The organism is Rothia sp. HMSC065D02, from assembly GCF_001815285.1.
Lineage (GTDB): Bacteria > Actinomycetota > Actinomycetes > Actinomycetales > Micrococcaceae > Rothia > Rothia dentocariosa.
The window spans coordinates 236,742-294,412 of record NZ_KV820092.1 but is presented as its reverse complement, the minus strand read 5'-3'; the positions used below and the strand labels follow the sequence as shown (position 1 = coordinate 294,412).

41 protein-coding genes, 1 tRNA gene and 2 pseudogenes (1 of these 44 only partly in view) are annotated in these 57,671 nt (G+C 53.6%); 15 read left to right on the top strand and 29 right to left on the bottom strand.

The annotated features are described in order from the left end of the window. Positions 1-2,085, top strand: the 3' portion of a protein-coding gene (locus tag HMPREF3016_RS08785; protein ID WP_070741691.1) for an alpha/beta fold hydrolase. The gene continues 846 nt to the left of window position 1, outside the view; 2,085 of the gene's 2,931 nt are visible here — the last part of the coding sequence; its start codon lies off the left edge, out of view; the stop codon is at positions 2,083-2,085. Between the two features lie 115 nt (positions 2,086-2,200). Then, positions 2,201-3,349: an NAD-dependent epimerase/dehydratase family protein gene (locus HMPREF3016_RS08780; RefSeq protein ID WP_070697140.1), complete on the top strand. Its 1,149-nt coding sequence runs from the start codon at positions 2,201-2,203 to the stop codon at positions 3,347-3,349. Positions 3,350-3,357: 8 nt separating this feature from the next. On the opposite strand, the gene mutM is transcribed toward HMPREF3016_RS08780, so the two are convergent. The 10 genes and pseudogenes from mutM to HMPREF3016_RS08730 all read right to left on the bottom strand — a co-directional run bounded on the left by mutM (position 3,358) and on the right by HMPREF3016_RS08730 (position 14,973). Next, complete coding sequence (gene mutM / locus HMPREF3016_RS08775; RefSeq protein WP_070697142.1) at positions 3,358-4,356, bottom strand: bifunctional DNA-formamidopyrimidine glycosylase/DNA-(apurinic or apyrimidinic site) lyase; 999 nt, start codon at positions 4,354-4,356, stop codon at positions 3,358-3,360. A gap of 78 nt (positions 4,357-4,434) precedes the next feature. After that, positions 4,435-5,121, bottom strand: a complete 687-nt coding sequence (gene rnc, locus HMPREF3016_RS08770) for a ribonuclease III (RefSeq protein ID WP_070697144.1) — start codon at positions 5,119-5,121, stop codon at positions 4,435-4,437. A 17-nt stretch (positions 5,122-5,138) separates the two neighbouring features. Next, entirely contained in the window at positions 5,139-5,342 is a 204-nt protein-coding gene (gene rpmF, locus HMPREF3016_RS08765; protein ID WP_004004885.1) for a 50S ribosomal protein L32, read from the bottom strand. A gap of 30 nt (positions 5,343-5,372) precedes the next feature. After that, entirely contained in the window at positions 5,373-5,900 is a 528-nt protein-coding gene (locus HMPREF3016_RS08760; RefSeq protein ID WP_004004887.1) for a YceD family protein, read from the bottom strand. Between the two features lie 206 nt (positions 5,901-6,106). Beyond that, positions 6,107-6,604, bottom strand: a complete 498-nt coding sequence (gene coaD, locus HMPREF3016_RS08755) for a pantetheine-phosphate adenylyltransferase (protein WP_070697146.1) — start codon at positions 6,602-6,604, stop codon at positions 6,107-6,109. Continuing rightward, positions 6,598-7,215: pseudogene (rsmD, locus tag HMPREF3016_RS08750) on the bottom strand (16S rRNA (guanine(966)-N(2))-methyltransferase RsmD); the annotation flags it as partial. The gene coaD and the pseudogene rsmD, both read right to left, overlap by 7 nt. Positions 7,216-7,283: 68 nt before the next feature. Next, positions 7,284-10,580 (bottom strand): ATP-dependent DNA helicase RecG, encoded by a 3,297-nt coding sequence (locus HMPREF3016_RS08745; protein WP_246828043.1) that lies wholly within the window; start codon positions 10,578-10,580, stop codon positions 7,284-7,286. 186 nt (positions 10,581-10,766) lie between these two features. After that, positions 10,767-11,981 carry a DAK2 domain-containing protein gene (locus HMPREF3016_RS08740; protein ID WP_246828044.1) on the bottom strand — a complete coding sequence of 405 codons (1,215 nt, stop codon included), beginning with the start codon at positions 11,979-11,981 and terminating at the stop codon, positions 10,767-10,769. 55 nt (positions 11,982-12,036) lie between these two features. After that, complete coding sequence (gene thiL / locus HMPREF3016_RS08735) at positions 12,037-13,122, bottom strand: thiamine-phosphate kinase (RefSeq protein WP_246828045.1); 1,086 nt, start codon at positions 13,120-13,122, stop codon at positions 12,037-12,039. Between the two features lie 81 nt (positions 13,123-13,203). Then, positions 13,204-14,973 (bottom strand): transcriptional regulator, encoded by a 1,770-nt coding sequence (locus HMPREF3016_RS08730; RefSeq protein ID WP_083297309.1) that lies wholly within the window; start codon positions 14,971-14,973, stop codon positions 13,204-13,206. Between the two features lie 275 nt (positions 14,974-15,248). Between HMPREF3016_RS08730 and HMPREF3016_RS08725 the strand changes: the two genes are divergently transcribed. Then, a complete protein-coding gene (locus HMPREF3016_RS08725; RefSeq protein ID WP_239662014.1) occupies positions 15,249-15,839 on the top strand; it encodes a DUF3515 domain-containing protein in 591 nt (196 codons plus the stop codon). A gap of 124 nt (positions 15,840-15,963) precedes the next feature. On the opposite strand, the gene HMPREF3016_RS08720 is transcribed toward HMPREF3016_RS08725, so the two are convergent. From HMPREF3016_RS08720 to leuC, 6 genes are all read right to left on the bottom strand, one after another. Beyond that, on the bottom strand, positions 15,964-17,088 hold the full coding sequence (locus HMPREF3016_RS08720) for a D-alanine--D-alanine ligase family protein (protein WP_070448504.1): 1,125 nt from the start codon (positions 17,086-17,088) through the stop codon (positions 15,964-15,966). A 107-nt stretch (positions 17,089-17,195) separates the two neighbouring features. Beyond that, positions 17,196-18,308, bottom strand: a complete 1,113-nt coding sequence (locus HMPREF3016_RS08715) for an NAD(P)H-dependent glycerol-3-phosphate dehydrogenase (RefSeq protein WP_070448505.1) — start codon at positions 18,306-18,308, stop codon at positions 17,196-17,198. An 11-nt stretch (positions 18,309-18,319) separates the two neighbouring features. Further along, a complete protein-coding gene (locus tag HMPREF3016_RS08710) occupies positions 18,320-19,174 on the bottom strand; it encodes a lysophospholipid acyltransferase family protein (protein ID WP_048751504.1) in 855 nt (284 codons plus the stop codon). Between the two features lies 1 nt (position 19,175). Then, a complete protein-coding gene (murA, locus tag HMPREF3016_RS08705; protein WP_004004898.1) occupies positions 19,176-20,609 on the bottom strand; it encodes a UDP-N-acetylglucosamine 1-carboxyvinyltransferase in 1,434 nt (477 codons plus the stop codon). Positions 20,610-20,954: 345 nt separating this feature from the next. After that, entirely contained in the window at positions 20,955-21,548 is a 594-nt protein-coding gene (gene leuD, locus HMPREF3016_RS08700) for a 3-isopropylmalate dehydratase small subunit (protein WP_013399252.1), read from the bottom strand. 11 nt (positions 21,549-21,559) lie between these two features. After that, the gene (gene leuC, locus HMPREF3016_RS08695) at positions 21,560-23,044 is read right to left on the bottom strand and encodes a 3-isopropylmalate dehydratase large subunit (protein ID WP_048751508.1); all 1,485 of its coding nucleotides are present in this window, start codon (positions 23,042-23,044) and stop codon (positions 21,560-21,562) included. 200 nt (positions 23,045-23,244) lie between these two features. On the opposite strand from leuC, the gene HMPREF3016_RS08690 reads away from it, so the two are divergent. Beyond that, positions 23,245-24,084 (top strand): IclR family transcriptional regulator, encoded by an 840-nt coding sequence (locus HMPREF3016_RS08690; protein ID WP_246824219.1) that lies wholly within the window; start codon positions 23,245-23,247, stop codon positions 24,082-24,084. Between the two features lie 78 nt (positions 24,085-24,162). Here HMPREF3016_RS08690 and HMPREF3016_RS08685 read toward each other — a convergent pair whose 3' ends face one another. After that, positions 24,163-25,944: a dynamin family protein gene (locus HMPREF3016_RS08685; protein ID WP_070448507.1), complete on the bottom strand. Its 1,782-nt coding sequence runs from the start codon at positions 25,942-25,944 to the stop codon at positions 24,163-24,165. Next, positions 25,941-27,824, bottom strand: coding sequence for a dynamin family protein (locus tag HMPREF3016_RS08680; protein WP_070741685.1), 1,884 nt, complete (start codon positions 27,822-27,824; stop codon positions 25,941-25,943). The genes HMPREF3016_RS08685 and HMPREF3016_RS08680 overlap by 4 nt, the downstream gene beginning before the upstream one ends. Before the next feature lie 256 nt (positions 27,825-28,080). Here HMPREF3016_RS08680 and HMPREF3016_RS08675 point away from each other — a divergent pair, with 256 nt between their 5' ends. The 8 genes from HMPREF3016_RS08675 to epsC all read left to right on the top strand — a co-directional run bounded on the left by HMPREF3016_RS08675 (position 28,081) and on the right by epsC (position 35,630). Beyond that, a complete protein-coding gene (locus HMPREF3016_RS08675; protein ID WP_246828526.1) occupies positions 28,081-28,902 on the top strand; it encodes a DUF6318 family protein in 822 nt (273 codons plus the stop codon). Positions 28,903-28,940: 38 nt separating this feature from the next. After that, positions 28,941-29,654: a DUF6318 family protein gene (locus HMPREF3016_RS08670; RefSeq protein ID WP_004004908.1), complete on the top strand. Its 714-nt coding sequence runs from the start codon at positions 28,941-28,943 to the stop codon at positions 29,652-29,654. Positions 29,655-29,775: 121 nt separating this feature from the next. Continuing rightward, a complete protein-coding gene (locus HMPREF3016_RS08665) occupies positions 29,776-30,585 on the top strand; it encodes a DUF6318 family protein (RefSeq protein WP_141744369.1) in 810 nt (269 codons plus the stop codon). Between the two features lie 347 nt (positions 30,586-30,932). Next, the gene (locus tag HMPREF3016_RS08660) at positions 30,933-31,553 is read left to right on the top strand and encodes a DUF6318 family protein (RefSeq protein WP_048751518.1); all 621 of its coding nucleotides are present in this window, start codon (positions 30,933-30,935) and stop codon (positions 31,551-31,553) included. 250 nt (positions 31,554-31,803) lie between these two features. After that, the gene (locus tag HMPREF3016_RS08655) at positions 31,804-32,553 is read left to right on the top strand and encodes a DUF6318 family protein (protein ID WP_004004911.1); all 750 of its coding nucleotides are present in this window, start codon (positions 31,804-31,806) and stop codon (positions 32,551-32,553) included. Positions 32,554-33,020: 467 nt separating this feature from the next. Continuing rightward, positions 33,021-33,632, top strand: a complete 612-nt coding sequence (locus HMPREF3016_RS08650) for a DUF6318 family protein (protein ID WP_238789008.1) — start codon at positions 33,021-33,023, stop codon at positions 33,630-33,632. A 261-nt stretch (positions 33,633-33,893) separates the two neighbouring features. Next, a complete protein-coding gene (gene cysK / locus HMPREF3016_RS08645) occupies positions 33,894-34,829 on the top strand; it encodes a cysteine synthase A (RefSeq protein ID WP_004004913.1) in 936 nt (311 codons plus the stop codon). Between the two features lie 216 nt (positions 34,830-35,045). Next, a complete protein-coding gene (epsC, locus tag HMPREF3016_RS08640) occupies positions 35,046-35,630 on the top strand; it encodes a serine O-acetyltransferase EpsC (RefSeq protein ID WP_041321815.1) in 585 nt (194 codons plus the stop codon). Between the two features lie 340 nt (positions 35,631-35,970). Here epsC and gndA read toward each other — a convergent pair whose 3' ends face one another. Both gndA and HMPREF3016_RS08630 read right to left on the bottom strand, forming a co-directional pair. Beyond that, positions 35,971-37,443: an NADP-dependent phosphogluconate dehydrogenase gene (gene gndA / locus HMPREF3016_RS08635; protein WP_004004915.1), complete on the bottom strand. Its 1,473-nt coding sequence runs from the start codon at positions 37,441-37,443 to the stop codon at positions 35,971-35,973. A 192-nt stretch (positions 37,444-37,635) separates the two neighbouring features. After that, a tRNA-Val gene (locus HMPREF3016_RS08630) sits at positions 37,636-37,708 on the bottom strand. A 477-nt stretch (positions 37,709-38,185) separates the two neighbouring features. Between HMPREF3016_RS08630 and aceE the strand changes: the two genes are divergently transcribed. The 3 genes from aceE (at position 38,186) to HMPREF3016_RS08615 (ending at position 44,474) form a co-directional block, all read left to right on the top strand. Further along, positions 38,186-40,921, top strand: a complete 2,736-nt coding sequence (gene aceE, locus HMPREF3016_RS08625) for a pyruvate dehydrogenase (acetyl-transferring), homodimeric type (protein ID WP_070536065.1) — start codon at positions 38,186-38,188, stop codon at positions 40,919-40,921. Between the two features lie 237 nt (positions 40,922-41,158). After that, entirely contained in the window at positions 41,159-42,862 is a 1,704-nt protein-coding gene (locus tag HMPREF3016_RS08620) for an McrB family protein (RefSeq protein ID WP_070536062.1), read from the top strand. Further along, the gene (locus HMPREF3016_RS08615; RefSeq protein WP_246828525.1) at positions 42,855-44,474 is read left to right on the top strand and encodes an McrC family protein; all 1,620 of its coding nucleotides are present in this window, start codon (positions 42,855-42,857) and stop codon (positions 44,472-44,474) included. The genes HMPREF3016_RS08620 and HMPREF3016_RS08615 overlap by 8 nt, the downstream gene beginning before the upstream one ends. A gap of 92 nt (positions 44,475-44,566) precedes the next feature. Here HMPREF3016_RS08615 and HMPREF3016_RS08610 read toward each other — a convergent pair whose 3' ends face one another. The 9 genes and pseudogenes from HMPREF3016_RS08610 to HMPREF3016_RS08570 all read right to left on the bottom strand — a co-directional run. After that, positions 44,567-48,799: a non-ribosomal peptide synthetase gene (locus HMPREF3016_RS08610; RefSeq protein WP_070741679.1), complete on the bottom strand. Its 4,233-nt coding sequence runs from the start codon at positions 48,797-48,799 to the stop codon at positions 44,567-44,569. Positions 48,800-48,879: 80 nt separating this feature from the next. Then, entirely contained in the window at positions 48,880-49,107 is a 228-nt protein-coding gene (locus HMPREF3016_RS08605; RefSeq protein WP_239662009.1) for a phosphopantetheine-binding protein, read from the bottom strand. A 276-nt stretch (positions 49,108-49,383) separates the two neighbouring features. Further along, positions 49,384-51,099: a (2,3-dihydroxybenzoyl)adenylate synthase gene (locus HMPREF3016_RS08600; protein ID WP_070741676.1), complete on the bottom strand. Its 1,716-nt coding sequence runs from the start codon at positions 51,097-51,099 to the stop codon at positions 49,384-49,386. A gap of 27 nt (positions 51,100-51,126) precedes the next feature. After that, complete coding sequence (locus tag HMPREF3016_RS08595) at positions 51,127-52,431, bottom strand: enterochelin esterase domain-containing protein (protein WP_070741673.1); 1,305 nt, start codon at positions 52,429-52,431, stop codon at positions 51,127-51,129. Between the two features lie 10 nt (positions 52,432-52,441). Beyond that, entirely contained in the window at positions 52,442-53,293 is an 852-nt protein-coding gene (locus tag HMPREF3016_RS08590) for an ABC transporter ATP-binding protein (RefSeq protein ID WP_048752366.1), read from the bottom strand. Beyond that, complete coding sequence (locus tag HMPREF3016_RS08585; RefSeq protein WP_048752368.1) at positions 53,293-54,408, bottom strand: FecCD family ABC transporter permease; 1,116 nt, start codon at positions 54,406-54,408, stop codon at positions 53,293-53,295. Before HMPREF3016_RS08585 ends, HMPREF3016_RS08590 begins: the two co-directional genes overlap by 1 nt. Beyond that, positions 54,408-55,469: a FecCD family ABC transporter permease gene (locus HMPREF3016_RS08580; protein ID WP_238789005.1), complete on the bottom strand. Its 1,062-nt coding sequence runs from the start codon at positions 55,467-55,469 to the stop codon at positions 54,408-54,410. Before HMPREF3016_RS08580 ends, HMPREF3016_RS08585 begins: the two co-directional genes overlap by 1 nt. A gap of 203 nt (positions 55,470-55,672) precedes the next feature. Next, complete coding sequence (locus HMPREF3016_RS08575; protein ID WP_048752374.1) at positions 55,673-56,611, bottom strand: hypothetical protein; 939 nt, start codon at positions 56,609-56,611, stop codon at positions 55,673-55,675. Between the two features lie 120 nt (positions 56,612-56,731). Next, positions 56,732-57,671: pseudogene (locus tag HMPREF3016_RS08570) on the bottom strand (hypothetical protein); the annotation flags it as partial.

Genomic DNA, 57,671 nt, shown 5'->3' with positions numbered 1-57,671 from the left:
ACCGATATACCCTCATACGCTCATATGGTGCGCATTGCGGAAGGTGTTCGGGATTTGAAGGTTCCCGCGTTCTTCCAGTGGGGTACTAAAGACCCGGTTTTTCAGCGGCGCTACCTCTTCGATCTGATGGGTCGTTTTCCCCAGGCCAAGGTGCACCGCTACGAAAAGGCATCGCACCTAGTTGCCGAAGATGAAGATATTGCCGCCCCTATCTTTTCTTGGCTGGGGCAGAACTTCGGCACGCTCGTTGAGGGTTATCTAGAGAAGCCGGTCAACGCAGAGGCACAGCATCGTGAGGCGCGGCGAGCTTTGGACGAACGTATTCGGAATCTGAAAACTTCCGAAGAAGAAGCACACGAAGAATTCCGCCCGATGATAGCGGCGTTGAACGAACGCGCGCAGGACACCTCGCTCGCAATTGTAGATATGGACTCCGCAGGCGATGGAACCCAGGTTGCAGCACAGCTTACGTGGCAGCAGCTCGCAACGCATGTGGATGCGGCGGCGGCGCGCCTGCACGCCCTAGGGGTACGTCCCGGTGACCGTGTGAATCTGATGGTGCCACCTGGGTCACGCCTGACAACGCTTATTTATGCGTGCCTTAAACTGGGTGCGGTTATTGTGGTGGCGGATACCGGTTTGGGGCTTACGGGTCTTACGCGCGCGCTCAAGGGCGCCAACCCGCAATTTATCGTGGGCATTCCCGCCGCTCTCGCCGCCGCACGATCCCTGTTGTGGCCCGGGCACCGCATTTCCGTAGAACCGCTCGGTAAGTTCCAGGATCGGGTGCTCGGTGTAGAAGGTTCTGTCTTTGAGTCCGTTCACAAACGTTCGGCACGTTCTAAAACATCCGAAAACACACTCAGCGCCCCTATTGCCACTCCTGCGGTTATCGAGTTCCCCGACCCCGATCCGGATGCGGATGCCGCTGTCCTGTACACTTCCGGCTCAACCGGCCCCGCAAAGGGTGTTGTGTACACCCAGCGTCAGCTGGCGGGTATGCGCGATGCCATCGTCAACACCTACGGGTTCAAGTCCGGGTCAGGTCTGGTAGCTGGATTCGCGCCCTTCGCGCTTCTAGGCCCGGCTCTGGGCGCTACGAGTGTTACCCCAAAGATGGACGTGACCAAGCCCAAGACGCTCACCGCAACCGCGTTAGCCTCCGCGACCGAGGCGATTAGCGCATCCACCGTCTTCGCCTCCCCTGCGGCACTCGTGAACGTGGTGGCAAGCGCCTCCGAACTCACCGATTCGCAGCGCGCAGCCCTAGCGGGGGTCACCACCGTGCTGTCGGCTGGGGCGCCTATTCCTGTTCCCCTGCTTGACGAACTCTCGAAGCTGGTGCCTCATGCCTCACTGCACACCCCTTATGGCATGACCGAGGGACTGCCGGTTACCGATGTATCTTTGGATATGATTCGCCAGGCACTAGCTGAGGGAACCCCGAATGCCGAGGGCGATATTCTTGATCCTTTTGCACGAGACGGGGTATGTGTAGGGTACGCGGTATATGGTGCGGCGGTGGCGATTGCTCCTTTGCAGGAGGATGGAACCGTAGCTTCGGAGATGACTCACGAACCGGGTGTGACCGGTGAGATTTTGGTATCGGCTCCCCATGTAAAAGACCGTTACGATACCCTCTGGGTGACCGAAGAAAAATCGATTTCAACCCCTGGTTGGCATCACACCGGCGATGTGGGGCATCTGGATGCTGCCGGTCGTCTCTGGGTTGAGGGGCGCTTAGCGCATGTCCTTTTGACTGCCCAAGGTGTGCTGACCCCGGTTGCCGCTGAGCAGTCCGCTGAGACCTTGGATGCAGTTCGCCGTGCCGCACTGGTCTCGGTCGGTCCTGCAGGCACAGCCGCACCCGTGCTCGTCATTGAGGCCGCCAACCGTAAACTCAAGCAGGGTCAGGCACCCTTCGAGCTGAGCCGACAGATCCGCGAGCGCGTTCAGGATGATACGGGTATCGAGTTGGCGGCTGTGTTGGTTATCAAGGAGCATCCGACCGATATTCGCCATAACTCGAAGATTGATAGGCCTGCCCTTGGCGAGTGGGCTTCAAAGGTACTTGCGGGTGCTTAGTTCTTAAGATAGCGGTGAGAGGATACACAGGGGATCCGCCTGATACTGTTCTCCCGTTGTGTTTTCGCATGTAGATTCTTGAAGATCAGGAGAAACCTGAATTTTGGAGGCTTTTATGGCTACCCCGGCTCCTTTAGCGGCTCGGTATACCGACCCTGCGCCGCGGTCTTTGCGTCCCGTCGATGAATCGTATTTTGCTGCCCGTAGCGGCGAACGTGTGCTTATTACCGGTGCAAGCGGCATGCTCGGTCGTGAAACCGCCATCGCGCTGTTGCGTGCCGGGTATGATGTGCGCGTATTCCAGCGCAGTGATGCGGGTATTGCAGCGCTACTGCCAGATACGATACGCCCTCGTTTCGAGCAGGTTCGCGGTTCTCTTAATAATGCTGAGGTTATTGAGCAGGCTCTTGTGGGAGTGGACGGCATTGTACATGCCGCTGCGAAAGTCTCGGTTTCGGGCGATTGGGAGGATTACGAGCGTACCAATATTGTGGGCACGCAGGCTCTTCTGGATGCCGCTATAGAGCGTTCGATTTCTAAGTTTTTGTATGTATCTTCTCCTTCGGTTGCTCATGCCGGAACGGCTCTCATCGGCGAGGGGAACGGGGCGGCGTCCCCCGAGCATGCTCGTGGAAACTATGCTCGTTCTAAGGCGACGGCAGAGCTTGCGGTTTTGGCGGCGAACGGCACAAAACTCGCCTCGGGCTCTACCATGCGCGTGGGGGCGTTACGACCGCACCTGATTTGGGGACCGGGCGATACTCAGTTGGTGGAGCGTATCCTAGATAGGGCTCGGTCCGGGCGGCTGCCCCTACTTTCCGGGGGCACAGGTCTGATCGATACGCTCTATATTGATAACGCGGCAGATGCGCTGGTACGCGGTTATGAGCGCCTAGAGTCGATAGCCGGGCGCGCGCTGGTGGTCACAAATGGTCAGCCCCGCACGATTGCTGAGCTGATGAGTGGTTTCTGCACGGCGGTTGGGGTTCCTGCGCCGCGTTTCTCGGTTCCCGCGCCAGCGGCGGCTTTTGCGGGGCGTTTGATCGAAAAGGTGTGGGGTCGTCTGCCGAAGTCGGTAACAGCCGGGGATGAGCCTCCCATGACCGAATTTTTGGCAGAGCAGCTTTCAACGGCGCACTGGTTCGATCAGAGGCTCACCCGCGAACTTTTACAGTGGGAGCCCGCTGTTACGATCGACGAGGGGTACCGTCGTCTGGGTCTTTTTTACGGGGATAAATATTCGCGTTCCTCTTCAGCCGTGTAGGAAAAACATTAGCTGATTTTTAGCCCGCGCGGGCTGCGTTGGCAGTGCGGACAGCGGTATGAGGAACGGTTCATAAATGGTTCACGCACAATAATGCTGGTGCGCCCGGCCTCTAAGCACCGTCGACAGGGTTCTCCGGCGCGACCGTAAGCGTTCAAGGACCTGTCAAAATAACCGGATTGTCCGTTGACGTTCACATAGAGCGCATCGAAACTGGTCCCGCCCGCATGGAGCGCTTCGGTCAGTACCTGGTGTACGGCGGCGAATAGCTCCCGGGTTTGGGTGGCGCTGAGAGATTTTGCAGGTTTTGCGTAGTGTATTCTGGCACGCCAGAGCGCCTCATCCGCATAAATATTTCCGATCCCAGAAACCACGGACTGGTCCAGAAGCAGGCGTTTAATGCCGCTGGAAGTGCGTAGCATGATGCGGCGAATCTTTGCCACATCAAAGGATGGATCTACCGGGTCACGCCCAATATGCTCAACAGCTTCAGGAACCAAGAACTCTTCCGATATTTCTTCCGCACCAGCGGGCGAAGTGCCCGCAGGAATATCGGGAACTAGATTTGAGAGGAACATTCCACCAAAGATACGCTGGTCGACAAACCGTAATTCAGTGGCTTTATTGGTACTCTCACCATCGGCGGGTTCGAGTTCAAGTACGATTTTGAGGTGCTTCTCAGCGGGGAATTCTGGAGTCTTCACGAGTAGCTGCCCGCTCATCCCCAGATGAATAACAAGCGCGTACGGCAGTAACGTGTCATCGCTGTCGCCACGCTTCGGGAAAGGTTCGTCTTCGGGTGCAGAGAGTGTCAGCCACATATACTTGCCGCGCCTATATGCCCCGCGAATACGGGTTCTTTCTAAACACGTCGTAAAATCCACAGAACCTCCGATATGGCGGCGAATAGAGCGTTCATCGAGAATGCGTACCCGCTCGATTACACAATCGACAGCATGATGATGCACACCCTCACGCACAGTCTCAACCTCGGGTAGCTCCGGCATCTCTCCCCTTCACAGCGTCATGAACTCGCCACTCGACGCAAAAGATAGTTTCTCCCGCCGGGCGGCGCAAACTTATTTTTAGACTAGTATGCGATACGCAGCTTCTGCGGCAAGACGCTCCGCTTCCTTCTTGCTAGGTCCGCTTCCGGTACCCGCGGTCTGCTTTGCCACGATAGCGCGGGCAGTATACACGCGAGCATGGTCGGGGCCTTCTGCTTCGATCTCGTAGGTTACATCTCCCCAAGACCGCGAGGTTACCAGCGTCTGCAGATCGGTTTTCCAGTCGCGTCCGGAATTGAGAATTTGTTCGTCTTCTAGCATGGGCGCAATCAACCGCAGAACGAGCTCACGGGCGGCTTCCCGCCCCAAGCTGATGTACGTTGCTCCAAAGATAGCTTCCATGGTGTCGGCAAGAATCGAATCTTTATCGGCACCTCCCGTAAGCCTTTCCCCCTTACCTAGACGGATATGCTTACCCAGCTCTAGTTTACGGGCGGCTATTGCCAAAGCGGGAGCCGAAACCACCACATGGTGCAGTTTCACGAGCTCACCTTCGGGAAGTTCGGGGTAGCGGCGGTACACCTCCTCAGCAATGGCAAGAGAAAGTACAGAATCCCCCAGGAACTCTAGGCGTTCATTATGCTCTACTCCGGGGTTTTCAAAAGCGTAGGAACGGTGGGTGAGAGACAGCAAAAACGTCTCGGCGTCAATATCGACACCGAGACGTTCAAGCAACTCCCCAGCTTCGCTAGGAATGTTAGTCATCAGGAATACTCGCGTGATTAAGCGTCGGCGACCTTACGGCCCTTGTATTCCAGGAACAGGGCGTTGCCTGCAGCGTCGGTTACAACCTTTGCCTGGTGAGGCAGGCTGTAAGTCACGCGACCGTTTTCAACAGTCTTAACCAGCGGCGGCACAGATGCCTTCCACTGGGAACGACGCGCGCGGGTGTTAGCGCGGGACATCTTGCGCTTGGGAACAGCCACAGCTATCTCTCATTCTCTCGTAACAACAATTTAGTTTTCGGTATCCTCGCTCAGCAAGCCCTGTAGGGCTGACCAGCGCGGATCCAACACCTCGTGATGATGCCCGGGGTCTTCCTCCAGGCGCGCTCCGCATTCAGAGCACAGTCCCTGGCAGGTTTCCCGGCAGACGGGCTGGAACGGCAGTTGAAGGATTACTGCATCCCGCAGTGCCGGCTCAAGGTCAATAGATTCACCTTCAACGGCATACTGCTCATCGTCTTCGTCTTCGGGGCCGCCAGAGGGGGCCTTCTCGAAAACAAAAAGCTCTTGTATGTTGGTCGACATTTCGTAATCAATCGGATCCAAACATAGGCTACACTCGCCGTGTACATCCACTACGGTTGTGCCGCTTACCAGGATACCATCTACTACCGACTCCAGCCGAATGTTCAGGTCCATGTCGGTGCCTTCTTGTACACCAATCAGGGCATTACCCATCTCAGCGGGTGCCTGTACAACCTCGTCGAGGGTTTCCATAGATCCGGGACGGTGCACCAGATTTTTGACTGACACCACCAAATCAGAGGAGTTTTGAGGTGAAATGGCATATCTCCTTATACAAAATGCTTAAACCAAAGAGATATTCTATCCCCTCAACCGCCGTTAATCAAGGTTCGGGCGGCAAACTATGACATTCGACGCATCAAAATTCACATAAAATACGCGCAAACCCAGGAAAAAGCCTTCGATCATGGGAGAATCGCGCATAAAACTACGCAATCGTGTTATTGGTCCGAAGCCTGTGAGTGCTTAGCGACGAGCGCGTCCGAAACCACACGCGGCACATAAACCGAAACGTCGCCGCCTAAGGATGCAACCTCACGGATAATCGTCGAAGACACCCCGCCGAAACGGTCCTCCCCCGCCAAGAACACCGTCTCCAAGTTTGCCAAATGGCGGTTCATACTCGCCATTGGAGCCTCATACTCGTAATCCGTGCCCGAGCGGAGGCCCTTAACAAGTACCTGCGCCCCGTGTTCCTGAGCCCACTGTGCTAAAAGTACCCCCGGTGGAATAACCTCAACCTTCATGGTGGTAATACCGCGCTCCGCGAGGGAACGCTCCACCAAGTTCACTCGCTCCTGCAGAGAAAAAAGGTATTTTTTAGAGGAGTTATGTGCAACCCCCACGATCACATCATCAAAGAGCGCAGAGGTACGAGCAATAATCTCCAGGTGTCCATGGTGAATCGGGTCAAATGATCCGGGGCAGATAGCTAACATGAAGCGTTCTCGCTTTCGGCGGGTTCAGAACCAGTATCCGTATATGATTCATCTGGTTCAAGATAGTACAGCACTGTCTCGCCATATTTCTTCATTGCAAACCGGCGCAGCTGAGATTTCCACGCGGGTTCCGCGTCGCGCGAAGAACGCTCCACGACCACGATGGCGCCCTCCGCTAGATTCGGGGTGATGACACACAAAATATCGAGAATCTGATCTTGTGTAAACGCATATGGAGGGTCAAGAAATACAAGATCCCAGGGGCCGCTATGGACCGCTACATAGCTTTGCGCGCTCCCCTGAGTCACTCGGGTAACGCCGGTTGCAGTTTTCGACGTTGCCGCAACATTTCGGCGGGTAACCTCACATGCCTTGGGGTGCTTCTCCACGAACTCGACGGATGCGGCACCCCGCGAAAGCGCCTCGCACCCTAGGGCACCCGATCCGGCATAAGCATCAAGAACACGTGCCCCCTGCACAACGCCATAGCTCTCCAGCTTCGAGAAAAGTGATTCCTTCACCCGATCGGTCGTGGGACGAGTGTTCTCTCCCGGCACCGAGGCAAGGCGTAGACCGCCAGCGATTCCGGCAATAATACGGCTCATGCGTTCCTCACGTCTGTTCGTCGATAGTCTCTAGTGGCGGAGGCCCAAGGTAACAAAACCGCCAAACCCGTGTGTTAGCCACGCCCCAAAAATGCCTCACGGTCGGCATCAAGCGCCCGGTCAATTGTACGTGCCAAGTTCGGATGCTTCGCCAGCGTGGGATCCGCCGCGATCAGCGCCCGCGCATCCTCACGAGCGCGCTCAATAATGGTTGCGTCGGCGAGCGCCCGCAGGAACTTAAGGGTACTCTTCTTCCCGGACTGCGCGGCACCTAGGATATCACCCTCACGGCGCTGCTGCAGGTCTATCTGTGAAAGTTTAAACCCGTCGGTGGTGGACGCTACCGCATCTAGACGTTCGCGAGATACCCCTCCTGCTTCTTGCCGGGTAACAAGCAAGCAGGTTCCGGCAAAACCACCACGCCCTACGCGACCGCGAAGCTGGTGCAGCCCGGAAATACCGAAGCGATCGGCGTCCATAATCATCATGAGGGTTGCGTTCGGTACGTTCACACCCACTTCAATAACAGTGGTGCTCACCAGAATATCTATTTCTCCGCGTTCAAACGCGGTCATTACAGCAGTTTTTTCCTCGGGGTCCATGCGCCCATGCAGGCTTGCAATCCGGGTTCCGGTCAGCGCCGGATTCTGTTTTAGATAGGCGGTCATCGCAGTCACGGAGGTCAGGCGTGTTTTGCCGTCAGAACTCTGAGAACCTTCACGCCCGGCATCGCCGAAGAGCTGCTGGCCTTCTTCAAGTTCTTCATCGTCATCGCCAATTTTGGGAACTACCACGTAGACCTGGTGCCCTGCATCGATCTCTTCGCGAGCGCGTGTCCACAGGCGATCTGCCCAGGTCGGTTTTTCGGCAAGCGGCACCACGTGGGTTGCGGTCTGCTGCCGTCCGGCGGGCAGCTGATCGAGTACGGAAACATCAAGGTCGCCAAACACGGTCATGGCGACGGTACGGGGAATAGGGGTTGCCGTCATCACCAGACGATGCGGCAGCTCGCCGTTGTTCCCACGCAGAGAGTCACGCTGTTCCACGCCGAAACGGTGCTGTTCATCGACCACAACCATGCCAAGGTCGCGGAAGGTGACCGTGTCCGAAAGCAGGGCGTGGGTACCGATCACCACATCGGCGGTTCCGTCGGCGATTTCGGCGAGTACGGCACGCTTGTGTGCACTAGGCATTGAGGCGCTGAGTAGCCTAACCCGCACACGATGCGCGGATTTTTTGCTTTCTTTTTGGTTCTGGGGGTGAAAAAGCGTAGTCTCATATCCCGGTATTCCCTCTGTATCCGCTAAATCCCCGAGAATATCGAGGATCGAACGGAAATGCTGTTCGGCAAGCACTTCGGTGGGCGCGAGCATCGCGGATTGCCCACCAGAGTCGGCTACCTGAAGCATAGCGCGAAGGGCTACCACCGTTTTACCCGAGCCAACATCGCCTTGCAGAAGCCGATTCATAGGTGACGGTGAGGCGAGATCACGGGAAATCTCCTTGCCCACTCGTTGCTGCCCCTCGGTGAGCTCATAGGGAAGCACCTTTAGCAGAGCATCTGCTGCCCCATCCGGCAGGGCGGGCCGGGCCACGGTGGCGTGGGCGGCACGTGCGGCGTGTAACCGGGCCAAGGCGCTCTGCAGAACAAAGGCTTCTCGGTAGCGCATCTGAGCTTGAGCGGCGCGCCAGGTGTCCTCACTATCGGGAGTGTGCAGGGCGCGATAGGTCCACTCCAGCGAAGGGACTTTTCGGGCGCGGCGTATTTTATACGGTATTGGGTCTTCAAGCTCTTTTAGGGGCACAGATTCGATGAGCTGAGCAATAGCGGTCGCGATGCGATCCGTTGGCAGTTTTACCGGAGCACGATAAACGGGAATGGGCGCTTCGACCCGTTCGGGGGCGTTCGCATTTCTGTCGTCCGAAAGCAGGGCGTAATGCGGGTTTGTCAGTGTATACTCCCCACGATAAATCCCTACCTTCCCGGAGAACATCATGGTTTCACCAGCGTGGATCTCGCGTGCTGCGGTCCATGCGTTGAAGAAGGAAAGCTTCATGGTGGAGCCCACCCGCCCGGTTCCTGGTGCACCTGAACCGCCGAAACTATACTGCGGAACTCCGAAAAGATCATTTCCGCCGTTCTGTTGTCCGTAGGAATCAGCATAGCCCGAGTAACCGGCGGAAGGCGCGGCTAATCCGCTTACGCGCGGGTTTGTCTTGCCTGCGAGCATTCGTTGCGGTGTATTGGCCCTACCCTCGCGTACAGCGAAGGTGCCTGATGAAGAATTATCGACCGAATTCTGGTCGGATTCTGCTAGGGTATCGGTAATCGTGACTTCGGTGATTTTTCCTCTGCGTGCCGCCATGGTTCGGGTCGAAACGTTCGTGACCCTGGCGATAATTGTCACGTCCTGTCCCTCAACAAGGTCGGCAAACCGGCTAAGTTCTCCGCGAGGCAGATACTTCCGTGGAAAATATTCCAGCAGCTCCCCCACCGTGCTTATGCTCAGGTGAGTTTTGAGGGCGCGTGCCGTTGCCACTGACAGGTAGCGTGTTAAGGGTGCGTTTTCCAGGCGTTTCTCATCGTTATAGTGTGCTAAAGCCCGCGACCGTGCGGCACGTTGCTGTTGCTTTTCTTGCTCTTGAGAAGAGTCCGAACTAGACTTTGTATTCCGCGCTCCCGCGGCTAACTTATCTGCTTTCTTAGGGGTATTTGGGTCAGCGGCTTTCTTGCGCGAAGGTTTCTTTCCCGGTGTCTTTACGGCGTTCTTCGGTTCGACCTTTTCATGATGCGGCTCTTCTACAAGAGAAGCAAGATTATTGTTTTTCTCCGGAGAGATATCCGTGCTTAATTGCTTATGCGTAGAATTTTTTGGATTGGTTCGTGGGGGTTTCGCTCCCTTAGCTGCTGGTTTTTGCGATGCTGTTTGTGTGCTCTTCTTGGTTTTTCCTCGGATAGACGTTCCACGCTGGGACGGTGCTTCGGTACGCGCCGTATAAGCAATATCAGCCAGTTCGTACAGTTCCGCTGTCTCCATATTCTGAGCCGCCGCACCCAAAGAAGCACGCAGAGCATCCACAATACGCTGATACTCCGAGCTTTCACGCTGATGCGCAAGGGTGGAGAGTTCCGCTAACGTTTTAGTGCCGCGTGCATACTCGGCAAGGTCGCGAACCGTTACATATTCATGGGCTACAAGTTCGTCTTCAGAGAGAATGGCAGATGATTTAGGGTCAGAATGCTCGGTATCGGTTGGCTGCTGTTTGGCAGCTTTCTTGACCTGTCCAAAACCGCTTTCTAAAAATTCATCAGCAAAAAGGCTGGGAGTCGCGCCCTCATCATGCGCTTCTTTCGAGTTTTGAGGTGACACGTTTTCCCTCCTTTCTGCTCGCGGCACTCCGTCAACCCGAATACCTTCGGCTCGAACGGTCATATAAGACGTAGATTTAATACTACCGTTGCACATTTGGGGCACGCTACGAACCTCGTTAGCTCATGTCACCACGCAGCGCATGTCCTGATCGCCCACCCTCCCCGTGAACACAGGCTCTAGACATCAATCTTGAGAACACGATGGTGCGGCGCTCTCGTCCTCGTGAACAGTCAGCGAGCTTACTCGTTCGTCCGCTAATACACCGTAGTGAGCGATAACTTTGCGGGCTTCTTCCAAAGACGGCACATGCACGTGTAAGGTCCACATATTGTTCTTGAAATCGAGCGGGGTGAGCAACAGCGAGTCGCCAAGCTCTTCTAATTCTGCTCGAAGCTGCACGAGAGTAAGGGGGTCTATAGTTAGCGTCCCCATGATTTCCCAGGTTGACCCTGGGCTTTCCCGAGTACCGGTCGCATCAGTATGATGCTCTGCTTGGTCCTGCGTTCCTTCGGTCTTTCGCGCTTTCCGAGCAGACGTACTGTTTGGCTTTGTAACATCTGTAGGAGGCTCCGCCAAGGCATAAACCTCCTGCGCAGGCATACGCGAGCTCATCCAGCGCGGATTTGATTGTACCGCAGCCAGATAAAAGCCCAGGGCACCTGCATCTACGTATCCCTTGAGTTCTGGCAGCGGCGGATTCTGTGCCGTGCCCTCAAGCGCTCGGCGCATCGTGGCGCGACGAAACTCTGCACGTGCCGTCACATCGGTAAGCTCCGATCCTGCACGATAGTGAAAACGGTAATCTGCGAGCGCAACCATAATCGCTACCATAGTGCCCTGCTCTAGGCTTTCATCCGCAATAATACGGCGTACTCGTTCGGCGGCAAGCGCTAACGCATAGCTCTCACGGTACGCGCTCTCGCGTGTACCGGTTTCCGTAACAGATGTTTCGCGGTACATCGCCTCAAGCTCCTGAAGAAGCGGCAGATTATGTGCCTCTTCGCCCAGCTCTTCTGCTAGACGGCCGGGAAAATTCCAGTAGGTACGCACTGCCTCCAACGCCCAGGCGCACAGGAGCGTCCCAGAATTACCGCGAGCCACCCGACTAGCTTGCACGAGAGCGTTCTCATAGATTTCACCCAGACGTTGGTTAACGCTCTGTATATCCGTCGTGAGAGCGTGAAGATCATGCAGAAGGGTATCAAGCTCCTCACTAAAGGCCTTATTGAGAGCCTCTAAAGTGTGTACCAAATTCGAGCCTGTGTCCTGGTCGGGAACAGGGAAAGCGTTCAGAGAGTTAAGTGTGTCGCAATATACTCGCACTGTTGAGAGCGCCTCGCCAATCCACGTGACCCCGAAGTTAAGCGGGGTTTGTGCGGCAAAGTGCTCGCTCGTCATAACGTATCCTTCCCATCCGGGGTTGGGTAACCGTGCTCTTTCTAGCATACGACGGTTATGCTCGGTAATGTTCCCAACCATAGTTTTGGAGCTCATATCCATCGCACAGAATTCGTGATGCACTTCGTTCTTGAGCACTGCAAGAGCCTAAAGCGACAAAACCCTCAGGAATCGTGGCACCCGCCGGAAAACATGCTAAAAGCCCGTGGTCCTCGCCACCGCCCAGAACGCATTCACGGGCCAGGCTGACCGCAGAATCACCATGATCGTTATGAGGCTGATGCTCAAGAATAAGACTTGCCACTGGTACCAGCTCACGTGCCAGCTCGGTAATCGCAGAATCATTGAGCACGATATCGACGCCGGATGCTTCGGCAATTCGACGCGCGTCTTTAACGAGTCCGTCTGAAAGGTCTAGCATTGCGTTGGCACCGTATGCTGCAGCGCGTCGCCCTGCGGGTATGGGCGATACGGGCCTTAGCTGATGGGTAACAGCGCGTTCGATACGTTCTTTCTGCGTGGAAGGCAGCTGCTCGATCGAGTCGAGAGAGCCTGTGGTTGTCAGTAGCCGCAGCCCGGCATCAGCCCACCCGGTACAGCCCGCCAAAGCTACGGTATCTCCCGGTTGCGCCCCGGACCTCAGCACGGGGATTTCGCATCGTCCAACAGCCGTTATGGTAACGCTGGCATCGCGTGCGCTGCCTAGATCACCGCCGCCTACCGTACAGGCTGTAGCGCCGCATGCATGCAGCGAGTCGAGGATACCGCGGGCAAAGTCTTCAACCCAACCATAGGGGGTTTCGGGCGGCAGACTTAGAGATACAAAAAGGCTAACGGGTTCAGCACCCATAGCCGCAATATCGGCAAGGTTCTGGGTGGTGGCTTTCCACCCTACCTCGTAACCGCCGCTGCGCGGACCGGCAGGCCAGATATCGAGAAAATCTTGCCCATGTACCAGAGTATCTGTGGTGATAACCGTGCGTCGATTATCGCCCGTGAGCACTGCGCAGTCGTCACCGGGACCTACTTCAAGCACCGGTTCCTGCCCATGTGCGGAGGCAACCTGGATTATGGAGCGGTTATGCTCATCCAGCATGGGCATAAACAATTGCAAAACACGGGACTCCCCCAGCTGAGCCAATGTGCTCTTCCGGAGTGAACTTTCCCGTGCTTTATGCTTTTTGGTCCGAGGGTTCATTCCCCAATAATCGCCCATACCCTGTTACCTGGCACGGATAAAGTACCGAATCGCCACAATGGTAATCGCAAGAATTAGCAGGGAGAAGAACGCCAACGGCACGAAACCTGAGAGTCCAGGGCCACGAGAATCCGTTGAACGTTCCTGAACACTCTTAGGGCTATCGCCGTTCCGTTGCGCTTGCGAACCAGCGGACGTTGCAGGCGGACGGGCAACCGGGTTCACAGCAGATGGAACAGAATAAGAACCGTTTCTAGACTCCTGTGGGTTCGCCATTCTCAAAGTTGGCGAGCCATTCCGGGCGTTCTCTCCACGGGACAAATATCCCTGTACCCAGTCTGCGGCGCCGGGGAACGCATTGGGGAACCCTGAATTTGTTGCAAAACGCCCCAACGTCGCGATGCTATTGGGGAAGGGTTCAGCAGATGTAGACGGCGCGGGTGCTGGAGAGACATTGCTCGACGGCGTTGCCGAAGGGCTGGCATCTGGAGCTGGCGAATCGTCAGACCCCGGGTTTCCATGCCCCGAAGGACTCGGGCTAGGAGTTGGAGCTGCCGATTCGGAAGCACTTGGGCTCGGGAACGGAACAGGCTGGCTAGTAGGCTGCTCCGAAGGCGCAGGGGTCCACCCAGGATCCTGAGACGGTGCAGGTGCGGGGTCTGCAGGAGTAGGTGTTACGGGCGACGGGGTCGGAGAGACCGGGACCGGCGTGGGGGTCACGGGTGTTGGCTTAGCCGGAGCCGGTGTTATGGGAGTGGGGGTAGGATACACCGGTGTTGGGTTGGCCTGTGTAGGCGTAGGGTTCGCCGGGACCGGTGTGGGATTCACCGGAGCAGGGTTAACCGGGGTCAGATCCGGACTAGGCACAATGGTCGGTACCGGATCAGGCGCAGGGGTAACTGGTGTTGGGTTGGCCTGTGTAGGCGTAGGTTTCACTGGGGCCGGTGTGGGATTCACCGGAGCAGGGGTTACCGGTGTGGGATTCACCGGAGTCTGATCTGTAGGAGCCGGAGTAGGCGTCACAGGAGTAGGGTTGGCAGGCACAGGCTCCGGGTTCACCGGGGTCGGATTAACCGGTGTGGGCGTAGGGGTTACTGGTGTGGGATTCACCGGAGTCTGATCTGTAGGAGCCGGAGTAGGCGTCACAGGAGTAGCTGCTGGTTCTTCTCCAAGGTCCGGGGAAGCTGCCTCAGCGTCCTCAGCAGGAAGGTTCTGAACGGGGGCTGCAGGAGTTGGGGTTACAGCCTCTGTGTCAGCATCCTCTGTAGGAACTTCGGTATTATAAGGCTGCGCCTGCGGACTCTCATATTCGGGGCTTACAGGCTGAACTTCCGCGTCATCTTCATCAGTGTTCTGGTCCGGGGCAGCTCGTTGTGTAGGGGTTTCGGTAGCCTCAGGAGTCTTGTCGTCCTGCTGGTCATAGTCAAGCGGAGGTGCAGCGGCAAACTCGGCGCCTGCAATGGGAGACTCCGATTGCAGGGCGACGGCAGGCTGAGCAGCATAGGTTACGTTGCCGGAGGCCATGCCGTACATAGTCAAGGTAGCGGTTGCAGACGGCATGGGCATAGGAGTCACAGCATTTTTCTGACCTAAAGCTGCAAAGGTAGCTGGTACGGCAGGTTGTACGACAGCTTGTCCGGGCGCGACAACGTCAGAGGTCGCAGGATGGTTTGCGACCTTCCCGGAAGCGCCACGTGCCTCCTGTGTCAGCGTTGCGGCGATCGGCACACTACCGAATGCAATCAATGCAGTCGCTAGGCTAGCCGACGCTACTTTGCATTGTCTGTTTCCCAAAAAGTGTCCTTATACCGAATAGCTACCGAACAATATGCGTGCTTGGGTGAGTCTACACCCTAAATAACAAGGATGTGCTTCTCTCAAAAGTTTATCGAATTTTAAGAATCTTTTCACGATCAACTATTAACTGTTACTTTCATGGTACCTGGACTATGGGCAAATTGTCGTGACTTTGAGCTTTAAATTGGTATTCAAATTTTTGCTTTCCTCTGATCTGCCGCGCTATGTTTTTGCGACACGCCAGTGAATATACCGTACGTTAGAATGAAAGAGTGACTTTTACGTCTTTTAACTTTTTCGTCATGTCCCCAGCGAAGCGAGCAGGCTTGGGTCTTGCGCTCACCGGGGTGCTGTCGCTCAGCGCATGTGGAGCGGGCAATGTCAATCTTGATCCGGCTCCAGATGCCGCCAACCCCGTATGTGCTTATGCGATGGTTGCTATGCCAGAAAAACTCGTTGGCCTACAGCAGCGTGAAACTACGGCGCAAGGAACGACTGCTTGGGGCGAACCAGCCTCCGTGATTCTCAAATGCGGTGTTACCGTTCAGGAACCCGTATCGGACCCATGCGCTGAGGTCAATGGGATTGATTGGGTACTGCGTCCCAAGGATGCGCCAGAGAACTCAGCACCGCCAGTCTCAGCGTCTTCCTCCGCCGCTGCAGGCCCTGAAAACCGTGCGACGGGAACGTGGACGGCAACCACGTACGGACGAACGCCTGCCATTGAAGTAACCTTCGACGCAGATAAGGTTTCATCATCAACTCTTCTTGCTGAGCTCAACTCGGCGGTCAAACAAATTCCGTCTCAGAAGAAATGCACGAACATCAACGATACTCTCAACGGTGTCAAAACCGGAAAATAGAGGATTCAAGACCTCTGGATCCTTACCGTCAGTTCGCTTCACGCAAACGCAAATTTTAGAGCCCCCAAAACCTGAGGTCTTGGGGGCTCTAACACTGGAATTTCCTTCTCTATTTAAGACTTCATTAGCGCAGCCCTAAAGGACGCTCCAGTGCAAGAGTCAGCAGTTCATCAATCAGTTCGGTATAGGAAATTCCGGTGTTTTCCCACATGGTTTTGTACATTGAAATCGGAGTAAATCCCGGCATAGTGTTCACCTCGTTGATCACCAAACGACCATCCGGGGTGTAGAAGAAATCTGCGCGGGACAATCCTTCGCCGTCAAGGGCCAAAAACGCCTTAACCGCCAGAACACGCAAACGCTCCTGCATATCCTTCGGTAAATCGGCGGGGCACCGGGTAACTGCCGAAGACTTTGAGATATATTTAGCATCAAAATCATAGAAACCGTGGTCCTCATCAACGACCTCGATTTCGCCGGGGTATGATGCGCGCGGCATATCACCGTGGTGACCGTCTAGGACGCCGCACTCGATTTCACGCCCCACAATGCCAGCTTCCACAATAATCTTTGCGTCATGGCGGCGCGCTTCTTCGATAGCCGGAACAAGTTCCTCAAATTTATCCACTTTGGTAATGCCAAAAGAAGAACCCGCACGCGTGGGTTTAACGAACATGGGGTAACCAAGGGCGGTTATACGTTTAAGCGATTCCTCGCGCTCATGAGTCCATTGGCGATCGGTCACCACCTCATAAGGCCCAACCTCCAGCCCAGCAGACTCAAATGCAACCTTCATAAAGTGCTTATCCATACCTACGGCTGATGCCGTCACGCCGCATCCTACATAGGGCAACTCAGCGAGTTCCAGAAGACCCTGAATTGTTCCGTCTTCGCCGAAAGGACCGTGTATGAGGGGGAATACCACGTCAAGGGCAGGACCATACTCAAGATTTCCGTCATCATCTACTAGGTGCACTCGCGAATCCCCGGCTCCAAGAGGCAGGAAAACCTGGTGCGAACCACCTGTAAACTCTGCATGTGCAGGGGCAGCGTCGAGAAGTGCACTCAGCTCTTCCAGATTCGTCAAATACCAACGACCGTCTTTTGTAATGCCAATAGTCACCACGTCGTAGACGCTGCTGTCAATGGCGCCTAGCACGCCTACGGCAGTAATCAGAGAAATAGGGTGTTCCGAAGAACGTCCGCCACACAGTAGAGCAACAGTTTTCTTCTGTGCGTTTTCGGTCATTGTATCTCCTTCGTAAGAGAGCGCCCCTCAAGCGCCCATGTCTGCGCACACGTGCTGTATTAGTTGTTTTACCTGCCGCAAAAATTTTCTTGCGGAAGATCTTGATGTTAATGGCCTTCGCGCTTCAGGCGCCGTCCCAGCAGCAGCGGTGCCAGCTGTCCGATCTCGATGCGTCCAGTCAGGACAGCAACGACCGCTTCCACGATAGGCATTTCGACTCCGTGACGGCGTGCCAATTGCGCTACGACGGGGGCTGATTTGATGGATTCCGCTGTCTGGCTCATATGTTCGCTGAGTTTATCCGGGCTTATCCCTTCGGCAAGTAGACGCCCGGCAGTATGATTTCGTGAAAGCGGCGATGAACAGGTAGCAATCAAATCTCCCATCCCCGCAAGCCCGCTCATTGTTGCTGCTTCACCACCCAGTGCGACCGCAAGACGAGTAATTTCGGCAAGTCCGCGCGTCATGATTGAGGCTTTGGAGTTATCACCGTAATTGCGACCTTCACAGATGCCGACGCACAAGGCGATCACGTTCTTCACCAAACCGCCGATTTCCGTACCCACCACATCGGTATTCGTGTAGGGGCGGAAATAGCTGCAGGCACAAGCCTGCGCGACAATTTCTGCGATGGGCAGTGTGCGTGCTGCGACTACAGAGGCGGTGGGCTCCTCCCCCATAATCTCAGTAGCAAGATTCGGCCCTGAAAGCACGCATACCCGATGCGGTATATGCCCGATAGTGCGGATGTCTGCGCCGCGCATCGCCAAGGCTTCCTCAAGTTCCTCGGTAATCACCTGGGACATGCGCAAACCGGTACCGGTTTCTAATCCCTTCGCAAGCGAAACCAGCAGGGCATGCGGCTCAATATAGCGGGCATAAAGTTGAAGCTGCGAACGTAGCACCTGTGAGGGTAAAGCCAGTACCACCAAATCGGCGCCAGTGAGCCCGGTAGGAGCATCCGCCGTGAATTCCAGGTTCTCGGGTAGCTTCATCCCCGGAAAATATTTACTATTTTCCCTAGTCTGAGAGCACTCTGCCATAGCTTGTTCGCTGCGGCCAATAAGGACTACCTGCACGCCCGTTTTATTTTCTCGCGCCGAATCAGCCACAATTTTGGCGAATGCTGTCCCCCAGCTTCCCGCACCCAAGATTGCAATTTTTAATACCTTACGTGGAGCCGGTTCGCTGTTGTCAGCGGAATTCGTGAAAAGAGCCATAACCTCGCCTCCTATTTAGGATCCGGTTCGCCCAGGTTACCAGCTATCCCGGTCATTTCACCGGGAGCTTCACGACGCTTGGTTCGGGGATTCCAACGACCGGTTGGCGCCTTTTCACCACGTATATCTTCCAGCAGTTCGGTCACTGCATCAAGCATAGCGTCGGTCACGACCCCAAGCTCAGTACGCGTATGCTTTGCCTCCGGCGAAGGATCATCGATTAAAGAGGCGATATCGAGAGGCTTACCCACCTTCACTTTGACCGTTTTACGGGGAAATAGGGAAACCTTACGATGTTCTTTGACGCGGCCACCATCCACGGTTTCGTAGTCATACCCAAGAATCTGCTCATCGCCCCAGTGCGCCACCGGTACTACGGGAGCACCAGTTGCGAGGGCAAGACGGGCAGCACCCGTACGGGCCTGCATGGGCCAGCCCTCGGGGTCGCCAGTAGTTGTCCCCTCAGGGTAAATCACTACAGCGCCACCAGCCTCTACAACTTTACGGGCAGTAATAAGTGCCTTGCGAGCGTCTACAGAGCCGCGTATCACGGGAATATGCGCCATCTTACGCATAATATATCCCAGAACGGGCGCTCGGAACAAAGAGTCCTTCGCTAAAAACCGCGGGAAGACTCCGTTATTGAAGATAGGGAGTGCAACGGTTACAGGGTCTATCTCGGTGGAATGGTTAGCAACCACGATATAGCCTCGGTCGGTCGGGAAGTTCTCGCTCCCGATAATTTCGATGCGGGCTATGCCTTTATACACCGCACGGGCGGCGTTACCAAGAATCTTAAAGAGCTTATCTCCTTGAGGGGTAGGCTCAAGTGTGGGTAGTGCTTTTTTCCCCTGTTGACCGCTCATACTAGCCCTGTACCTCAACCTCTTCTGGCACAACAATCTCAATTTCTGCATCGGGCTTAGGAGTCTTGCTCTGTTTGCGGGCAAGTACCTCAAACTTTGCGCCCAGAGCTTCGAGTTTCTTTTCAAAGTTCTCGTAACCACGCGCGATAATTTCAACACCCGTAACGTGGGATGTACCTTCTGCTGTCAGAGCGGCGATAATATGCGAGAATCCACCGCGCAGATCGGGCACCTCAATGTCAGCGGCCTTAAGCGGGGTAGAACCGCTAATAATAGCGGAGTGCCCGAAGCTCTTACCGTGGAAACGACAAAACTCGCTACCAATGCAATCGCGCATGACCACAATATCGGCGCCCATCTGTTTGAGGGCATTCGTAAACCCAAAACGCTCTTCGTACACGGTCTCGTGCACAATAGAAGTTCCTTTTGCCTGCGTCAGCGCAACGACAAGCGGCTGCTGCCAGTCGGTCATAAAACCGGGGTGCACGTTGGTCTCAAAAACGATAGGGTTCAACTCTGCCCCGGGAGTAATCACACCGGGGTGAGTAAAGCGGATTCCTTCCGGTGTAACCTCGAATTCACCACCCATCTTCCGGAACTGATTGAGGAACGCCGTCATATCCTTCTGCGAAGCGCCGCGCACAAAAATATCTCCGCCGGTTGCCAACGCGGCGGATGCCCAGGAAGCGGACTCATTGCGGTCTGCCAAGGCGGTGTGGTCGTACCCGGTTAGGGCGTCAACCCCTTCAATAATAATGGTGCGGTTTTCGTTAATGAAGATAATGGCACCCATCTTCTGCAAAACCGCAATAAGATCAATAATCTCGGGCTCAATAGCGGCGTTCTTCAAAACCGTGGTGCCACGGGCGCGCACACCGGTCAGAAGAACCTGTTCTGTAGCGCCAACGGAGGGGTAATTGAGTTCGATTTCAGCACCGTGCAGGCCTTCATCGGGAGCGTTCAGAGTAGTGCCGCTTTCATCGTCTTTCTCGACGACGGCACCAAATTTACGGAGGGCATCCATATGGTAATCAATGGGACGGTCGCCGATTTTGCATCCCCCTAGATTAGGGATGCGCGCGGTACCGAGCGTATGCAGAAGCGGGCCTACCATCAGGATCGGAATACGTGAGTTACCGCCGAAGAGTTGAATCTCTTCAGCGTTATCGGCCGCAGTCTTCGCGTCTTGGGCGGGATCTAACGTGAGAATACCGGCTTCAGGATCATAGTTAACTTTCGCACCGTGAAGTTCAACAAGGGTAGTTACAATCTCAACATCGCTTAGGTCTGGTACGTTACGCAAGGTCGAACGGGTGGATCCGTGCAACGCTGCTACCATCGCTTTAGGTACGAGGTTTTTGGCGCCTCGAACGTGGACTTCGCCTTTAAGAGGGGTACCACCCTCAATGCGAAGTTCGCTGATGTTAAGGGACATAACTAATCCTTCGAACGGTCGGCTCGGTGGGGCCGACAAGAACTGCTGTTAGTGCTGAGGTCCGGCGCCATTAACGAATTATTAATAGGTCTGCACAGACTTTCAAGCTATCATTTTACGTTCTCGAACGGGCTGCTACAAACGGAAGAGCTGTGTAGAACCTGTGCTTCGCGATGTTTATCGAGATAGTTCAAAGATGCCGCTCATAAACTTCCTCGAAGAACCACCTCATATAACCATCAAACCCCAGCAACATACCAATAATGTGTTTCTGATACACCCCGTAACGCTCGGTGAGGTGCGTACCCTGATGTCACAGGGTACGCACCTCACCGAGTGTCCAGTCTAGACTTCCTGAGTTCGGGGCATCCACGCGGGGCGGCGCGCCTCGTAGTCTTTAATGGCCTCAATGTTCTGAAGGGTAAGCCCGATATCGTCAAGCCCTTCCATCAAACGCCAGCGTACATAATTATCAATCTGGAAAGGCACCACGAGGGCACCCACAGTTACCGTCTTATTCTCTAAATCAACGGTAATTTCGGTACCAGGTTCCCGCTCAAGAGCTTTCCAAATCAACTCGACATCATCCTGAGCCACCTGAGCGGCAACGAGTCCTTGTTTACCTGAGTTACCACGAAAAATATCGGCGAATCGTGACGATATAACGACTCGAAACCCGTAATCCTTAAGCGCCCAGACCGCGTGCTCACGCGAGGACCCTGTGCCAAAATCGGGGCCCGCCACCAGCACTGACCCATTTTTATAAGGTTCTTGGTTCAGAACAAATTCGGGGTTCTTACGCCAATTCACAAAGAGGGCATCGTCAAAGCCTGTTTTCGTTACGCGTTTGAGGTAAACCGCCGGGATAATTTGGTCGGTATCCACGTTCGAGACGCGCAGAGGAACACCAATTCCGGTGTGTTTAATAATTGGTTCCACAATGTTCTCCTTTACGCCGCCGCAGGGGCATTGTCTGCGTGTGGTTCTAAGTCAGAAGGTGATGAGAGGGTTCCGCGAACCGCCGTTGCGGCAGCGACTAGCGGCGAGACAAGATGGGTTCGTCCGCCTTTACCCTGGCGTCCCTCAAAGTTTCGGTTCGAGGTGGATGCGCATCGCTCCCCCGGTGCCAGTTGGTCGGGGTTCATGCCCAAGCACATAGAGCATCCGGCAAAGCGCCAATCTGCCCCAAAGTCCTTGAAGATTTTATCTAGGCCTTCTTCTTCGGCCTGTGCGCGAACTTTCTGTGAGCCGGGAACGACCATCATACGCACGCCTGAGGCAAGGGTACGCCCACGAATGATTTCGGCGGCAGCACGCAAATCCTCAATGCGTGAGTTAGTGCACGAACCTAAGAATACGACGTCCACCGGAATATCTTTCATGGGAGTTCCAGCTTTAAGGTTCATGTACTCCAGGGCACGGGATGCGGCTGCCTGGTCGTTTTCATCCTCAAAGTCTTCAGGTGCGGGAACCGCTTGGCTCAGCGGCACACCCTGACCCGGGTTTGTTCCCCAGGTAACGAAGGGCTCAAGCTCGTCTGCATTAATAAAGATTTCTTTGTCGAAAACAGCCCCTTCGTCGGTGGGAAGGGTCTTCCAGTAGGCGAGCGCATCCTCCCAATCTTGCCCCTTGGGTGCGTGAGGGCGTCCTTTAACATACTCGAAAGTAGTCTCGTCGGGAGCTACCATACCCGCACGCGCGCCTGCCTCAATCGACATATTGCAGATGGTCATACGCCCTTCCATAGACAAGGAACGTATCGCGGAACCGCGGTATTCGAGTACGTATCCCTGCCCACCTCCGGTACCGATCTGAGCGATAACGGCAAGAATAATATCTTTGGCGGTTACTCCAGGTTTTAGGGTTCCTTCGACATTGATTGCCATTGTTTTAAAGCGCGCCAGCGGCAGGGTTTGGGTTGCCATCACGTGCTCAACCTCAGAGGTGCCGATGCCGAAGGCAAGTGCACCGAAAGCCCCGTGGGTTGAGGTGTGCGAGTCACCACAGACGACGGTTATTCCGGGCATGGTCAATCCCAGCTGCGGGCCGACTACGTGTACGATACCCTGTTCGATATCGCCGAGCGGATGAAGGCGCACGCCAAATTCCGCGGTGTTACGACGCAGGGTTTCGATCTGGGTTCGCGAAGTAATATCCGCAATGGTCGAGAAAATATTTTCGGTGGGGGTATTATGATCTTCAGTTGCGATCGTCAAGTCGAGACGGCGCAGGGGCCTGTTTTCGAGGCGTAGTCCTTCAAAAGCCTGGGGCGAGGTCACCTCATGCAGAAGATGCAGGTCAATATAGAGAAGGTCGGGTTTGCCATCTTGCCCGGGCACCACGACGTGGTTCTCCCAGACTTTTTCGGCGAGAGTACGCGGGCGCTTCACAGATGTGGGTATAGCGCTTGTCGCAGCAGTATTGTCCCCTGCCATTTTTCCTCCTGCTTTGATATGGCGGGCTTTCCGCCAATCATAGATATATAGTGCCTTATAACACATATATTCTTGCCCCTGGAATATATTTCAAAAATTTGGTATTCAGGGTTCCTCCATCATGGGCAGGTTCAGAGGAAGAGTCTATGAAGTGCGCCCTATCTTCCACATTTTGAGATGCACTGAGCTAAACTAGAGTTATGACATCTGCACCATCGTCTACACCGTTGCCTGGAGCACGTCACCCTCGCGATACGTCGGGGCTTTCGACTCCTTTGAAGACTCCCCATACTCTCACGGATGACCAACAGGTTGTTGAGGTCGAACCAAACATCTCCTCTGGCGTGGGGGTACTTGATAAAGCCGCGCTTATTCTTTCATGCCTAGAGGCTGGTCCGGTCACGCTGGGGCAGCTTGTTAAGGCCACCGGGCTAGCCCGTCCAACGGCGCATCGTTTGGCGGTGGCGCTCTCTCACCACCGTATGGTGGCACGCGATGTTCAGGGGCGATTTATGCTGGGGCCCCGCCTAATGGAACTGGCGAATGCAGCTGGTGCCGATCACCTCCTAGCGGTTTCGGGAGCGGTTTTAAATCAGCTTTGCCATGTGACCGGCGAATCGGCGCAGGTTTATCGGCGTCAGGGAAATTGGCGCGTATGCGTAGCATCCGCAGAACGTCCCGTTGGACTGCATGATTCAATTCCTATAGGAACCCAGCTCTCCATGAAGGCTGGTTCCGCAGCCCAGGTACTCTTGGCATGGGAAGATCAGAACCGCCTTGTTGAGGGTCTGCAAGATGCGTATTTCAGCGCTGCCATGCTTGCTTCCGTGCGCAGATTAGGGTGGGCACAGTCTGCAGGTGAACGCGAGCGCGGCACGGCTTCCGTGTCTGCCCCTGTGCGTTCACCGTCGGGCAAAATTATTGCAGCCGTTTCTATTTCCGGTCCTATCGAAAGACTCGGTATGCAGCCCGGTCGCAAATACGCCGAGGTTGTTGTTGATGCGGCTCATAAGATTTCACAGGCGCTTCGGAACGTATAGTAGCTTAGGTCAAACCATAGAGGGGTGTGGAACCGACTAGTTGGTTCCACACCCCTCATGCTGTTTAGGTGTTCATTCTTATGTCAGAGCCTGCCTATAGCGCCTGAGCTTCTCGCATTCTGTCAATACGGGCGCCACGACAACCTGCTGTGCCGCGTTTTCGCACTGTTGGATCATGCGCGTTCGCAAGGAACGCCGGTAAGCACGGGCACTCACATTCACCAGTGCCCTACCCAATACGGCACCCAGGATCCCTAAAAGCACCCCCAAGATAAGTAAAAGTGTGGGTACAGGTACGGGGGATCCTTCGGGTACGGGCGCAGGCGGCAGAGGTATCTGCAGGTAGCTTGCAAATGCCATTGCAGTCAGCCAGGCTACGCCTCCCAAAAGACTGAGAAATGCAATCCATTGCACCGCGTTAAGTAGCTTCCACCAGAAACGTGACTGGGTAGTGTTGTAGTCTACACGCGCGATCGCCCTCTCAAAGGCCTCCGGAAAATCCTGTTCTCGGGTCAAGGCGGCGTTCTGGATACGTTGCTTCCAGGGAGCTTCAATATTTTGGGCTACAGACTCACCATAACCGCGCGCTGCCTGAGCTAATGCTGCCTGCTGAGCTGCAGTAAGCGGCGGTAACGAACTAGCCGTTAGATGCATCGGAGATTTCTGTGGTGCAGATTCACTCGCGCTATGAGTACCCGCAGTATCGTCTCCAAGATGCAGACGCTTAAGCGGGTCGGCACGGAACTTAGCAACCCACCGCGTAGCTATCCATCCTGTGTTGGCAACGGCACGACGACGATACGAGGCTTCTGCAGCATCAAGAACTTCAACAGCCCCGCAGGCTTGAAAGCAGCCTTCCGTCAGCTCATCAACGGCGTAGTCAGGCTCATGAAGAGGTGCTTCACCACCCTGATAGTCTGCAAGATCACGGCGAATCGCATATAGCTGCGCCTCAGTACGCTCATACGCCGCATTTTTCTCAGCCGCCACACGTCCTAACAACGACCGCAGGGCAGAAACGCCTTCGCCGGTATGCGCCGAGAGTGCAAATGGGGCTGTAATGAGCAGCGGCGTAATACCGTCCGCTTCTAAAAGCTCCGTGAGCGCATCAAGTACTTGTGGAACCTCATGGGAATCTAGGGTATCTGCTTGGTTCAGAACGCATACCATGCGATGCCCACGAGTGGAGAGAGGAGCCAGAAAATCATGGTGCACCGCCGCATCCGCGTACTTTTGGGGGTCGAGGACCCACACCAACACATCCACATAGGAGAGCATGCGCTCTACCTGCTCCCGGTGGTGATGGGCTACCGAGTCAAGGTCGGGCAGATCCAGCAGGATCAGCCCGCCAGATCGTGTGCGGGTCTGCCCACGCCCAACCGCCGTTTTGAGCTTATTCCACATACCAGGAACGGGCTCTACGATTTCGTGGGGTGCTGCAAAATCTGCCGCCGAATTTTGTGTTTGGGTACGAATCTGGCGTATCGATTCGTTCTCCTCGGGATAGACCCTATGTTCGATCTTAAGCCAGTCCAGAAGCTCTTCGCTTCCGTCCCGTCCCCAAATCGCCGCCTGAATTTCTGAGGTAGTCGGTCGTGTAACGGCGGTACGTGCCAGGGGCATCCCAGCAATGGTATTGAAAAGGGTGGATTTTCCACTTCCGGTGGCCCCGAAAAAACCAATTACAGTGTGTTCTGCCGAAAGCTGCCGACGTTCCATGACACGGCTCAGCGTTGCGGATGCGTTCTCCTGCACGGTATCAGGAATAACGTCAAGACCCAGGCCGAGCGCATCGTGAAGGCGAAGCGCACGTTCTTCAAAAGACCCGCGCGGCGTAGCGGATGCTAAAGATGAGTTCATCGTGTGTGCTCCTGGCGAGAGTTCTTAACAGGTAATGGCTGTGTTGTATCGTCATGCATGTGCTGAACAAGCCCCGAGTTCTGAAGCGAGTCTTCACGTCGAGCCAAGGGATCATGATCTAGTTCTTGACCTAATTCATGAAGCTGTTCGGCAGCGACACGAATTTCGTCCGGCTGTATGCGCGGTTCACGGGAAGAAAGCACCTGCCGGTAATCTTCGGATTGCCGTTTGAGCAGGGTTTCTAGGCGTGCCACTAGATCACTGCGAGCGCGAGTCGCCATGCGGCGCACAGCATCCTCACCGAAGACCGATTCAAGAAGCTTAGATCCAACGACCCCAGATCCTCCCGCAATACCAATTTCGATGCCGGTGAGTCCGCCAGTCGCCGAAAAAGCCACCATCATGAGCAGCACCGCCGTCGCGTTAACACCGAGGGAGAGCACGCGCGCTCGCTGGCGTTTGCTGCTGCCTTCAGCACGGATCATATCAAGTACAGAACTTTGCCAGGCTCGTATTTCTGCGGCGATAGTCTCATCAAGCTCCGCACGAGCCTGGGTGCTGTGCGGAGGGTACGGGCTCTCGTCAATCTCCTGTAAGAGTACGCGCCCTGCTCGTTCCGCTCCCCAGCTTCGACGGATAGTTTCATGCGCACGTTGAGCGGCATCAAGAACAACGGCGTGCAGACCCGTTTCGAGAGCTTGCTCAACCCGCGTGGTCGCTGCCGGTTTACCGGTCAACATTCCGGCAAACCTGTCCCGCAGCCGTCCGATGCGGTTCTCCAAAGAGCGGAAGAAGTCGCCCGTCCCCACAAAATCGTGCCACCGGGCCAAAACCTCGCCACGAAGCAATGAGCCGTCAGTGAGAGAATCTTCCACACGGGCGAGCGCATCCTCATAGGCTAAGGTCACCGCAGTTTCTAATCCGGTGTATGTTTCCACCTGACGGGTTTGTGCATCAGCAAGTTCTTGTAGAGAGTTACCGGCCCCGGTGATAGCGCCCGCCAGGGTGCGACGCGCGATCGCTGCACGGGCTGGCGCATCCGCACCAAGCTGCTCAAGCCAGGATGTTAGAGGCGCTACCGCTTCTGCGGGCAGCATCCCCTGTTCGTCCCGCGGATGTTCATGGATACTATGCAGAATAACCGGTGTTATACCGGCTTCGGTGAGCATCCGCATAAGGTCGGACTCGATCTCACCCGCAGCCCCTTCGGGAACTCGGTTGAGAACGACTGCTACAGCAATATTGCGCTGGGCAGCGCGATGCAGCAAATCCCAGGGTACGGCATCCGCATAACGGTTAGCAGTTGTGACGAAGAGCCACAGGTCGGCGGCAGATAAGAGCTCGTTGGCAAGCCTGCGGTTCTCGTCGGAGACCGAATCAATATCGGGGGCATCGATCAGGGCGATGCCGCGCGGCAGAGCGCTAGTTTGCACGCTGATAAGCGTATCTTGCAGATGATGTTCGGCACCTGGCAACTCCTGAACGTCACTCTGGTGTGGTGAAGTTTCAGAGATAGTTGGCATCTCCTGCCGTTCTAGGGTAGGCAGAAAACGTTCGGGGGTCAGGTATTCGGAGTCTTCAGCACGATAAAGCAAGATTGGCTGCCGAGTGGTGGGGCGAAGCGCACTGGAACGGGATACGGGGGTTCCCATCAAGGTATTCACCAAAGTCGATTTACCGGCACCCGTAGAACCACCAACTACCACGGTAAGGGGTGCTTCCAAGGCGTTAAGCCGCGGCAGGATGTAATCGTCGTACTGTTTACTCAGAGAACGCACTTGTTCCCTCGCCCGGGTAACATCGGCGGTATCGAGGGGTAGGGTGAGCTCATCTAGGAGTTTGCGTGCAAGGTATACACGCTCATCGTTTGTGTGTTGCACGTGCGCTATTGTTTCACACTTTATTGCATGCTTGCTGAGGAAACTTAGAGTGTTTCCTGTGAGTTTAAGTTGCTTACCTCACGAATTTTAGGTGCCGTAAACAGAGTCGAAGCGCTGTATTTTGCGTAACTCTAGCCTAATATCACGGTTTAGGTCGCTGTACGTTTGTGCTTTCACCCACCACGCCCTAGTCTGGTTTTACACACTAAACCCGGGTTTCAGATTTTCTGGAAATAACGATATTTTGGGAGTTGCTATGCGCCCTTCACGTCGCCAGTTCTTCATCTTTACTGGCAGCACCGTTGCCGCCGCGCCATTATTAGTTTCATGTGCCTCTAGCGATTCCTCTGATTCTGCCGCTGGTTTAGCAACCGCTGAGGGAGCATCCCCCTCAGAGACAGGCGCGCACTATGGGAATCTTTCGGGAGAGCTACTCTGGCAACGTTACGATTCCGCCACCCCGGTCACTCCCAGTATGAACCCCGAAACCGGGGAAAAGGTCGTTCCGGTTCCCCAGGCAGACCCGGCAACTGCCGATCACAAGGCTCAGAACGTTCCCATCCCCCAAGAAGACGACCTGATGTTCAAAGAGGATTTTCAGGGGCTGCGAAACACCTTCGCCTATTATGTGGCGTGTATTAACTATGCACGCATGACTGGAGATCTCACCCCTGCTCTCAAAGTGGTACACAGCGAAAACACCGTCGATCTTGAGCGACTTAAGACCTGGGAAACTCTGTACGCCAAGCCTAATAATAGTTGGATCGTTGGAGGTACCTGGAAGATCTCCGTCTCGGAGAAACCGACAGAGCATAACGGCAAATTCTCGTGGGAATGCACCGCTACCCAGGAAAACGGAACGCTCATCAATAAAACGACAAACGTAACGAAACCGCTTTCGCAGGATGAAATACGCGATTTTACGGCTCTCTACGCGCAATGGGTGAAGGACAGGTGGCTCATCATCTCCCCACAGCAGTTCGACCCAGCGGCAAAGCCCACACGAGCCTATACACCCGCTCCACAACCGACTTCTACCTATACCCCAAAGGTGAGTACCATACCCGCCGATTACTAAACCCCTAATCCTTTATTTCTCAACGTGAAAGGTTCCGCGTGATAACTTCACTTCCCTATTCCCGACGCTGTGTATTACGTACCGTTGGGGCAGGGTTATTCGGCACTGCAGCCACCACTTTGATAGTCGCATGCTCTCGAAACCAGCAAACTCATGCTACGAGTGACCCTTCGGTAAGTCAGTATGTACGCAGCGATTTTAGCGGTGAGGTGGCTTTCGAGAGCTTCAACACCTCGGCAGGGTCTTATGTACCCGCAAACGCAGAACATCCGGCGCAAAACGTTCCGGTCCCCATCAAAACAGAGAATATGGGCAAAAACTCCATTGCAGGTTTTTACGATACCATCGGTTACCTCAATGCGGCGCTCAATTATCTCTTGGCTACCGGTGACACCAATCCTCTGGAAGTCATCACGATCAACCCCGAGTTCACCAAAGCTCTCCTGCTTTTCACTGACGAGACTGGTGAGAGTCAGGCTGCCAAAAGCTGGTATGTTTCTCCTCAAGCCACGCTCTCCCTCACCTCACGCATGCCAACAGCCGTGAACGATTATCGAAAAGATTGGCGATACACCCTCGATATCAGTTTGGGAGAACAGCAGGTCGTCAACTCTCAGGCCAGTGCAATACCTGCCGAGCAGCAGAAATTCCACTATGCGGGTACTATCCAAGGCACCTTCGAGAAAGAAGCCTGGTCCCTCACACTCACAGTTCGTGACCAGCAGTCCACGGCAGGCGCGAGTCCGTCCTAGAACTAAGAAGGCTCAGCGGCACCTCCGCATGAGAATATAGAGACATAATATTTTCTTCTCCAACCGCATCCGGGTGAAGGTACCTATGCGCTTTAACCCTCATAATCATCGAAAGGCTTCCATGTCACAGCACTTAACTCGCAGGCAAGCTGTTACAACTGTTTTATCAGGTGCCGGACTCACTATGCTCGCCGCTTGTTCCTCGAACAGCTCCACCAACACGTCAAATGGCAATAACGCTAACGGCTCTGCGCCAAGCCCAAAATCCTCAAACCCACACGGATATAGCAACGACGGAAATAACTACTCCGGGCGTATTACATTTGATAATTTTGAGCCGGGAAATACCTACGAACCAGGTAATGCCGAGCATCCCCCACAAAACGCCCCTATGCCTAAGCTGCCGGATAACGCCAACGAAAATAGCGTGACAGGCTTCCACGCGACCGTCGCTTACTATGCTGCGGCTAGGGATTACCTGGTGAAAACCGGCAGCCTCGACGCCGTGAAAAAGGTCAAACTTGCGGGTAACGACGCCGAAGAAAATGAGGCGCTCGCTAAAACTATCGCTCAAGGGATCGAGCAGAAAACCTGGTATGTAGATCCATCTGCCTGGTACGAGCTCAAGGAGTCACAGCCCGCCATTATGAGCGATGGGAATCTACTCTTCAAGAGCGTCTACACATTCGACTACGGTGCTGAAAGCGTGACGAACGGCGAGATAAAACCGGTTAAGGAAGAAGAGCGAGTCTATACCCAAGACTGTGATTTCCGTGGGCGTTACAATCCCACCACGAAATCCTGGGAACTCAATCTATCCTATGGCACGAAGAGCTCGGGAAATGCGGCAGCAAGTCCTGCTGCATCGGCAACGGGTGGAGCCTCAGATCCTGCGGCAACCGAAGAACAAGCAGCTAATCCCAAGAAATAATAGCTGTTCGTTACCCTTGCCCAGCCTTCGGGGTTCTGTTGATGCAGGAACCCGGAGGCTGGGTATTTTGAATTCCTGCTCTTCACCTTGCGTTCTTCAAAGTCAAACTAAGGGTTTTATGTCTCGACATATACCCTCTAGATATGTATTTTCCCTCACATGTCGGAGAGCCCTGTATATACGGTATTATCTGCGCAGCAGTGTTACTTTCCCTGTGAACTATTGGGGTTCCTGCACAGCAACGTATAACTATTTCGCGGGTCCCCTATATCTATCTTGCCAGGGCGTCTTCTATGTAGAGCTACACTTGAGAAGCTAGTGCTATTTCAACGTTGAAGGGGCATTTTATGTCTTTCACTTTTTCGCGCCGAATCCTCCTGCGCATCACCGCCCTCGGTACTGTTGGACTGGGCGGAATCACCGTACTCTCTGCGTGTGGCAATACGTCGCAAAACAGCGCCGAAAGATCGAGCTATAAGGGCGAGGCTAAGCTTGATAGCTACGATACATCTGCCGGAACTTATGAATTAGCGTCACGCGAGCATCCGGCACGGAACGTACCCAAACCTGTCAAGCCTAATAATATGAATGACAACTCAGTAGCGGGCCTTTACTCGACTATCGCGTTCTTTGCGGCTGCACTGCAATACCGGCTTATTACGGGCGATGCCCAGTACCTCAAAGAGGTCAAGCTAGAACATACTGTAGATTCCATCGAAGAGATCACCAATGGTTCTACCTGGCTCTCCAATCCCACGGTTACGATTGAGCTCACTACCGATCAACCGGAGCAAAAGGACAACGAATACTTTTGGCCTGCAAAGCTCACACTCACCAAGGGCGACTGGGCGGTCGCTCAACACAGAGCAATCAACGTTCCAGAAAATGAGCAAAAAGTTACAAGTGAAGGAAAAATCAAGGCAAAATACACCGATGGCGCATGGGCTATTCGGGACATTGCTGACTAGTCTTCACCGGATTCTCTAGAGAAAAATACGGGACTTCTAAGTCTGCGCTGGGCATGGCAATAAGCCTTTGCCCGGGCGTTTTAAGTGCGTATGAGACCCATACCCTCTCCATGCCAGGTATTACCTTATACGGTAACGTTACTCACCTTTGGTTAGGGTTAGGTCACATTCCTCGGTACAATCAAGTATCTCGTTTTGTTTTACGTTTAGACTTATACGGGATTAATGCATTCACACGAAAGGTATAACGATGTCTTCGGCTCTGAATCGTCGTGCAGCATTGGGGATTCTCAGTATGGGAAGTGTCGCGTTCTTAGCGGCGTGCGGCAGCGATAAGAAAGAAGAATCTAATTCTTCAGCCTCCGCAAGCACTTCTCAGACGAAGAGCTCCAGCGCTTCCTCTTCAGCTTCTGCTACCCCCTCAGCTTCCGAATCACCTACCCCCACCCCGACTCCTACGGAACTCGTCAACGACGGTAAAGACTACTCCGGAGTCGCTAAGTTAGAGCAGTACGAAACCCCCGGAGAGTACCAGCCCGCTACGGCGGAATCTCCCGCGCAGAACGTACCCACCCCCGTTATTCCCGAAGCAATGCACCAGAACACCGTTGCGGGCTTTGCCTCTGCGCTTGCATATTTTGGTGCTGCTGTCGATTACCTCCTGCAGACCGGCGATATGAAATATGTTCGGGAAGTCAGCACCGATGCTGATACCCTAAATGCACTCCAGAAATACGCCGATCGTACAGCAAAGGGTATTGAAGAAAAGACATGGTACGAAAAGCCTTCGGCCACAATGGTTATTAGCAGCAAGCAGCCTACTATCGCGCAGGGTGCCTATAACTGGACCGTCGATTTCACCATTGATTTGGGCGAGAAACTCTTCAATAAGGGTAAAGAGCAAGATACCCCTTCTGATAAACGCTACGTACGTATGCAGGGCGAGGCTGTAGGCCGCTACATCAATAACGTGTGGGATCTACACATGGATATCGACTAATAGGTATCGTTCCGCAGCACAACACCGTATGCTCACAAACGTTGAGTATACGGTGTTTTTATATCTTCTCGATTATTTTTCAAATCTCTTTTCTGTACCGCATACCAAGATACGTGCGGCAGAAAAATATTTATGTGAGGCTCCCCCTACCCACCAAAGCAGCAGTCTTCGTACCGAAAAGACACCAATTAACAAGAGTCCAGCAGACGACACAACGCGGGTATCAGAATGTGTGCGACGACTCTCTCGACTCTTGTGCTTAACTCTAGTTCTACGAGCAGCTGGCAGTCAGTCACCTGCTCGTCAAAATGCTGTCTTTTCACGCTTGTATAAATGCGACTCAAACAAAAGCGTTTAGAGTGCGTGTTAACTTTGTGTGAAATACATTAAAAGCTTGTACCAAATAATAAAGTTTAGGTAAGCTAAAACCATCACCAACCCATCCCATGAGAGAGGACTACTTCATCATGCCTACTTCCGGGGTATTTTCCCGCCGTAACACGCTCAGATTTACCACTTTAGGAATACTGAGTCTCGCGGTTATTCCAATGCTCACCGCATGCGGCAAAGATTACCAAGGCGAAGTCAAACTTGATTCCTATGACGAATCTGCAGGTTCTTATGAGCCCGCAACAAAGGAGCATCCAGCGCAGAATGTTCCAAAACCCAAGAAGCCTCAAGACATCAACGATGATTCAACCGGCGGGCTATACTCAACCCTCGCTTTTGCCGCCGCTGCCATGCAATATGCACTGCGTACTGGAGATACGAGCTATCTTCAAGAGGTCAATATTCCTGAGAGAACCAAAGTATTCTTTATGTCTAACTCCCCTTTCCTCGGGGGTACTACGTGGACCGATAACCCCGTTGTAACCATCGCCCTCAAAGCTGGTTCTCCCACCAAAGATGGTGATACATATACCTGGCCGGGTCATTTCAAAGTCGATTTTGGCGCATGGACTGTTAAAGACGGTACGGCAACCGACACTCAAAACAACAGATTAAATCTAGATCAAGATATCGATATCAAAGCAAAGTACCAGAATAACGCTTGGACTATTCTTTCACTCGACCATTAGTACCGCTTAGAACCTCGAGAAGGAACGCCGTGCCGTATAATTTTCCAATGGGAAATATATACGGCACGCGGACTATTAAGGGTGAAAAATTATTGCCTGCTACACCGCCGCCAGCGTTTTTATTCCCAACTCAGTAGCATATTACGAACTGTGACGGGTAAACTTACACCGCTACCCGCAGCGTAGTAAAGTTTCTCACGTACCCAAGGTTCCCCGGAAAATCAATCGGATTTTTCACCACACACTAAAGGATTAAATACTGTGGCAGAGATCGTAAACAGCATTGTTGATGCTATTGGTCAGACTCCCCTTGTTCGACTCAACCGCCTCGATGCTGGTTTGCCCGGCAACGTAGCCGTCAAGCTCGAATTCTACAACCCCGCAGGCTCTGTGAAAGACCGCATCGGCCGCGCCATCATTGATGCCGCTGAAGAAGCCGGAGCTCTCAAGCCCGGCGGTACCATTGTCGAAGGGACTTCTGGAAACACCGGTATTGCCCTTGCAATGGTTGGTGCAGCACGTGGATACAACGTTATTTTGACAATGCCCGAGACCATGTCGGCTGAACGTCGAGTACTGCTTCGCGCTTACGGTGCGAAAATTGTTCTCACTCCCGGCACCGACGGCATGCGCGGCGCTGTTGAGAAGGCACAGGAAATCGTTGCCACCACGGACAACGCAATTCTCGCATCGCAGTTCTCCAATGAGGCAAACCCTGCTATTCACTACAAGACCACCGGCCCTGAAATTTGGGATGCGACTGACGGCAAGATTGATATTTTCGTATCGGGTATCGGTACCGGCGGTACTATCTCCGGTGCTGGCAAGTACTTGAAGGAGAAGAACCCCAACCTGCAGATTGTTGCCGTTGAACCTCAGGATTCACCGCTCCTGTCTGAAGGCCGCGTTGGTCCGCATAAGATTCAAGGCTTGGGCGCTAACTTCGTGCCGGATACTCTCGACCGCGAAATCTACGATTCGGTCATCGCAGTATCTGGTGAGGAAGCAATCCGCACTTCCCGCGCACTAGCAACCCAGGAGGGTATCCTGGGTGGTATTTCTTCCGGCGCAGCCGTCTATGCAGCATTGGAAGAAGCTAAGAAATCCGAAAATAAGGATAAGCTGATCGTTGCAGTTGTTCCCGACTTCGGTGAACGCTATATCTCTACGGTACTCTACGAAGATATCCGCGGCTAACCTTCCTCAAGAAACAACGCCCCACGCTTCCGTTCGCTTACGGTGCTGTGGGGCGTTTCCTCTGCTCAGAGAAGAATAGGGAATATCAGCATTCTTTTCTAGTTGTACGCAATAAAGGGTCAACATCAATATTGTGCGGCGCAGGCGCGCCTAATATGAAAACCGGCTTCGATGTTGGTACCTTGGGGAAGTATCTACTGTAACAGAAAGAAGATTATGGGATTTTTTGCCCGTCTGCGCGAAGACATTGAAAATGTTCGAGAGCATGATCCAGCGGCGCGTGGGGCTGGCGAAATCATGCTTAACTATTCGGGCATGCATGCGATATGGGCTCACCGGCTTACACACAAACTTTGGCAAAAGGACGGCACGAAATCTCTAGCTCGTACCCTCTCGCAGCTCACCCGTTTTTTGACCGGTGTCGAGATCCATCCAGGGGCCGTCATTGGGCGGCGTTTTTTTATCGATCATGGCATGGGTATCGTTATTGGTGAGACCACCGAAATAGGTGATGATGTGATGCTCTATCATGGCGTTACTCTCGGCGGTCGCTCGCTTGAAAAGATTAAGCGCCACCCCACAATCGAAGACAGAGTAACAATCGGTGCTGGTGCTAAGGTGCTGGGTCCAGTAGTCATTGGGGCAGATAGCGCTATCGGAGCAAATGCCGTGGTGGTAAACGATCATCCGCGTGATTCCATAATTACGGGTATCCCTGCGAAACATCGTCTGCGTACACCCGAGAAGAAGAAGCCTCTGGTCGATGCTGTGGAATATATCGACCCAGCAATGTGGATCTAATCTTGAGTGGTGCTCTCTATGAGGTTTGTGGTGTTTTATCTATGACGGCATCTCGCTGCAAACCTCAATAGTGCAACTACTACGATATAAGGTTTCTGTACCCTGAATAAGGTCATTAAACCCACCGATAATCCGGTGTTACCCGTGTGAACCACCCACGACTCCAGGTCTTCTTTGGGCAGACGGAGCATCATTGCTCGCAGCGTGTTCTCAAGATTCTCAGCCTTGTCGGTCACTGGATCGCGCGCATACGGACAAAACACAGACAAAAAGGGGTGTGGCTGCTTTCTCACGAAACGGCCACACCCCTTTTATTGACGCTGTTCTTAAGATCCAGGTTCTAGTGAACGTGGATATCTGCAGCGTTTACTTCTGAACGGTCACCGCTCCACATAGTGTGAAATGCGCCTTCTGCGTCCACACGTCCATAGGTGTGCGCTCCAAAGAAGTCACGCTGCCCCTGAATAAGGGCTGCAGGCAGACGGTCGCGGCGCAGTCCGTCATAGTAAGAAAGCGCCGAGGAGAAGACCGGAACCGGCACACCCAACGCGGTAGCCTTTGCAACCACACGGCGCCAAGAAGGAACAAGCTCTTCCATCAGATTCTTGAAGGCGGGTGCGAGAAGCATATTGGCCGGTACCTCACCCGCGTAAGCCGCCATAATATCGCCCAGAAGCTCCGCGCGAATAATGCATCCAGCACGCCAAAGCGATGCGATAGTGTCAAGGTGCAGTTCCCAGCCGTATTCCTGCCCGGCACGAGCGATCATATCCATACCCTGTGCATACGCCACCAGTTTTGAGGCAAAGAGCGCACGGCGCACGTCTTCGACAAATTCGGGATCGCCTGCACCGACTCCGGTGGTCGCGATGAGACCAGCAGGAAGTTCCTGCTGAGCCTGTGCACGCGCCTTAACATCTGAAGAAGACAGGGCACGAGCGAAGACAGATTCAGCGATAGCGGATACTGGAGCTCCCAAGTCAAGAGCAGCCTGAACGGTCCAACGACCGGTACCCTTCTGACCGGCCTGGTCAAGAATAACGTCTACCAACGGTTTACCGGTCTTCGCATCAACCTGTGCCAAGACTTCCGAGGTAATCTCAATCAGATATGAGCTGAGGTCGGTCTCATTCCATTTCTTGAAGATTTCAGCCTGCTCGGCGGGTTCAATACCTGCAACAGAACGTAGAATATCGTAGGCTTCGCCAATAACCTGCATATCGGCGTACTCAATTCCGTTATGCACCATTTTGACGAAATGTCCTGCGCCATCGGTAGAGATCCAGGCGCAACAGGGAGAACCATCCTGCGGCGCTTTTGCTGAAATTTTCTCTAACATAGGACCTACATGCTTGTAGGATTCAGCCGAACCGCCCGGCATAATCGAGGGTCCCCAGAGGGCACCTTCTTCGCCACCAGAAACGCCGACGCCCACAAAGTGCATACCTTTTTCTGCAAGAGATCGTTCACGGCGAATAGTATCGGGGAAATGAGAGTTACCGCCGTCAATAATAATGTCCCCCTCATCAAGAAGAGGAGTTAACTGCTCAATAACAGCGTCTACGGGGGCACCCGCCTTTACCATAATCAGGATGCGGCGAGGAGATTCGAGCGAGTCCACCAAACCTTGAAGCGACTCGGTACGGATGAAGTCACCGTCTGCGCCGTGCTCAGAGAGCAAGGCATCGGTCTTCTCAACAGAACGGTTATGCAGTGCTACGGTGTACCCGTTACGTGCTAGGTTACGTGCTAGGTTAGCGCCCATGACGGCAAGCCCGGTAACACCAATCTGTGCCTTCTTGTTTTCAGTCATGTATACAAGAATACGCTGTTTTACGTTTTATCCGCGTGTATCCAAGGAATTAAGCGTTTGGATTAGACAGGAATAACATTCGGCAGTCTTTGAATAATTATTGTGAGCATTCCACGATATACCCATGATGCGCGGAGAGAATGGATATAAAGGAAAATCCCGTACCGCCTGTTACGGTACGGGATTTATATGTGGGTCCTACCGGGATCGAACCGATGACATCCACGGTGTAAACGTGGCGCTCTACCAGCTGAGCTAAAGACCCAATTTTCGCTATAAAAACCTTTGTTTTCCTGCGAACAAGGTAATACTATACGGGGTTTCTCATGTACTCGCAACTGAGATGTGCATGTTATATGTCACATCAGAATTAGATAGTGGTCACTACGCCCTCAAAGTCTTCACCCCATGACTATACCCCTCATAAAACCACATAAACACAAATAACAACATGCCTCAAGGTGTCAAATTTTAAGGGGGAAAGCCCCTATATCGGGAAATTTGCACATTTTAGGCAAAAATTCTTACCGCGGAATATCGCACCAACCTGCCCACTTTCATTCATAACCCAGAGCCTCCAACGAAAAAACCTCAAAAACAGTCATCAGAGATCAAAATAAGGTCTAAGATAGTAGAGAAAGAAGTATGCTCCTAGAACACTGTGCGCATGCTTACCAAAGGGTGCCTCGCACCAGCGCCACAAGCGCCTTCACAATTGGATAAGAAGAGAGGTTGGATTAGTTTGGCTAACGTACCGAACGAACACTCCCTGAGTACTCTACTTGACGGCCTCAAGGACGTCGACGTTGAGGAGACTCAGGAGTGGACCGAGTCCCTTGAGGACCTCATCAAAACTCACGGCACCGAACGTGCCGAGTACATCCTGCGATCCCTAATTCAGGAAGCAGGCAAGAAAGGCGTTGAGGTACCGGTTCTAACCAAGACCGACTACATTAACACCATTGCAGTCGACCAGCAGCCTGAATACCCCGGCGATGCTGACCTTGAAGAACAATACCGTAACTGGATTCGCTGGAACGCTGCCATTATGGTGCAGCGCGCACAGAAACAGGGCATCGGTGTTGGTGGACACATCTCCACCTATGCAGGTATCGCTGATCTTTATGAAGTTGGGTTCAACAACTTCTTCCGCGGACGCAATCACCCCGGCGGCGGTGACCAGGTATTCTTCCAGGGCCACGCCTCTCCCGGTAACTATGCGCGCGCTTTCGTTGAGGGCCGCCTCAGCGAAGAGGACATGGATGGCTTCCGTCAGGAGAAGACCAAGGGCGAGCATGGCATTCCCTCTTACCCGCACCCCCGGTGCATGCCTGAGTTCTGGCAGTTCCCCACAGTATCGATGGGTCTAGGCCCCCTTAATGCTATTCACCAGGCTTCCTTTAACCGCTACTTGCAGAACCGCGGTATCAAGGACACTTCGCAGCAGCACGTCTGGGCATTCCTCGGCGATGGCGAGATGGATGAGCCCGAATCACGCGGTGCACTGCAGCTCGCGGCTAACGAAAAACTCGATAACCTGACCTTCGTGGTTAACTGCAACCTGCAGCGTCTTGACGGTCCTGTGCGTGGTAATGGCAAGATCATCCAGGAGCTCGAAGGGTTCTTCCGCGGTGCCGGATGGCATGTCATCAAGGTTGTCTGGGGCTCCGAGATGGACGAGCTTCTCGCTAAGGACAAGAGCGGTAAGCTCATCCAACTGCTGAACGAAACCTTGGACGGCGACTACCAGAACTTCCGCGGCGAAGACGGCGGTTACATCCGTGAGCACTTCTACGGCAAGTACCCCGAAACCAAGGAACTTGTTGCTGACCTGACCGATGACGAAATCTGGGCTATTCGCCGCGGCGGTCACGACTACAAGAAGATCTACGCTGCATACAAAGAAGCGCTGGAGACTAAGGGACGTCCGACCGTTATTCTGGCACAGTCCATTAAGGGTTACGCTCTTGGCCCCTACTTCGAGTCCCGTAACTCGACCCACCAGATCAAGAAGTTCACCATGGAAGCGCTCAAGGGCTTCCGTGACCATCTGAACATCCCGATCTCTGATGAAGAGCTGGAGAAGGACCTCTACAACCCTCCGTACTACCGTCCCGGTCAGGACAACCCGGCAATTCAGTACATGCTCAAGCGTCGCGAAGAACTCGGTGGTTTCCTCCCCGGTCGCCCCAATACTCAGCCTGAGATTCAACTGCCGGACGACAAGGTCTACGCGGGTACCAAGAAGGGGTCAGGCAAGCAGCTTGCCGCATCCACAATGGCATTCGTGCGTCTCATGAAGGACCTAATGCGTGTCAAGGGCTTCGGCCACCGTATTGTGCCTATTACTCCCGATGAGGCACGTACCTTCGGTATGGACGCGTTCTTCCCCTCAGCTAAGCTGTACAACCCGAACGGACAGAACTACGTTCCTGTTGACCACGAGCTTATGCTCTCCTACACGGAGTCGCCGCTGGGTCAGATTTTGCACGTGGGTATTAACGAGGCTGGCGCGACCGCAGCATTTATCGCGACCGGTACCTCTTTCGATACGCACGGTGAGCCGATGATCCCGATTTACATCTTCTACTCGATGTTCGGTTTCCAGCGCACCGGCGACGCTTTCTGGGCTGCTGCCGACCAGTTGGCACGAGGCTTTATTATCGGCGCTACTGCGGGTCGTACCACGCTTTCCGGCGAGGGTCTGCAGCATATGGATGGCCACTCCCCCATCCTGGCAAGCACCAACCCTGCCGTGAAGCACTACGACCCTGCATACGGCTACGAGATCGGGCACATCGTCAAGCGTGGTCTTGAGCAGATGTACGGTAACCTCGATGAAGATCACGATGTCATGTACTACCTGACCGTGTACAACGAGCCGATCCACCAGCCTGCAGAACCCGAGAACCTGGATATTGATGGTCTGCTCAAGGGCATCTACAAGCTCAAGGATTCTGAGCTTACCTCCGGACCCAAGACTCAGCTGCTCGCCTCCGGTGTTGCTGTACCGTGGGCTTTGGAAGCTCAGAAACTCTTGGCTGAGGACTGGGGCGTTTCGGCTGATGTATGGTCGGTAACCTCGTGGAACGAGTTGCGCCGCGAAGGTCTTGCTGCTGAGGAAGAAACCTTACTCAACCCCGATAAGCCTGCACGTGTACCCTACGTGACTCAGAAGCTTGCCGGTGCTGAAGGTCCTATTGTGGCGACCTCCGATTACATGTCGGCTATGCCTGACCAGATTCGCCAGTTCCTCCCGAACGATTTTGCAACTCTGGGAGCCGATGGCTTCGGTTTCGCGGATACCCGCCCCGGTGCACGTCGCTTCTTCCACATTGATGCTCAGTCAATGGTAGTTCGTGCCCTGCAGCTGTTGGCAAAGGACGGTAAGGTGCCCGCCGATGCGGCTGCCAAGGCGTTTGCCAAGTACGATCTGAATAACGTTAACGCAATTCAGGCAACACATATCGATGACTAGTTCCATTGTGTTCTAGCCAGGCTTTCAGCGGAAAGCCAAATTAACTGGTTCCCTCGCTCTTGTACGGTGCAAGAGCGAGGGAACTTTTTACCCTTGAAAACCGTCCAGTACAACTTCCGAGGGGCTTCTATCACAGGTGGAGCTTTATCAAATAAATATGTTTTGATGATATTTTTTACTCCATGTCTCGGTATATAATTGGAAGGTCAGAATCACCACAATCACCAAGGGACTTCAGTGTCTAACAACCTCCAGGCAAACTTTAAAAGTATAGACGCGGAGATTACATCGTCGTGGGCTTTTGGAGAAAGTATCCACGATTCCGAATTTGTATCTTTTTATACTTTTGTCGAGAAAATTAAATCCGCACAACAAAAGAATACTCAAATACTACCGAGTAAACCTTTTAATGGTAGCGTGCAGGTATATTACTCCTTTAAATACAACGACACTATCGTTCAAACAGAACATGCTTTCTACGAGAATATTTGGCAAGGTTTTCGGGAAACTCTGCGTATGATCCTTGATGGCCATGACAACCTGCTTCCGGGTGGCATGAACCGTATTATCGATCGTCAAATTAAAGCTGCCGAGAATCAAAACCCTAATATTTCTGCACTCCAGCTTGTGGAGTGCATTCCTCTTTTTAATACCGCAGTACAGGAAGCCCATAAACGTTCACAAGATACCGTAAAAAAGTTTTCCATATACCGCGATATTCGTATTTGTATCTATTTTGGAAATTCTGCCGGAATGCCATATTCCCGAGTTCCTGTACAACTTCAGGATCTCATTTCGCAGCATATTAAACCTTTAATCGAAAAACCGCCTACTCAACGGAAAAAACCCACGCCTAAAGATTTTGAGAATACCCTCAATGCAGTTGAAGAAGAAAGCGGCAGGTTTTATCCCACCGGGCCTGTTGCAAAATCTCTTTTTAAAAATAAATGTGTTGTTCTTGAGGGAGTCGCGGGCTGTGGAAAGTCTTACCAGATCAATACTCTCTCACGTGAGGATACTGGGTACGGCAAGGCCAACATTACAACGGTAGTCTTCCACCCGTCCACGAGTTACGAAGAGTTCGTGAGCGGTCTGCGTCCAAACTTTTCACGCCAAGAAGATGAGCCTGAATTTGTGTCTCACGAAGGTGTATTTCTTCAAGCCTGCCGAAAAGCTGTTGAGAACCCCACGACACCACATCTGCTTTTCATTGACGAGATTAACCGCGCCAATACCTCCCGTGTTTTCGGCGACCTTATGCTCGTTATTGAAACGTCAAAGCGTGTTTCCGTAAAAAAACTTCAGGATCATCGTGAAAAACTTTACGGTTCAGTATTTGCAGCTGATGCGGATATTCCCCAGGGTTTCACCTATGCGACTTTGCAAACTCCGCTTTATTATCAGGGTAAAATATATAACCGTTTAGTAGTTCCAGATAACCTGCACATTCTGGGAACTATGAATTCTACCGACCGCTCTGTGGGTACCATTGATTTGGCTTTGCGCCGTCGCTTTATCTGGATGGAAATGAATCCTCACAATGAAACAGATTTGCGTACAGAGCTTGAAGCTGAACGAGGTGCTATTTCTGAAGAATTAGACATCGTTATAGAACGGTATGCGGATATTAACGCCATTCTTGAATCCGAGGTTGGCCCGGATGCACGTCTAGGACATTCCTATTTCTTCTCTCGAAATTCCACCCCCGAAGACATTGCACGGGCTTTGTTAACCCAGCTTGCGGAAATTGCAGCGACTTTCAATATCAGTTCCGGCATTCTCGAAAAGATCGGTTCTATCAATGGGCTATCCGTCAAGATGGTGGGCCAGCGACTCGGCAGCCGCCCACGCGTGGTTGGTTCATGGAGCGGTCCCGGTCTGCCTTCTGCTCCTAAGCCCGCAGGTCAAATTCCCTGGTTGGAAGTAACGGGTGGTGAGTGAAGTTCGCTACTTTCAAGCGAGCGCGCGCGGTAACGGTGTCGGCGTTACGATCCTAAAACACACGCATCCTCAGCCGGGTGCCGTGCATACTCTGGTTATCCATGTGTTGCCCAAGCTCTGGTGCAAACAATGGGTATCGGCTGAGCAGCCGGAAGTTATTGCGCCTTTTAATGTGAAAATCGCCCCTGAGGCAGGCGGACAGTTCTCCTCTGTGCAGGATCCTGAGTCTTCGCTTTACGAGCATAGCGATGACGGTACGTTATCTCTCTATGTCTATGAGACTGAGATTCTGGTGCTTCCGAAGCCTTGGGCTGGGTATTTAGAGACGGTTTCGGGCTCTGCCCTGCCGCCGCATGATGATGATAATGAGGGCGGTGCCTCAGATCCACTGTGGACAGCGCTGGAGTACCCTGAAAAGCCTGTCTATGCAGTGGCTGCTACGGTTTGTGGACGGTTTTTAGGACCGGCTACGGCCCGTGAGAATATGGACTTTTCGGCAGGTGGTCAAGGTACTGGCTGGCAGAAGGTTTCTTTGTTATGGCGTATGCTGGCAGAGCATCATGAGGAACAGGCAATTATTCAGGGACATCGTGACATTACCCCGCAGGGTTCCGAACTTTTTCCGCATATTCCTTCGCTCAAAGAGGCTATGTACCGCGTTTTTGTTGATTCAAGCGGGCAGGCTTTGGCGCATCGTCGTCCGGTTTTTGAGCCTGAGGTGGATGAATTACTTTTTGTGCGTGGTCGTATGCTTCCACGCGAGCTTGTAAACCGGCGGATTAACCGACGTATTGGGGTTGTTTGCGAGTTCGATTCTCTGACGACGGATACGCATTTATGGCAAATGATCCGCGCCGGATTACAGCAGGTGGCAACTCATGCCGCCGATAATGAGGTCGTCGACGATGCTTTAGGGTACGAGTCTGTGTTGCGTGATGTGAGCACGCAGAATATTCGTAGTCTGCTGACCGAAACGCTCTCCCCTGCTTTTGCTATGCGATTGTCGGCACAAACTTTGCGCGCTTACCACTATGCGCAATCTATTTTGTCGCAACAATATGGCTTTGGTTTAAGCGATAGTCCGTATGAAGCGGGTGTGCTGGCAAATATTAAATTTGATACTTCGTCATTATGGCGAAAAATGTTGGTGCGGGCCCTCACGGATACCGGTTTAGAAGTGCGTGTGGAAAGCCCCGTTGGTATGCTTTATCACCGCAATGCTGAGGGTCGCCAGCAGGGTGTGGCCTTTGCGAAACCAGATATGATGCTGTATTCCCGAGGCATTCTGGTCGCAACCCTTGATGGCAGGTACACCACGTATTGTGAAGATTTAATGCAGCGATCCGAGCATGAACGGTACCGAATGCTGGCGGTCGCGTACCGCACAGGCGCGGATGGTTATACAGCATATCCAGTAGCTCACGGTCCTGGAACTCTAGGCAGGATCCTGACGGTAGGCGAGTCCGGGGCGTATCCTCAGGCACCTATGTCTGCGGAACATCATGTGACGACCTGCGGGGTGCGTTTCCCTCAACCCGAGGATGGACGCACTACCGCTGATGCCTCGCATTTGGCGAAGGTGCTTAGGAAGGTTCCTGCTGAGCCTTCATAGAGTGCAAAAGGCCCGCAGGCGTGACCTATGCCGAACTCCTAGCGTGGTGCTGTTGATGTCTCTGTTCTTCCCCCAATACCCATAGGGCGCTTTTAGAAGGCTTCTGCAATAATTTCAGGAATGCGCTCCGGGTTCACCAGATCGGGATGGGTACCGTTCTTCAACGTGACGGTACGGAACGAGCCCACATGAGGCTCCCAGCCGTGCGCATCCAGATAGGGTTGATCGTCATGGCTCACTCCAATCAATACGACTTTTCCGCCAAAGTTAAGGTGGTTCGAGCCGCGCATAAGGGCGGCAGAGGCACGCATAGATTCCAAACATACTTCTAGCTTGTCTTCGGGTAGATATCCCATAGCCGACCCGGCATCTCGCAGTCGTTCGAGCGTCTGTGGCAAGTCAAGAACGGTCTGCGCCGATACTTCGGGAAGACCGCCCATACGTAAGAGGGCACGAAAGCTCTCTTGCTCGTCCGGTTCAGGAATCCCCTGCCACTGTTCGACGGGGTATGCATCCAGAAGCGTAACCTGTTGTACATCGTAACCGGCAGTCTCGGCAAGCGCGGCTACCTCGACGGCGGCAGTACCGCCAACGGACCAGCCCATCAGGGAAAATTGTGATGGAAGCTGACGTTCCTCAAGGGTCTCACGAATACGCGCAAGATACCCCTCGGCGAGTTCACGAAGGCTCTGGGCGTAGCCAGCATTTGGGTTCGTGAATGCCTCATGTTGCAGTGCGTAAACCGACGGATGCCCGGGTATGTAGGGCAGATAGGCGGCATAGCACCATCCCAGACCGCCTGCGGGCGGCAGGATAAAGAGCGGTACGGTATTCTTCGATGTTGCGGAGTCCACCGAGTCCGCCTCACGCAGAGGCAGAACCGGGGCAAATTCGACATCAGTAGAATCCTCGTTCAAGACCGCAGCCAGCCCCTTGACCGTGGGATTAGCGAAGAGGGCACCAATACTGAGCGTCTTTCCAAGGTTTTCTTCAATCTTGGCAATGACGGAAAGTGCCGCAAGAGAGTTACCACCCGCTGCGAAAAAGTCTTCGGTTACACCGAATTGTGAGCGTCCCAGCACGCCCGCGATAATCTCGCTAATTTGCTGTTCTAAAAGTCCATGGGGGCCGTCTGCGGTGTTGGTATCAAAGGTAAACTCGAGCCGTGCCAGGTTTTTGCGATCTGCCTTGCCTGAAGGGCTAACCGGGAACTGAGCCATGGTGTGCCATAGGCGCGGTACCATATAGTCTGGCAAGGTGTTCTCACAATGCTGACGAGCTTGAGCAACAATACGGTTGCGTTCAGTTTCAGGAACGTCACCTATCTCTAGGAACGCTGCGAGAGCGGGTTCGGGCATCTTCGTGTAGAGCAAAACGACGGCGCTATGGACTCCCTCAACGTGGGAGAGCGTAGTTTCGATGTCGCCAAGCTCTAGACGTTGCCCATGCAGTTTTACTTGGTGATCGGCACGACCACGGTAGAGGATGACTCCGCGAAGGTTTTTGGCCAAGGTGCCGGGTTTTTGGTTTGTGGCGGTGAGGTTCCACTCGGCAAGATCGCCAGTACGGTAAAGCCGCTCCCCCGTAGCGTTGTCCAGGATAAAGGCTTGTGCAGTTGCCTCAGGATTGTTCTGGTACCCCACAGCAAGCTGTACACCCGATAGGTAGAGTTCCCCTACGAATCCGGGCGGTATCGGCTGTAAAGCCTGGTCGAGAATACGAGTTTGGGTGTTACAAACGGGCTGGCCGATAGGAACAGTACTGCACTCTGGGTTTTGGGAGCTATCCCAGAAGGTAACATCGACGGCGGCTTCCGTAGGCCCATAAAGATTTAAAGGGTAAACACCCATAATATTATGCGCACTGAGAATCTGATCCTTCTGAAGTGCCTCGCCCGAGCAGATAAGATAGCGCACATGGTGTCGCTGCTCCCCCGATCCAAAACCTGCTTCAGCTAAAGTACGTTGAGCGTAGGGAGACTCTAGGAAAGCGGTGAGCATCGTGGGTACGAAATGCAGACAGGTAACGTTCTGTTCGGCGATAACACGCGCCAGGTAGGCCGGATCCCGGTGCCCATCAGGAGCGGCAATAACGACGGCGGCCCCTTCCTGAAGCGGCCAATAAAGCTCCCACACATGAACATCAAACGATATAGGCGTTTTATGTAAGATGCGGTCCCCCGCACGGTCTTGTGTGGATGCGCCGACCGGAATCTGTGACTGCTGCCAGCGTAACCGGTTATCAATGGAACGATGACTAATCGCAACACCTTTGGGTCGCCCTGTCGAACCCGAGGTAAACAAGATATACGCGGTATCACCCAGTGCTGTGCCGATACCCGGGAATGTTTTTGCCTCGGGAACATCTACAAGGTTTAGAGGTTCTCCGACAGGAGCAGTTAAGGAAGTAAATTCAAGTTGCTGCAGCCCGCACAAACTCTGCGTATTCGCTGGTTTTAACTCGGCCTCTGCAATAGGACTCAGCCCGGAACCATACACAAGCGCCGAACACTGCGCATCTTCCATCATGGAGCTCACACGTTCGACGGGCAGATCCGGCAAAATCGGCACATAGACAAACCCTGCATAGAGCGCCGCATATAAGGCGATATATTGTTCAAGTCCTCGATGAAAACGTAGGCCTACAGCAGTTCCAGGGCAGACGCCAGCTTCCAGCATCGCCTTTGCTAGGGCGCGGGCTCGCACATCCAGCTCGTGATACGTGAGTACCTGCGAAAACTCATAGGCCTGCCGAGATTGCGGGGACAACGTACCGTCCTCATCCGGCGCGCAGGCGTAGAGTGCGGGTTCGTTCGGGTAGCGTGTGAGCGCACCCTGAAAACGCTGAAGCAAAGTTTTATACTCTATCGGATGCGCGGTAGCGTTAAACGATTCCAGCAGCTCTACCTCATGCGGTAACGCAGTCGTCAGGGTATCCATCGACCGCTCCTCAAGGGCAGCCTGAGCCCAAGATTCCAACCAATTTTGTAGGTGCCGGGCGTGAAATTCTACGTGCTCATGGGTGTAGAGGTTCGGGTTGGCATCGAGCTCCACAGAAATTGTGTGACCGCGCCCGGGTATGCCTCGCAGGGTAATGGTCATATCCACAACTGGCCCCGCAGATATGTTATGAATATATCCCACAGAAGCAGGCGCGTTTTCAGTAGGTGCACCTAGCGGTAAAGCGGCATCAAACGGTATAACATTGATCTGGGTACCAAAGAGGCGATTGTCATCGGACTGCGCTAAACGTTCTAGGTCTTCTTGTCGAGCAAGCGGATGTGAGGCGTTTCGTGCATACTGGTTCTTTACGCTATCGAGTGCCTGTGCGATACTTCCCATACCTGAAACCTGTACAGGAAGCACGTTCACGGCGGTGGTTCCAGTCTGAGCGCTGGTCTTGCCGAGAGCACGGGTTTCTGCGGGAACCTGGGCCCCAAATATACGGTTCATCTGGGGTATACCAAAAGCAGCGCTTCTATGCCCACCAATACGGGCCAGATAAGACCCTACAGCACCGGTTACAGTAACGGGCCAGGAGGTTCCGTACATTTTGCCAATTTCCAGCATATCTCGCTGTAATTTATCAGGCAGGGTCAGTACCTCACGCAAGGTTTGTGGTGCCGGTGATGCACTCCGTGCCGCCAGCGATGTATCGGGCTGGCTAAGTACTTCCGCTTGCTCGGAAGTCCACAGGGCCAGGTCCTCTTCTCGGGCATGTTCGGCTGCGTGGTCAGCCTGAAGAAGCTCCATTAGAGAGGCACGTTTAACGGTAGGCAGAGGTTTTCCGGCGCTCAAAGCACGATAGATAGCTGCTACGCGAGACAGAGCGTTAAACACCGCAAAACCGTCTGCCACCACATGGCTAAAGCTGTGGTAAACCCAGAGTTTATCCCCGTAGTATGTGACAGCGGAGCGTACCGTAACACCCGCATCGGTGATCAGCGGTTCGCGAATCAGCTCGGATGCCCAATCACGTACCGTTGCCGGAACGGGATTCTGTTCTTCCGTTTCTTCCTGAGTCGGGAGGGAAATTACCGGAAGTATCTCAAGATTAGTCAGAAACTCATCAAGTGGCATGACTCTTTGCTCTGGACGCCCAGTCTGCACGCGCGTCTGCACCCGGAAACCTTCATTTTCACGGTAGAGCTGAATAAATGCCTCACGCAGGTAATCAAGATTCGTCTCGGGTGGGCATTCCATGATCTCTGCCGTGTTATAGCAGGGATTTTTGGGATCGATAATAGCGGCAAGATAAATACCTTGAGCGCTTTTGGTCAGGGGAATCCAGTCATGCTTGGACCCACTATGCTCGGTGATGCTCATAGTCCGGTCTATTCTTTCAGGCGGTGTCGTGTGTTGGTTGGGTGAGTATCGGCCTTATACAGGTACCGATTTCGTCAAAGTTAGCTGATGCGAGTGAGCAAAAATTCGACGGTCGGGTTTTCTACCAGTTCAGTGAATTCGATAGTAATCCCCTTGCCCGCGAGGTCATCGAGCAGGGCAAAAGCGCCCATTGAGTCCATCCCCAGAGAAAAAAGGTCGGTCGTAGACTCGGAAAATGCGGTATCCAGCGAATCCGCCTCATGGATGTACTGAGCAAGCAGGGGGCGGAGAGTAGTCTCTGCGGACATTATGTTCCTCTCTGGCATCATGTCTTATGTATGCCAAAATTTATATACACATAAATTGTAGATGAGGTTACCCTACATGAAAACTATGTAAACCTTTATATCACCGTCATATAGCGGGTGTTGACCACCTATACGTGACTATTATTCTCTGCGCACGCCTCACAGAGCACCTGCTTTTGAGTTAAACTTCCGGGGTAAGAACCTCAAGATTCTTACCCCGGTATTATGGTATCCGCACGCTTATTTAGCCCGCGCTAATGCTTACCTTAGTTACTCTTACTCCTGAGCCAGCATCTCAACTAGTTTAATGCGAAGTTCACGGCGTGAGATCTTACCCACGTTTGTGGTTGGCAGAGAGCTCAATACCTGTACACGTTCGGGGATCTTAAAATCAGCCAGCTTCTTTTCAGTGAAATACTCGTACATGGTACGGCGCGGATTCTCACCGAGCGATTTCCCAGCCTGAAGTACGACTATCAAGCAGACGCGCTCACCCACAGTTTCATCGGGCAGACCAAGGGCTACTGCATCCAAAATATCCGGATGCTCTAACGCCAACTCCTCAATTTCATCCACCGAGATCTTCTCACCGTTACGGTTAATTTGATCTTTAGCGCGTCCAGTAACTTCAAGATACTTTCCCGCGACTATACGCACGATATCGCCCGTGCGGTAGAAACCGTCTTCAGTAAAGCTGAGCTGATTAGCGTTTTCTTCGCGATAATACCCGCGAATCGTATAGGGTCCGCGCGTGAGTAGGTGACCGCTCTGCCCTGGCTCGACAGGGTTATCCTGTTCATCCACCACGCGGATTTCATCAGCCGGGCTGATAGGGTATCCCTGAGTATTCATGCGTATATAGGGTTCATCACGCAGACGAGTGTAATTCACCAAGCCTTCCGCCATACCGAAGACCTGTTGGATGCTCACACCTAGGGTTGTTTCGAGCTCCCCCGCCACCGTCGGAGCAAGTTTCGATCCGCCCACCTGAAGCACGCGGAGCGAAGACAGCTGCACATCACGTTTCTTTACAGATGCCAGCCAGGCCTGCGCCAAGGGCGGTACGAGTGAGGTGAAGGTAACGCCTTCCATCTGAATCAGATTAAGCGCCGTCTGAGGGCTAGGATCAGCAGCAAATACGAGCTTACCTTGCACACACATTACGCCCAGGATTCCAGGCGAACTCATCGTGAAATTATGTGCCGCAGGAAGCACCACCAACATGGTTGTGTTGTTATTCAGTTTGCAAATATCGGCGGAACCACGCACCGAGTACAAGTAGGCTGCGTGGGTGCGCGGAATTAGCTTTGACATACCGGTTGTACCGCCGGAAAGCTGCAAAAATGCAATCTGCTCGCTTGCCAGAGTGTTTTGGGTATTCTGCACAACACCGGGATGGAACGGCTCCGCCAGCTCCGCCTCGCTCAACGGAGTTACCGGGAGCGCAGCATCAAGGGCAATAGGCGGTTCTAGACCATCAGCACGCATCGTCTGTGCCACATCGTCGGCGAGCGCTGCAAAATCTGCCCCCGGAGTTTTCGAGGAAAATATATGCGCAGCGGCATCAGTGCGGGTTGCAAAATGAACAAGCTCACTCGTGCGGTGCTGTGGCAGGCAAAAGACCGGTAAGGCCCCTGCCCAAAAAATACCCATGAGATATATCAGGTATTCGGCGATATTTCCTAACTGTAAAAGCACACGATCGCCGGGTTGCACCCCGGCATTCTCTAGGTGACGTGCTGCGGCACGAGCAGCCGCCTCCAGCTCTCCATAGCTCAGTCGAATCTGCTGCGGTTTGCCCTCTGCGTCGCTCTGTGCATGCGAAAGTGCCACTAACGCCGGAAAATGTGGCTTAGCACGGCAGGCATCAAGCAGAAACTCGGGTATAGTCTGATCGATCCAGTACCCTTCTTCACGGTAACGCCGTGCGAAATCCTCAGGAATCAGTGGGGTTTCGAGCAGTTCGGAGCGTTCCACAATCTGTTCGGTCATGTTTATGTCTTTCTCGGCTATAAGATTTTAGGGGTTGGGCATAAGAATGCGATTCAGCGCGGGTATGATAGCTCCACGCCAGCAGGCGTAGTCGTGGCCGCCGTTGAATACAGTGTAGTTCAGGTATGTGTCCACGGATTCGAGTTCCTGAACAAAACGCTGATGCGGCGGCAACAGAATCCATTCCTGCTCACCTACCTCGACCTCAAGGTGAAGGTGGGACAACCGGTGCAGTTCATTGGCTTCACGCAGCTGTGAGAGTTTGTCGAAAACCTGGGGCTGCCACAGCGAAGACGACTGGGCAATTGCAGCTCCGAAGGATTCTGGGCGTGAGAAAACCGCCAGCAGAGAAGACAGCCCGCCTAAGGATTGTCCGTTGATGATAATATCCTGTGGCTTTGGCCGCAGCCCGTGATGACGCCTCAAATGAGGAAGCGCTTCTTCTACAATATAGTCGGCTATGGGGCTGTCTCCATTGAGCTCTTGCCAGCGGCGTTCTCGACCACCCGAGTGCAGAAAGAAGACATTCATATCCGGAATACGCCCGGCGGCAAAGGCTCGGTTGAGCATATGCTCCATACCGTGCCCGTACCAGACTTCACCGTCGAAAAGGATAAAAAGCGGAGAATCAGGATGTGGGTTTCCTACTCGTCCCAACAAATATTCATGCCCGTCCGCAGTACTCATCCAGTGCGGTTCAGGAAGGCTGTCGAGTTCCTGTTGAGTAAGCAGAAACTCATGAACCGGCGCATCGGCAAGTTCAATCACACCCATACAACGGCCAATACGGTTGCAGACGGTCTTCGGGTTAAGCGGGTCGCCTTCACCAGAATCGAGAGCGGTGCGCAATGTCACCTGATCGTCCTCCCCCAGCCAGATCGGGCGTTCTCCTGGCAGCGTGGGAATAAAGTTATAGGAAGCCCGCCAGTCGGTGCGCATCTGGAAGCTCAGCTCCCACCAATCGGTGCCTGGAATACGTTCCATCAGAGACAACGGCAGGTTTTTCTCATCTGTCAGTCTATTGACAAAAATGAGAACCTGCTCTGCCGTGGCATGCTGATACAGGAATGTGACAATGCGTTCGTTCTCATTCGCTGTTCCATCGTCGTAGTAAGCCTGCTCGATAAGTGGAGTCCCATCCGCTACGATCTCTGTGATGCGGGCGTTAAGTTCTTGCGCGTCCACGGCTTCGTTTACGATGCGCGTCATAAGCGGGCTGGGTACGCGCGGGGCAGGCGTTGGGCGCGGGGTTTTAGGCGGCATAGGACGCGCCATGATCTTTGACTTGAGATTCTGTGTGGTTTTATGTGGAAGGGTCTCAAAATCACCCATAAAAGGCTCCTTAGTGACCTTCGCGGGCGGCGGCAATTGCGTCCGCGGCAATAGTAATCTCTTGGTGAGCTGCCGGAACTACCAGTGGTGTTCCGGTACAGGGGTCATCGCATATAACAGATTCTAGGTCGAAAACTTCCTGAATTAGCTCGGCAGTGACAATTTCCTGAGGATCACCCTGAGCGATAATCCTACCTTCCTTCATGAGTACTGCATGAGTGGCGTATCGGAAAGCCAGGTTCAGATCGTGCAGCACAACCGCAACGGTATGCCCCTCAGAGTGGAGCTTCTTGGTAAGGTTTAGCACCTCAATCTGATGGGTAATATCCAGGTAAGTGGTTGGCTCGTCCAACAGAATCAAAGGCGTCTGCTGGGCAAGGGTCATGGCAATCCACACGCGCTGACGCTGACCGCCGGAAAGCGCCTCAATAGGACGGTCGGCCAGTTCCAACACATTCGCGGCTTCCATAGCCTCAACGCAGGCAGCCTCATCTTTCTCAGACCAGGAACGCAGAAGGGATTGATGCGGGTATCGGCCGCGTGCCACAACATCCGCCACGGTCAACCCGGTGGGTGCCTCCGGCGTTTGAGGAAGCATGGCGAGAATCTGCGCGATGGAGCGGGATTTCATCTTTGAAAGCGGCAGACCATCAAGAAAAACCTTTCCGCCTTTGAGAGGATTCACACGCGCCAGAGCTTTGAGTAAGGTAGATTTACCGCAGGCGTTAGGACCCAAAATAACGGTAAGCTCACCTTCAAGCACCTTGAAGTCTATACCGCTGAGCACTGTGTGGTCGCCATAGGCTACGACCATGTCTTCACCTGCGAGTCGGCTTTCGCTAATCTCTGCACGAGCCTTCACTAGCTCTTCTTCCTTTCAAGATAAATCAGGTAAATCAGATATAAACCGCCTAGGGCTCCGGTAACCACACCGACCTGTAGGGTACGGCCGGGAATTGCAAACCTTCCAATAAGGTCTGAGGCCAGCACCATCAACGCACCCATGAGGGCAGATCCGAAAAGGGTAACGCCGCCGCTTCGCCCTAGGGTTTTCACGATATGCGGGGCAGCAAGTGCCACGAATGCTATGGGACCGGTAGTCGCGGTGGCTAGGGATACGAGAAGCACACCGAGAAAGAGCGCCCATATCCGATAAGCGTTGACATTCACGCCTAGTCCTGACGCCACGCTATCGCCAAACCGAATGGCCCCGAGAGGGCGTACCAGGGCGAGAAGCGCGGGAACTGTGACGATCAGAAAAATCATCAGTGTAATCGTACGCGGCCACGACATATCATCGAGAGAACCAGCGAGCCAGGATGCCGCCGTCTGCGCCTGAGTCAGTGATGCCCGAACTACCAACAACGAGTTGAACGCCGCAAGAGTCGATCCTACGCCAATACCCACAAGCACTAGGCGGAACCCGCGTAAACCTGTATGTCGAGTCAGTAACCACACCGTAATGGATGTTGCGATACCGCCAATGAGGGCACCGATAGCAACTTCTACTGGACCAGAGTCGAAGACGATAATCTGCAGGAGCGCACCAGTTGCAGCACCGTGTGTAAAGCCGATAATATCCGGTGAGCCCAGCGGGTTACCCGAGATTACCTGGAACAGCGCCCCTGAAAGCCCTAGAGCTGCGCCAACAAGCAGAGCTGCCACGATGCGCGCTTCACGCTTCTGTACTAAGACCACTGTAATGCGTTTACCCCGCCCAACGAGGGCATTAATGACGTCCATCGTCGTCACTTTGTATTCGCCCTGTTGCAGCCCCCACAGGCTAAGTGCCACGATGAGAGCGATCAGCACAATGTACAGCGTCAAAACCCGCCAGGGAACCTGCGCCTGAATGAGTCCGCGTGAGTTAAGAACAAGCCTGCCAGCCAAATCGTGACCGCGCCGTGCACCTCGAGGGCGCGAAGATTCCTGTTTCTGAGTCTTGAGGTTCGTCGCCTTAGTCTGTGTATCTGTCATCAGAGAGCTTCCACCTTACGACGAGTCATCAGGAATAGGAAGAGGGGTGCCCCTGCAAGGGTAGCGATAATTCCTACCTGAGTTTCCTGCGGGTGCTCCGGGGTCGCCATAATAACACGGGCTAAGACATCGGACATGAGCAGCCAGACAGGACCTAGAAGCGCGGAGCCATAGTTAACCCAACGTACGTCATTACCCATAATGGCACGCACGACGAAGGGAACCGCTAAACCGACAAATGAGATCGGCCCGATAGCAGCGGTTGCCGCACCTGCAAGAAGCGTTACGGCAAGAAGTGTGAGGTTTTGGGTCCGATATACCCGTACGCCTAGGGATATAGCGGCTTCTTCACCCATACTTAGCGCGTTGATCGAGGGCGCTACAAAAAACGCTAAAAGGAGACCCACGAAGATCACGGGGGCAATAGCCTGTGCGACTGATATATCACGCCCTTCTAAAGACCCGGTAACCCACACACGAAATTCGTCAAAAGCATCTTGGTTCGAGAGCATAAGTCCCTGTGCTACAGCAGCAAGGGCGGCAGAGATAGCCACACCGGCGAGAGCTAATTTAACAATTGAGCCGTCTCGACCACGCCCGAGGGTATAGACGACAGTGGCGGCTATAGCGCCCCCGATAGCGGCGGCAATCATATACTGCCAGATGCCGAGAACACCAAAAAGTACAACAGTGAGGATGACTGCAACGGCGGCACCGGCGTTGACACCCATCAGACCAGGTTCGGCGAGTGGGTTACGGGTGAGTGACTGCATGAGTGATCCGGCAACTGCGAGGGCCGCCCCGCAGGCTATCCCGATGAGTGTTCGCGGAATGCGCTGCTCAAAGATAATGGCATGACTTTCGGGGGTTGATTGCCCCGCTAAGGTTTCTACGATGCTGTCGGGAGAGAGTGATTTTAGCCCAATAGTTAGCGAGGCAAGAATACTCACGCCGAGCAGAACCGCAAAAATAATAAGCCAGGTTATTCGTCGGCCGTTTTTTTCGTTGCGCCCACTTTTCATGGTTCGTGAGGCTCCTGTGCGTTCCAAGGTTACGCTCAACGAGACTCCTTTATTATGTGTGGTCTAAGATACAGTGCTATCAACAACGCTACCGTAAAGATAGCTAAGACCGCCTTATCTCGATACCGTGTCTTGATCCCTATTGCGTTAGGGTACCTTTGGTTCTTCTCCTGAGCAAGAGTGCCAAACGCGCGTCGCAAAGGAGCGTTATCTCCCCTGCGGCGCGCGCTTATCACCATTGTCTATGGACGCTTCCGAATAATCAGTACAGCAATAGCACCGATAATAGCAACGCCAAGCACAGATACGCCCAGCCATGGGAATTCCTGCCCGTACGTTACCGTTGTGTTGCTGGTTTTATGGCTATCTGCCTGTGTCTTTGCGGAGCTAGAGGCCGACGCGCTGCTCTTCGCACTGCTGGATGCAGAGGCGCTGGCGGTCTTCTTCTGTTCGCTCTTGTTAGCGTTCTGGCCGTTTTTCTGATCGGAGGAATCTTTATTCCCGCCCTCGTCAGCCTCAGCGTTCAAACGATCATACTCTTCTTTAGAGATAGGGTTGCCATCAGCATCAAGATAGACGGTCTCTTGCTCAGATGAACCACCGTTCTGTGCCGAGTTACCGCCGTTATCTTCGGAACCATTATTACCCGAACCGTCAGATCCGGCGTTATTGTTGGACGAAGAATCGGAGCCGCCCTTAGAGGATCCTCCGTTATTTGACGAGCCGCCATTATTGCCGCCCCCGTTATCGGGTTCTCCAACGGTAAATACAGGGCTCTTATTGGTATACCGCCCTCCCGTGTTACCTTTATTACGACCGTTGGCGTCTTTACCTCCGCCTCCTCCCGTTGCAAGGAAGCGAAGCGTATGGTCGCCGGAGCCTGCGTTAGAGAGCACAAATGAACCGTTTAGGTTCCCCTTGCTATCCGTTGTTTGCCTATGCACGACGCCGTCATCATCTAGTTTGACGGTAACCTGCGTGTTTTCAGGGAAACCTGTCAAAGTGAAGTTAACTACGCCTCCGGGAGTCACATGAGGACTTACAGTTGAGCTGGTTCCTGGGGTATTCTCTGATGCTCCTCCGGGCGGGATCGCATTCGCAGCTCCCATCCCCAGGCCAAGACTAAGGGATATTGCCGCGCAGGCAGTGAGCGCCTTTGATACTGTCTTTGTGGTTCGCATGAGTTTCCTCTTCTGTGCGACTAGTGGTAATTTATACCGGTTCCCTCCCCCACCGACGGTGTGGGAGGGAACCCTGATGTTTGAGATTATTGTGTATATTTCCTCAGGTGTGAGAGGTGATTAAGCCCTCTTACGGAAGGTTAGTGCAAGCACCAAGATTATCAGACCCGCTATAGAGAGCAACACGTTATTTGCATTGTTCGCGAACCAGCGCGAGAAGCCGCTAAGCTCAGCGCCAATGATATTGGGGGCGCTATCGCTGTCGGACTGTGTTGCCGCGGTAGTTGCATTGCCCTGGGTACCGTTTTTACCGGGCGCGGCCTTGGCAGTGTGAGTTTTCTTGGGTGCGCTCTTGGCGTGGGCACCGCTGTTACTACCGTTCTTTGCGGCAGCTTTAGCGCGTGCCTGCACACGGTTGATGAGCGTATCGTTTTCCAGTTCAGCAGCAGCCCCAAGAGAAGCCTGCTTCGTAATGCTGCCTTGACGGGCTGCATAGTTGATTCCGGAGCTCTGGGTGGGAATAGGTGCCACAGAGCCATATCCTGATCCGTTGTTACCCGACCCGGCATCATAGCCGCCTGCGATTGAACCATTGTTAGAGGCGTGATTACTACTTACAGGGGCTAACGTGGAGCCGTCAGCGCCAACAATCGTAACGGACAACGTCACCGAATGCTGCTCGTCGCCCTTCTGTAAACTACCGGTCAGGAACGTGATATCGTGAACGGTGCCCACGCCCCATTTATCGCTATTTGGGAACGGCAAAGTATAGGTAAACTTGCCATCAGCATCAGCCTGAATAATGGCCACAACACCACGAGACGCATAGTCTTTACCGTTATAGTTCACAGCGTGGTCAAGTTTAATGTCACCGCCATCGTATTTAACGGCGATAACGCTATAGGGGCTCCATCCAGAACCGTTAACGACGATTCCCTGACCGTGGGCCACAGTCTTAGGACCGGTTACGGTAGCATCACCGTCGGACGCAGTCTGAGTCTCAACGACAGGGGCAGGTGCAGTAGGTGCAGGTGCCTCGTTCTTGGGGGTTTCTTTCACC

Excerpts from the sequence above, each read along its gene's own strand:
- HMPREF3016_RS08780 (WP_070697140.1), top strand. The coding sequence starts at position 2,201 with ATGGCTACCCCGGCTCCTTTAGCGGCTCGGTATACCGACCCTGCGCCG.
- mutM (WP_070697142.1), bottom strand. The coding sequence starts at position 4,356 with ATGCCGGAGCTACCCGAGGTTGAGACTGTGCGTGAGGGTGTGCATCAT.
- rnc (WP_070697144.1), bottom strand. The coding sequence starts at position 5,121 with ATGACTAACATTCCTAGCGAAGCTGGGGAGTTGCTTGAACGTCTCGGT.
- coaD (WP_070697146.1), bottom strand. The coding sequence starts at position 6,604 with ATGTTAGCTATCTGCCCCGGATCATTTGACCCGATTCACCATGGACAC.
- HMPREF3016_RS08740 (WP_246828044.1), bottom strand. The coding sequence starts at position 11,981 with ATGACGAGCGAGCACTTTGCCGCACAAACCCCGCTTAACTTCGGGGTC.
- HMPREF3016_RS08720 (WP_070448504.1), bottom strand. The coding sequence starts at position 17,088 with ATGACCGAAAACGCACAGAAGAAAACTGTTGCTCTACTGTGTGGCGGA.
- HMPREF3016_RS08715 (WP_070448505.1), bottom strand. The coding sequence starts at position 18,308 with ATGGCTCTTTTCACGAATTCCGCTGACAACAGCGAACCGGCTCCACGT.
- HMPREF3016_RS08710 (WP_048751504.1), bottom strand. The coding sequence starts at position 19,174 with ATGAGCGGTCAACAGGGGAAAAAAGCACTACCCACACTTGAGCCTACC.
- murA (WP_004004898.1), bottom strand. The coding sequence starts at position 20,609 with ATGTCCCTTAACATCAGCGAACTTCGCATTGAGGGTGGTACCCCTCTT.
- leuC (WP_048751508.1), bottom strand. The coding sequence starts at position 23,044 with ATGGCAGGGGACAATACTGCTGCGACAAGCGCTATACCCACATCTGTG.
- HMPREF3016_RS08690 (WP_246824219.1), top strand. The coding sequence starts at position 23,245 with ATGACATCTGCACCATCGTCTACACCGTTGCCTGGAGCACGTCACCCT.
- HMPREF3016_RS08685 (WP_070448507.1), bottom strand. The coding sequence starts at position 25,944 with ATGAACTCATCTTTAGCATCCGCTACGCCGCGCGGGTCTTTTGAAGAA.
- HMPREF3016_RS08675 (WP_246828526.1), top strand. The coding sequence starts at position 28,081 with ATGCGCCCTTCACGTCGCCAGTTCTTCATCTTTACTGGCAGCACCGTT.
- HMPREF3016_RS08665 (WP_141744369.1), top strand. The coding sequence starts at position 29,776 with ATGTCACAGCACTTAACTCGCAGGCAAGCTGTTACAACTGTTTTATCA.
- HMPREF3016_RS08660 (WP_048751518.1), top strand. The coding sequence starts at position 30,933 with ATGTCTTTCACTTTTTCGCGCCGAATCCTCCTGCGCATCACCGCCCTC.
- HMPREF3016_RS08655 (WP_004004911.1), top strand. The coding sequence starts at position 31,804 with ATGTCTTCGGCTCTGAATCGTCGTGCAGCATTGGGGATTCTCAGTATG.
- HMPREF3016_RS08650 (WP_238789008.1), top strand. The coding sequence starts at position 33,021 with ATGCCTACTTCCGGGGTATTTTCCCGCCGTAACACGCTCAGATTTACC.
- epsC (WP_041321815.1), top strand. The coding sequence starts at position 35,046 with ATGGGATTTTTTGCCCGTCTGCGCGAAGACATTGAAAATGTTCGAGAG.
- gndA (WP_004004915.1), bottom strand. The coding sequence starts at position 37,443 with ATGACTGAAAACAAGAAGGCACAGATTGGTGTTACCGGGCTTGCCGTC.
- HMPREF3016_RS08610 (WP_070741679.1), bottom strand. The coding sequence starts at position 48,799 with ATGAGCATCACCGAGCATAGTGGGTCCAAGCATGACTGGATTCCCCTG.
- HMPREF3016_RS08605 (WP_239662009.1), bottom strand. The coding sequence starts at position 49,107 with ATGTCCGCAGAGACTACTCTCCGCCCCCTGCTTGCTCAGTACATCCAT.
- HMPREF3016_RS08600 (WP_070741676.1), bottom strand. The coding sequence starts at position 51,099 with ATGACCGAACAGATTGTGGAACGCTCCGAACTGCTCGAAACCCCACTG.
- HMPREF3016_RS08595 (WP_070741673.1), bottom strand. The coding sequence starts at position 52,431 with ATGGGTGATTTTGAGACCCTTCCACATAAAACCACACAGAATCTCAAG.
- HMPREF3016_RS08585 (WP_048752368.1), bottom strand. The coding sequence starts at position 54,408 with ATGACAGATACACAGACTAAGGCGACGAACCTCAAGACTCAGAAACAG.
- HMPREF3016_RS08575 (WP_048752374.1), bottom strand. The coding sequence starts at position 56,611 with ATGCGAACCACAAAGACAGTATCAAAGGCGCTCACTGCCTGCGCGGCA.